Genomic DNA, 56,619 nt, shown 5'->3' on the forward strand with positions numbered 1-56,619 from the left:
CACCGGCACCGCCAACCGCACCCTGCTGCGCGGCGACATCGCACTCACGCGCTTCATCGCCGATGTCGACGACATCCGCGACATCGCTCCCCGTGTCGTGCTGCCCCCAGTCGTCGCCCTCGGCGTGACGATCGCCGCAGTGGGCACGCTGGCCGTCATCGCCTGGGAGGCCGCACTCATCATGCTCGTCGGCGGTCTGCTGTGCCTGGGTGCCGCACCGTGGGTGACGGTGCGGGCAGACCGCGCGGCCAGCAGTGCAGCGCTGACGGTTCGGCAGCAGGCACTCGGAGTGCTCGCGCGTCTGCTCTATGCCCGGGAGGATCTTATCGCCGCAGGTCGCACCGCACCGGCCGCGGCACAGTTCACACGCGCCGACGCCTCGGCAGGGGCCTACGAATCAGCAGCGATCCGCGCCACCGGTGTCGGAGAGGGCATCATCACCGCTGTGGGTGTGCTCACCGGCATCATCATGATCCCGGTGCTCGCCGGCCAGGTTACAGCCGGTGAGCTCAGCGGCGAACTGCTCGCCGTCGCCGTGCTGCTGCCGCTGGCGCTCATCGACGCCTTTGCCGACTCGCTGTCCGCTGTCCAGCAGTGGCCGGGACTGGCACGGACCCTCGCCCGCGTCGACGATCTCGACCCGGCAGACAACGCAGGCGCCCTTGCCACCGGGGTGAGCCCTGAACGGATCACCGAGCTGACGCTGTCCGACATCTCGGCGCGCTGGCCGGGTACCCGGACCGACGTCTTCACCGGCCTCAGCGCAGTGCTGCCCCGCGGTGGGGTGGCTGCTGTCACCGGTCCGTCAGGTTCGGGCAAGACGACGCTTGTGAGCGTGCTGCTGCGCTTCCTCGACCCGCGCACCGGCCGCTACCAGCTCAACGACACCGACGCACTGACCTGTCTGCCGATGGACCTGGCCGGGCGGATCGCGTGGTGCCCGCAGGAAGCGCACGTCTTCGACTCGACGCTGCGGGCGAATCTGCTCATCGCCCGTCCGCGCGAGGACAGACCCAGCGACGCAGAGCTGCAGTCTGCGCTCGAACGCGTCGGACTCGGTGCTCTTGCCGCCGACATCGGGCTCGACGAGCGGATCGGTGCCGGCGGCGGGCATCTGTCGGGTGGCCAGCGGCAGCGCCTGGCCGTTGCGCGCACCCTGCTGGCCGACGCCGAGGTGGTGGTCCTCGACGAGCCGACGGCTCACCTCGATGAGGAGATGGCAGCCGCGCTTATGGCCGACTTGCGCAGGGGACTGAATGAGGAACTCGTCATCCTCGTCACTCACGATCCGACCCTCATTGCCGACTCCGACATCCCCGTCCAGCTGACGGGCCGAATCCCGGCGCATCTGTGAGCCCGGCATGACAAGAAGAGACGGTTGACCAGGAGATCTCCTGCTCAACCGGCTCCGCTCAGAAGGTCAGTCGCGTTTGGTGCCGAACATGATCTCGTCCCAGCTGGGAACCGAGGACCGGCCGTTCTTCTTCTTCGGCTCCTCACCGGCCGGCTCCGTGCTCTCACCGGAATTCGTCACACCACCCGAGGCGGGATCGCCGCTTTGCGGCTCGGCTGCAGCCGAGCCGCCTGCCTGCGGAGGATCCGGCTGTGAGGTCATGATCGGCTGCGTCGAGTTGCGGCCATCGCTGACCCCGGGCTCATCGAGCAGCGACGGCTGATCATCGAAGATGTCGAAGGTCGACTGCGCGGCACCAGCGGGTGCTGCTGACTGGCCGCTGCGGGGCTGCTCGGCCGGCAGCGGAAGGCGTCCAGCGTCGTCGGCCTCCTCCGGGGCGCTGAGCGCCGTATGCGCACCGTCTGGCCGGGCAGGCGGCGCATCAGCGACAGCGTGCAGGCGTCCGCGGCTCTGCTGGTGCGGAACCGGCTGCACCGGTGCATCTGCAGCGGCTTCGGCCGGATCGAGACCAGGAGCGGGCTCATTGCTGCGCGGGCCCTGCGAGCCGGGTGCACCGGTCTCAGCGCTGCGGCTGCGCCGGCGGCGGAGGCTTTCGAGGATGCGGCCGGTCTCCGCCTGGTGATCGCGCAGCGGTGTGGCATCCGATCCTGAAGAATCCTGATGCTCAGCGTTGTAGGCGCGTTCGCTGCCGGAGCCGTAGTTCGGGATCGGACCCGAATCCGTCGGGCCGGAATCGGCCAGCCAGCGAGCCTCATCGTCGAGAGGAATCATCGAGCCCCGTGAGTACTCCCAGCCTGCGCGACGCCGGCGGTCGGCTGCGATGAAGGACAGCTCGACGTACCAGCTTCCGGAATTCTGCTTCCAGGCATCCCAGGACATCGTCTCGATATCGACATCACGCAGCTTCAGGCGCTCTTCGCACAGACGGACGAGCGGGGAGGGTGAATCATCGGGAGAACTGTCCGGGTAGACGAGGGTCTCCCGCGCCCGCCGGGAGATGTGCCCGCGCTCAGCGAGCACTGGATGCTCGTAGCGGCGGATGTGCTCCAGGGATTCCCCGGTGGTATCGGCGACTTCCTCAGCGGTCATGCCCGAGCGGATCATCGCCTGGATGTCCCGCGGGCGGACCTGCTGGCCCTGACGCTGCTGCCTCTGCGCAGCCGACTCGAGCCGGTGGGCGCGGATGGCGGCGTAGAGGCTCTCGTCGATCGGGAGGAGATAGTCAGTGCCGGCGGCGTCGCTCAGCTGCAGGTGCTCACCGTCGCTGTGCACACCGCGAAACGTCAGCTCCGTCATTGCCTCACCTTCCACATAATCCGGTTGGATCCGATCGTGTCACACCGGCGACGGCAAACCGCGCAGATATGCGGGCGAGTCGTGAGACAGACGCTCCCACCAGCTTGACCGCCGTGGCGAGGGCCAGCCGAGGTCCTAGAATGGAGCCCGTGACCACTTCGAATCTCAAACCCTTTGACGCAGTCGTGCTCATGTCCTTCGGCGGGCCGGAACGCCCCGAAGACGTGCTGCCGTTCCTCCAGAACGTCACACGCGGGCGCGGCATCCCAGACGAACGCCTCACCGAAGTCGGCGAGCACTACTATTCCTTCGGCGGACGCTCACCGATCAACGAACAGAACCGAGCGCTCAAGTCTGCGCTCGAAGAAGCCTTCGCCGCACGCAAAATCGACGTCCCAGTGCTGTGGGGCAACCGCAATTGGGATCCATTCCTGGCCGATGTGCTGCGCGAGCGCGCAGCAGAGGGAGCGCGCACGTTCCTCGCCATCGACACCTCGGCGTACTCCTCCTACTCCTCGTGCCGCCAGTACCGCGAAGACTTCGCCGGTGTGACGGCTCAGCTTGCTGACGAAGGTATCGATGTCGAGATCGACAAGATCCGCCAGTACTACAACCATCCGGGATTCGCCCAAGCCGAACTCGATGCGGTGCGCGCTGCCCTGACTGACTTCCGCGCACAGGTCGGGGAGATCGATCCCGCCAAACACCGGCTGCTCTACGTCACACACTCGATCCCGAATGTCATGCAGTCGGCATCCGAGGCCCGGACCGCTGGCTACCAGGGCCAGCACCAGCAGCTCATCGACTGGATCGCCGACCAGCTCGGCGGCGAGCTGGTCGGCGGTGCTGAACTCGTCTACTGCTCCCGCTCCGGCCCGCCGCATGTGCCGTGGCTCGAACCGGATGTCAACGACCGAATGGCAGAGCTGAAGGACGACGGTGTCGAAGGCGTCACCCTGGTGCCGATCGGATTCGTCTCCGATCATATGGAAGTCAAGTTCGACCTCGACACCGAGGCCAGGGAGACTGCTGCCGAACTCGGGATGGCCTTCACCCGGGCTGCCACCGTCGGCACGCATGAGGCCTTCGTCTCCGGGCTCGTCGATCTCGCCGAAGAGCGGGCCGCCCAGCGCCGCGGGGAGGACGTCGAAGCGCCGACGGTCACTCCGGAGGGTCCGCTGGTTCCCGGCAGCGGCGCGTGCTCGATCGAATGCTGCCGGGGTATGCGGGACAAGCCCGTTCTCCCGCAATGGGAATCCGCCGCAGACTGACATCTCTTCCCTGCTGCACACTCATGCCCTCACCTGCTGACAGGTGAGGGCATGAGCGTTCAGCGGTGCAAGCCCGGCGCCTGACTCGGCAGAGAACGGGTCTCAGCGCTGGAGCCGAACTCCGATGCTGGTCGGGGATGAACGGCGGCTCAGGGGAGGGGGACTCAGCTGTCGTTCGGATCCTCGACGATCGGGCTGTCGTTCGGATCCTCGACGATCGGGATCTGCCCGGTCTCGGTGGCCAGGACGCGCTTCATTGCACCGGTGTCGACATCATTGGCATCGGCCAGGTCGACGATTCCTTCGAGCTGCCCGACGAGAGACTCGACGAGATGCTCATTGTCTTCGCGGCGTGCCTGCGCGAGCTGCTCCTGCAGTTCGCTGACGCGCTTATCAAGCTCATTCTCGAATTCGCTCATGCAGTTTCCTTCTCGTTTCGACAACGGTGGACAAGGTCTCAGCTTACCCATCGTCATCGCATTTGTGCCGCGCGCCGGCATCGTCTGAGCATCGATGTGGTGAATCATAAGTGTCTTTGTCATCTTCCTGTTGCGAAATGACCCGATGGCGTGCACAATTCCATGAGATACAAAACGGTGTCACGACATAGGCATGAGTGGTACCCTATGGCGACCGTCCACTCCAATTCACATATCAGCGGAGAGTGATCAGGCCAGATGGCGACAGACTACGACGCACCTCGTAAGCAGGAAGACGAACTCAGCAGTGACTCCCTCGAAGAGCTGAAGGCTCAGCGGAATCAGCAGCAGGCCAGCCAAGTCGATGAAGACGAAGCGGTTGCAGCAGAAGGGTTCGAACTTCCAGGTGCCGATCTGTCCAACGAGGAGCTGTCGGTGCGTGTGCTGCCGAAGCAGAACGACGAGTTCACCTGCATGGAGTGCTTCCTCGTGCGGCACCACTCGCAGCTGGCCACCGACGACGGCGGCGTGCCGATCTGCACCGACTGCGCCGGCTGAGCCGCGAGCGAGCTGAGAGAAGACGATAGGAGCACCGGAATCCTGAGGGATTGCCGGTGCTCTTTCGCATCCAGCCGCAGGAGCGGTGCTGCATCAGCAGTGGGAGTTCAGCGCAGCAGCCAGGGCCTGCGGATCCTTCGATGACACCAGCCAGTACGGTGTCGGGTCGTCCGGGTCGTCGATGATGACCTTGACCAGCCGCGGCTCCCACGGCCGGAGCATGAGGAAGGCCAGCGCGTCGAGCAGCGGCCCGCGCTCGGCGAACGACTGCGCCTTGTCACAGGGCTGAGCCTCTGCGATGAAGCTGCGCTCGATATGTGCCGGCCCTGCGATGAACTCGGTGTCGCTGACGATGATGACCGCCGAAGCCGACCGCAGCCACGCGGCCACCAGTGCGAAGACGACAATGGGAACCACGATCGCGCCCCAGCTCCAGACGGGGAAGACGATCGCTGCCGTCATCGCGGACAGAAACGCAGCGACGAACCACCAGCCGAAGGTCGGCCAGAGCCGTTCGCGGTAGCGCACAGTGTTCGAGGAATCAGTCGTGGCGGGCATGCCTCAAGTATCCCACAGGCCGGTGACCGGCAGCAGTCAGGTCAGGTCGGGGGGCCGGGCACCCTGAGACGGTGGCACTGGCTCGGGCACCGGGCTAGAGTGCGTCAATGTGGCATATGAAGAACTGCGGATAGAGATCAGACAGCTCGACCCGGACATCGCCCTGCCCTCCTATGGACACCGCGGTGACGCCGGTGCCGATCTGTGTGCAACTGAAGACGTGGTGCTCGAGCCGGGCCAGCGCCGAACAGTCGGCACCGGCATCGCGATCGCCCTGCCGGAGGGCTACGCCGGGTTCGTGCACCCGCGCTCCGGGCTGTCGTCGAAGCACGGGATCACCGTCGTCAACAGCCCCGGCACCATTGACGCCGGGTACCGCGGCGAAATCAAAGTGCCGCTCATCAACGTCGACCCGCACGCCGCCTACACGATCCGCCGCGGCGACCGCATCGCCCAGCTCATCATCCAGCGGGTCATCCACGCCGACTTCTGCCTCGTCGACAGCCTGGAGGACTCCGAGCGCAGCGACCGCGGCTTCGGATCGACCGGAAGGTCCACCGCCAGCGAACACGATCCGCGCCACTGACCCTCCGCCAGGGGACTACACTGACGACCATCCGCTGAGGAAGGAACCATGGGACTGTTCGATATTTTCTCCAAGAAGAAGCGCAGCGACGACACCGACGAGGAACTCGACACAACCGCTGCAGCCGTCGCCGACGACGGCGTCGCTGACGACGAAGCCACCGCTGCCGACCGCTCCGGCGACAGCGACGAGCCGGAAGGCCCCTTCACCGCAGCCGAGGCAGCCGACGATGATGACGACAACGACGAGGAATTCGCCAAGGCCGCCCCGCTCGACCGCGACGAGAAGGGCCCCTTCGACTCGGAGGACGAGTTCCCAGACGTCCACCGCATCGACCTCGGTGCCCTCCAGGTGCCGGTGCGCGACGGCATGCAGGTACGCCTGGACGCCGAAGAGAAGACCAACAAGATCGTTGCTGTGACCATCCAGCACAGCGGCGGTGCACTGCAGCTGCAGGTCTTCGCCGCACCCACCTCCGAAGGCGTGTGGAACTCCGTGCGCGGCCAGATCGAGCAGAACATCAGCCAACGCGGCGGGCAGACCGATGAGCTCTACACCGAGCTCGGACGTGAGCTGCTCACCCGCATCCCGGCCACCGCACCCGACGGCCGGAAAGGACTGCGCATCGCCCGGTTCGCCGGTGTTGACGGACCGCGCTGGTTCATCCGCGGCGTGTTCTCCGGCAAGGCGATCGACGACGAAGAGGTGCGCGCACTGTTCGTCGAGCAGTTCCGCAACATCGTCGTCCACCGCGGTACCGAGCCGATGCCCCCGCGCGAGCTGCTGCCGCTGACCGCACCGCAGATGCAGAAAGCCGACGACTCCGCCGGGGAGTCCGAGCCGAAGGACGACATCAATCCCTTCGAGCGCGGACCCGAGATCACGGAAGTCCGCTGAGTCTCCAACCCATGCTGCTCACACGCTTCCTCGAACGATTCGGTTCGACGGACTCGACCGAAGCCGAGGACGTCCACCGCTGGCTGTCCCACCTGGAGGGCACGGCCCCGATCGCTGAGATCACTGCGCGCCGTGAGGTGACCGTCGGCGGCGTCGTCGTCGCCCTCACCCGCTCTGTGCCGCAGTCCAGCCCGCGCCTGGACATCAGCGTCTCCGACGGAATCGGGATCGTGCACGCCCGGTTCCTCGGGATGCGCGACATCCCCGGCATCACCGCCGGGCGCACCCTGCTGCTGACCGGCTGCTTCACCCACAGCGATTCGACGGTGCTCACAGCGCTCAACCCGCGCTACGAGCTCATCGACGCTCAGTCCGACTGACGTTCGGTCGTCTGGTCATCAGCGGTGCGCAGCAGGTTCTGCAGGCGGTCGTGCTGATCCGGTGAGGTGATGAAGAACAGCTCATCGCCGTCATCGACGACATCGTCGAAGGACGGGGCGAAGGCCTTCGCATTGCGTACGATCGCCACCAGTGCGGTGTCCGGCGGCCAGGAGATCGCGCCGATCCGCCTGCCGACGGCTGCAGATTTCTTGTGCACGGTGAACTCCATGAGGGTGGCCTGGCCGCGCTCGAAGCTCATGAGGTGGACGAGCCCGCCGACCTCGACGGCCTCCTCGACCAGCGCGGTCATGAGCCGCGGGGTCGACACCGCGACATCGACGCCCCAGTTCGAGTCGAACAGCCACTCGTTGCGCGGATTGTTCACCCGCCCGATCGTGCGCGGCACCCCGAACTCCATCTTCGCGATGAGACTGAGCACGAGATTCGTCTTGTCATCACCGGTGGCGGCGACGACGACATCGGTCTCCTCCAGCCCGGCCTCGGCCAGGCCGCTGAGCTCACAGGCATCGGTGAGCAGCCAGGACGCACCGGGGACTCTGTCGTGGCGCACGGCATCCTTGTTCTTGTCGACGAGCAGCACCTCATGGCCGTTGTCGAGCAGTTCCCGGGCAACCGAACGGCCGACGGAGCCGGCTCCGGCGATGAGGACCTTCACTCTTCTTCCTCCTCGGTGATCGGCTCGTCGAGAATCTGCGTGACACGGTCGAGGACTGAGTGCTCGCACATGATGTGCACGAGATCCCCATCCTGGATGAGGGTCTCCGGACGCGCCAGCATCCCCTCACTCAACCGCGTGATGTAGGCGACTCGACCGGGAATCGCCTCCTCCACCTCGGCGACGGGGCGGGCGATCCAGTCCGGGTGCAGGTGCACCTCGGCGAGCACCATCCGGCCCGAGGGGTCGCGGAACTCCGCGGCCGCGCCCTGCGGAATGAGCTTGCGCATCATCCGGTCGGCCGTCCAGCGCACCGTGGCCACCGTCGGGATCCCGAGGCGCTCGAACACCTGGGCGCGCAGCGGATCGTAGATGCGGGCGGCGACATTGCGCACCCCGAACGTCTCACGGGCCACCCGCGCGGCGAGGATATTGGAGTTGTCGCCGCTGGAGACCGCCGCGAAGGCGTAGGCCTCGCCTGTGCGAGCTCGCTCGAGTGTGTCGCGGTCGAAGCCGAGGCCGGTGATGGTCGAGCCGGAGAAGTCGCGGCCGAGCGCGCGGAAGGAATCGGGGTCCCGGTCGACGACGGCGACCGTGTGGCCGCTGGCGTCAAGGGCGCGCGCGAGTGAGGCGCCGACGCGCCCGCATCCCATGACGACGAAGTGCATCCCTGACCTCTTCCTGCGCCTGCGGCCGGGCTCTCCCAGCCCGACCGTGCTCTACGATTGAGCACGTGGCACGTAATTTTTCGTCCGCCGTCAAAAGACTACTCGTTGGACGGCCCTTCCGCAGTGACCGGCGCAGGCCGGTGCCACTGCCCAAACGCCTGGCGATGCCGGTCTTCGCCTCCGACATGCTGTCATCGGTGGCATACGCGCCCGACGAAATCCTGCTGGCACTTTCGCTCTCCGGGCTCGTCGCCCTGACCGTCTCACCGTGGGTCGGCCTGGCCGTCGGCGTCGTCATCCTCGTCATCGTCTGGTGCTACCGGCTCAATCTGCGCGCCTACCCTGGCGGAGGAGGAGATTACGAGGTCGCCGGCAAGAACCTCGGCGTGCGCGCCGGAAGGGCGGTCGCGGCCTCCCTGCTCATCGACTATGTGCTGACCCTGGCGGTGTCGATGACGATGTTCGCCTCCTACGTCGGCTCGATCGTCCCGGAGCTCAAACCCCACCGCGTCATCGTCTCGGTCGTCGGCATCGTCGTCGTCACCATGCTTGCTCTGCGCGGCACCCGCACCGCCCCGAAGCTGCTGGCCATCCCGACCTACCTGTTCCTCGCTGCGGTCTTCCTCACCCTCATCGTCGGCGCCTACCGGGTCCTGACCGGCGACACGCCGACCGCCGTCACCAGCGACTACTGGGTGCTGCCGCGGGCGGACTTCGACACGCCGCTGTTCGGACTGGCCGCCGTGTTCATCGTGCTGCGCGCCTTCACCTCCGGCTCGGTCGCCCTGGCCGGAGTGCAGACCGTCGCCACCTCCGTGCCCCGCTTCACCTCCCCGCGCGGGCACAACGCGGGACGCACCCTGCTGCTGACCGGTGCGCTGTCGGCCACGATGCTCATCGGCATCACCTGGCTCAGCTCGGTCATCGGCATCAAATACGTCGCCGAACCCCACATCTACCTGCTCAACCGCGCCGGCACCCCGATCAGCGCCGACTACGTCCAGGACCCTGTCCTCGGCCAGCTCGCCCACGCCGTGTTCGACAGCGCGCCCGTGCTGCCCTCACTCGTGGCCGCCGTCGCAGCCCTCGTGCTCATGGCCGCAGCCAACACCGCGGTCGAGGGATTTCCCGGGCTGGCCTCACGGCTGGCGCGCGACAGCTTCCTGCCCCGGCAGCTGGCCACCCGCGGTGACCGGCTGACCTTCTCCAACGGCATCCTGCTGCTCTCCGGGGCCGCCATCGTCCTCGTCGTCGCCTTCCGCGCCCGGGTTCCCGACCTCATCGAGCTCTACCTCGTCGGCGTGTTCTTCGCCTTCAGCCTCGGTCAGCTCGGCATGATCCGGCACTGGACCAACCGGATCCGCACGATGGTCACCTCCCCGACGCGCCGGCGGATGCAGGCCAACCGCGTCATCAACACCGTCGGATTCGTGCTCGTCACCGTCGTCCTCGTCGTCGTCATCATCACGAAGTTCGCCGGCGGCGCGTGGATCGCCGTCGCGGCGATCGCCGTGCTCTACGCGCTCATGGGTCTCATTCACCGCCACTACCGCCGGGTCGCCTCCGAACTCGCCCCCGAAGAGGACGCCTCGGACACGACCCTGCCGCCGAACACCCGGGCGGTCGTCATCGTCACCCAGATCCACAAGCCGGCCCTGCGCGCGCTCAGCTACGCGCGCGCCAGCCGCCCAACCTCGGTGCAGGCGATCACCGTCGCTGTCGATGAGGACGCCGCCGAGGCGCTGCAGCGCGAATGGGACGAGATGGGCCTGCCGGTGCCGCTGACGATCCTCGACTCGCCCTACCGCGAACTCGTCCGCCCGGTGATGAACCATATCGCCGACATCCGCCGGCACCGCCCCGACGACCTCATCGATGTCTACATCCCGCAGTACATCGTCGGCCGCCGCTGGGAGAACATCCTGCACAACCAGACGGTGCTCCGGCTCAAGTCCCGGCTGCTCATCGTGCCCAACGTCGTCGTTTCGATCGTGCCGTGGCGGCTGCGCTCCTTCACCCGGAATCAGGACGTGCTCATCCGCCGTGTCGGTGACATCGACCACGACGTCATCGGCAAGGAGCAGCGATGAGCCCCGCCGCCGAGGCGGTGGCCGGCGATGCCGTCGAGCTCACCGTCGACAAGCAGGTGGGCGAGGGCTACGGGTTGGCCCGCCATGAGGGCCGCGTCGTCTTCGTCTCCGGTGCCATCCCCGGCGAACGGGTCCGCGCCGAACTCACCCAGGTCAAGAAGCGCCTGGCCTACGCCCGCACCACAGACGTGCTCCAGCCCAGCCCGCACCGCGTCGCCGACCGGCGCCTGAGCTGGGGTGCCGCCGGGATCGGCGGCATCGAGTTCGCCCATGTCGAGCTGCCCCACTCGCGTGAGCTCAAAGCCGAAGCCGCTGCCGAGCAGCTCTCCCGCCTCGGCGGCATCGAGGGCACCGGGCTGCGCATCGCGGCAGCCCCGAGCGAACACGCTGCCGAAGCAGCCGATCCAGGTGCGGCAGCGACGACGGCCGGCACCGCCTGGCGGACCCGCGTGCAGCTGGCCGTCGATGCCGATGGCGCACCGGGCATGCGGGCGGCCGGCTCCCACGTCGTCATCCCTGTGGACACTGTGCCGCTTGCCGTGCCGGTCCTCGACGACCTCGGACTGCACACCCTGGGCCTGCCGGGACTCGAGCGCATCGAACTCACCGCCTCCCACGCCTCAGGTGCGGTCGTCCTGCACACCCGGCCCGGAGCCGAACTCGATCCGCACGCGGTCGAATCCGTCGCCGTCCGGCTCGGAGAGCAGGACGGGCAGTGGTCGCTGCTGCACCGCAGCAGCCAGCCGGTCCGCCGCGGCGGCCGGGGCACCGGGCCGGAGGTGAGGAATCGGGGCGGATCGGCGGTGAGGAATCGCGGCGGCAGCAGCCGTTTGGAGGTGCTCGTCGGCACCGGTGAGGTCACCGAGCGGCTGCACCTCGACACGCCCGGCGGGCCGCTGGATCGAGACTTCCGGCTGCGCGCGGACGGGTTCTGGCAGGTCCACGTCGATGCCGCAGCCGTGCTCGCAGGTGCGGTCGTCGAAGCTGCAACAGGAGCGAAACGGGTGCTCGACCTGTACTGCGGGGCCGGGCTGCTCGCCTGCGCAGTCGGTGCCGCGCACGAGGTGCCGGTCACCGGGCTCGAAGGCGCCGGGGAGGCGATCGCCGCCGCCCGCGCCAACGGTGCCGACCTCGATGCCGAATTCGCAATCGCCCGCATCGACCGGCTGAGCGAACTGCCCGCAGCCGACGTCATTATCCTCGACCCGCCTCGGGCCGGGGCCGGGCCTGCCGTGACCGACGCGCTGACCGCCTCGGACGCGGAGCGGATCATCTACGTCTCCTGTGACGCCGGCACTTTCGCCCGCGACGCTCGGGCACTGGCCGATGGCGGGTTCACACTGGCCAGCTGCCGCGGTCTCGACCTTTTCCCGCTGACGGCGCACGCCGAATTCGTGTCCGTCTTCACCCGGTGAGCAGGTGTCCGGAAAACGTCCGAGCTGGTGGAAACGCGTGTGCGGATGCGGTAAGATTTATCTTGATATCAAGATAAATTACGGCACAGTTCTGTGACGTAATCATGTGGCGGGCCAGTCCGTGCGGCTCGCCGCAGATCAGCAAGTAGTGTGCCACGGAAGAGGAGAGTCACGATGAGCAACGTTGACAGTTTCGGCTCGAAGGGCACCCTGGAGGTCGGCGGCAAGTCCTATGAGATCTACCGCCTGAACTCGGTTGAGGGCTCGGAGAAGCTGCCGTTCAGCCTCAAGGTGCTGCTGGAGAACCTGCTCCGCACCGAAGACGGCGCCAACATAACCAAGGACCACATCAACGCGTTGGCCAACTGGGATGCCTCGGCTGAGCCGAGCACAGAAATCCAGTTCACCCCGGCACGCGTCGTCATGCAGGACTTCACCGGTGTGCCCTGCATCGTCGACCTCGCCACCATGCGCGAGGCCGTCAAGGATCTCGGCGGCGACCCGTCGAAGATCAACCCGCTCGCCCCGGCCGAGCTTGTCATCGACCACTCCGTGCAGATCGACGCCTTCGGCTTCGAAGACGCCATCGAGCGCAACATGGACATCGAGTACGAGCGCAACGGCGAGCGCTACCAGTTCCTGCGCTGGGGCCAGACCGCTTTCGACGACTTCAAGGTCGTCCCGCCCGGTATGGGCATCGTCCACCAGGTCAACATCGAGTACCTGGCCCGCGTCGTCATGGCCCGCGACGTCGACGGCGTCACTCGCGCCTACCCCGACACCCTCGTCGGCACCGACTCGCACACGACGATGGTCAACGGCCTCGGCGTGCTCGGCTGGGGTGTGGGCGGTATCGAGGCAGAGGCCGCCATGCTCGGCCAGCCGGTCTCGATGCTCATTCCGCGCGTCCTCGGCTTCAAGCTCACCGGTGAGATCCCCTCCGGTGTGACCGCCACCGACGTCGTGCTCACGATCACCGACATGCTCCGCCAACACGGTGTGGTCGGCAAGTTCGTCGAGTTCTACGGTGAGGGCGTCGGCGCTGTGCCGCTGGCCAACCGTGCGACCATCGGCAACATGAGCCCCGAGTTCGGCTCGACGGCTGCGATTTTCCCGATCGACGAGGTCACCGTCGACTACCTGCGCCTCACCGGCCGCGATGAGGACCAGATCAACCTCGTCGAGACCTACGCCAAGGAGCAGGGCCTGTGGCACGACCCGTCGAACGAGGTGGAGTACTCCGAGTACCTCGAACTCGACCTCTCGACGGTGGTGCCCTCGATCTCCGGCCCGAAGCGTCCGCAGGACCGCATCGAGCTTTCGGATTCGAAGGAGCAGTTCCGCAAGGACATCCACAACTACGCCAAGCCCGGTGAAGAGGACAAGGCTGCCAGCGTCGCTATGGGCGACGGACGCAGCTTCGAGCTGGCCAACGGCGCCGTGGCCATCGCCTCGATCACGTCGTGCACCAACACCTCGAACCCCTCGGTCATGATGGCCGCCGGTCTGCTGGCTCGCAATGCCCGCAAGCGGGGTCTCAACACCAAGCCGTGGGTCAAGACCTCGGTCGCCCCGGGCTCGAAGGTCGTCACCGAGTACTACGAGAAGTCCGGTGTGATCGAAGACCTCGAGGCGCTGAACTTCTACACCGTCGGCTACGGCTGCACCACCTGCATCGGCAACTCCGGTCCGCTGGAGTCGGAGATCTCCGAGGCGATCCAGGACAACGACCTCTCAGTCACTGCGGTGCTTTCGGGCAACCGCAACTTCGAAGGCCGCATCAGCCCCGACGTCAAGATGAACTACCTGGCTTCGCCGCCGCTCGTCATCGCCTACGCGCTGGCCGGAACGATGGACTTCGACTTCGAGAACCAGCCGCTGGGCAAGGACGGAGACGGCGTGGATGTGTTCCTCAGGGACATCTGGCCGACCCCCGAGGAGATCGAGCGCACGATCGACGAGTCGATCGACACAGGCATGTTCACCAAGGAATACGGCGCCATCTTCGACGGTGACGAGCGCTGGCAGCAGCTCGAAACCCCCTCGGGCGACCTGTTCGAGTGGGACGACGAGTCCACCTACGTGCGCAAGCCGACCTACTTCGACGGCATGACGATGGACCCGGAGCCCATCGAGGACATCTCCGGTGCCCGCGTGCTCGCACTCCTGGGAGACTCGGTCACGACCGACCACATCTCCCCGGCAGGCTCCTTCAAGGCCGACACCCCGGCCGGCAAATACCTGCAGGAGCACGGCGTCGAGCGCAAGGACTTCAACTCCTACGGCTCGCGCCGCGGCAACCATGAGGTCATGATCCGCGGCACATTCGCCAACATCCGTCTGCAGAACCTGCTGCTCGACGGCGTGCAGGGCGGCTTCACTCGCGACTTCACCCAGGAGGGCGGACCGCAGACGACGATCTACGACGCCTCGGTCAACTACCAGGAGCAGGGCATCCCGCTCGTCGTCATCGGCGGCGCCGAGTACGGCACCGGCTCCTCGCGCGACTGGGCTGCCAAGGGCACCAAGCTGCTCGGCGTCTCGGCTGTCATCGCCCAGAGCTTCGAGCGCATCCACCGCTCGAACCTCATCGGCATGGGCGTGCTGCCGCTGCAGTTCCCGGCCGGTGAAACCGCCGAGTCCCTCGGACTCGACGGGACCGAAACCTACGACATCTCCGGTGTGTCGGCCATCAACGATGGCGACGTGCCGAAGACCGTCAAGGTCACCGCGAAGAAGGACAGCGGCGAGACCGTCGAGTTCGACGCCGTCGTGCGCATCGACACCCCGGGTGAAGCCGACTACTACCGCAACGGCGGCATCCTGCAGTACGTGTTGCGCTCGCTCGTGCGCAAGTGACGACATCGGCAGGATGACAGTGCAACAGGTTTGACCTGCAGGGCTTGACCCGGCACAGCAACGGTCGGAGCACCACCAGGTGCTCCGACCGTTGTGTCTGCACAGGCCCCGTGTCCGCCTGGATACGAGGACCCAAAAGAGTAGACTTGTCGTTCTGACCGTATGAAATCGGATATGACGCATGTGTGTCAGCTGCCGATGAGGAGCAGCGAGAAGGAGCCGACAACCGTATGACCTTCCTGGAGAACATCACTTCGCCAGCGGACGTCAGACAGCTCAGCACCGCCGAGTGCCAGGTGCTGACGAAGGAGATCCGTGACTGCCTCATCACCACCGTGGCACAGACCGGAGGCCATCTCGGCCCCAATCTCGGCGTCGTCGAGCTGACCACCGCGATCCACCGGGTCTTCGAGTCCCCCCGCGATACGATCCTCTTCGACGTCGGCCACCAGAGCTACGTTCACAAGCTGCTCACCGGCCGCTACCCGGAGTTCTCCACGCTGCGCCAGCGGGGCGGCATCTCCGGCTACCCCTCCCGGGCGGAATCCGAACATGACGTCATTGAGAACTCCCATGCCTCCAGCTCACTGTCCTGGGCCGACGGCATCGCCAAAGCCCGCCAGCTGACAGGCGAGAGGGACCGACACGTTGTCGCCGTCATCGGCGATGGAGCTCTCACCGGCGGAATGGCCTGGGAAGCGCTGAACACGATCGCAGCCGATAAGTCCCAGCCGCCGCGCAAGCTCATCATCGTCGTCAACGACAACGGTCGCTCCTACGCCCCGACCGTCGGCGGCTTCGCTGAGCATCTGGACTCACTGCGCACCTCGTCGCAGTACGAAAAGCTCCTCTCGTGGGGCAAGGAGCGTCTGCAGCAGTCCGGGCCTCCCGGCCGGGCGGCCTATTCGGCGATGCACGGCATGAAGAAGGGCCTCAAAGACATGATGGCCCCGGCTGCGACCGGCATGTTCGACGAACTCGGCATCAAGTACGTCGGCCCCGTCGACGGACACGACCTCGACAGCCTCGAACGCGCCCTGGCCAAGGCCAAGGACTATGACCAGGGGCCGGTCATCGTCCACGCACTGACACAGAAGGGCTACGGCTACGCCCCGGCGATGGCGGATATGGACGATCAGTTCCATGCCGTGGGCGTCATCGACGCCGAGACCGGCCGGTCGCAGCCGTCGAAGTCGACCTCCTGGACCTCGGTGTTCGGCGACGAGATCACCCGCATCGCCCGCGAACGCCGGGACATCGTCGCAATCACCGCCGCCATGCTCATTCCCGTCGGCCTCAAGAGCTTCGCCGAGGAGTTCCCGGAGCGCGTCTTCGACGTCGGCATCGCCGAACAGCATGCCGTCGCCTCGGCCGCCGGACTGTCCTACGGCGGACTCCACCCGGTCGTGTGCCTCTACGCCACTTTCCTCAACCGAGCCTTCGACCAGCTGCTCATGGACGTGGCACTGCACAGGCAGGGAGTGACCTTCGTCCTCGACCGCGCCGGCATCACCGGCCCTGACGGCGCCAGCCACCACGGCATCTGGGACATCGCCATGCTCCAGGTCGTGCCCGGACTGCAGCTGGCGGCCCCGCGCGATGCCACACGCTTGGTCGAGGAGTTCAACGAGGCGGTCGCTGTCGACGACGCTCCGACTGTTGTGCGGTTCTCCCGCGGCTCGGTCGGCAACGACATCGAGGCGCTGTCCCGGACGGCAGACGGCGTCGACATCCTTGCCGAACCCGCCGACGGTCTCGACCCCGATGTGCTCATCGTCTCCGTCGGCGCGCTGGCCGACCGCGCCCTCGCACTTGCCGAGGAGCTGCGTCAGCGTTCGATCGGCGCAACTGTCGTCGACCCGCGCTGGGTGCTGCCGGTACCGGACTCCGTGCTGACGATGGGCAAAGACCACGCGCTTGTCGCCGTCGTCGAGGACGGTGTGAAGATCGGCGGCATCGGCTCGCAGATCCGCCAGGATCTGCGCGATGAGGATTCGCGCACCGGCGTAGTCGAACTCGGGGTGCCCGATGAGTTCCTGCCGCACGGCACCCGTGAGGAGATCCTCGAATACGCAGGCCTGTCAGTGCCGGACATGCTCGACAAGACCCTGCACATGCTGCCTTCGCACCTGGCCGAGCGCGCCCATCGGGCCAGCCGCCGCGCCATGTGAGTCCACCTCGCCCAGCGCATCAGCAGCCGGGCACCATCAGCCGACGCGCAGCAACAGGACACGGTCGCCGCGGCGTCAGCTGTCAGGCGGTGGCGTGATCGGCTGCACTGGCAGCCTCGGCGAGCACTTCGGCGGTGCGCTCGATCTGCCAGGGCCGGGCTGAGCTGGCGGCCAGATAGGCTGCGACGTCGGTGACGTCGCCGACATGCCGTTCGGCGGCCAGCGACTTCACGATCCGCGGTGTCAGCAGCACGTCATGCGGCATCTCCAGGTCGTCGGCGACGGTCCCCACCGCTGCGCGCATCTTCTCCGTCCGCGCCTTGGCGACCTCCCGGTCAGCACGCGGACCGGTCTTGGGCTGTGGCTGACGACGCGGCGGCAGCTGTGAGTCCGGCAGCGCGTCGGCCCGCTGCAGAGAATGCAGGACGTCGGCGGCCGCACGCCCGGAGAGCTCTTTGCCGCCGGGCAGCCGGTAGATGTCATCGATCGTGCGGACCTTCGGATCCGACAGCGCCACAAGCAGCCGGTCGCGCAGCAGCCGGGTCGGTGCGATGTCACGGCTGGAAGCCGCCGCATCCCGGTCGAGCCACAGCTGCCGGGCACGGGCGAGAGCCCGGCGTGACTTCACCGTGCCCAGACCGCTGATCCGCCGCCACGGCTCGGCATGGACACGCCGCTGGAAGCCGAGCAGATGCTCGAACTCCTGCCTGGCGAACTCGTCCTTGCCGGTCTCGCGCAGTCGATGGGCCAGGGATTCGCGCAGCTCGATGAGCACCTCCACATCGAGCGCGGCATAGTTGAGCCAGTCGAGGGGCAGCGGACGCCTCGACCAGTCGACATAGGAGTGCTCCTTGGCCAAGCGCACACCGAGCTCATTGCCGACAAGCGCAGCAAGGCCGAAGCGTTCGATACCGAGCAGCCGGGCTGCCAATTCAGTGTCGAACAGGGCAGAGGGCGTCATCCCGCGATCAGCCAGACACGGCAGATCCTGAGTTGCAGCATGCAGGATCCACTCGACGCCGCTCAGCGCTGCATCGACCTGCCTGAGGTCCGGCAGCGCCTCGGGATCGATGAGCACGATGCCGCTGTCTCTGCGCTTGAGCTGGATGAGGAAGGCCCGGTCCCCGTAGCGGATGCCGGAGGCGCGTTCGGCATCGACAGCGACCGGGCCAGTGCCGGATGCCAGCAGATCGGCGACCTCGGCAAGGGAGGCTGTGGTGTCGATGACGTCGGGCACACCGCCGGCAGGGCGGGCGAGCAGGGGCAGATTCTCGTCGACGTGGCGTGAGCTCACCGGCGTCGCCCCGGCAACGGCGTGACACCTTCGGCGACAGGGGGAAGACCGGCGACCATGCCGATGAGGTCGATCCAGGCGTCCACGTGGTTGCCGATCTCCTCGGGATCCTCCACAACAGGGGTCCAGGAGGCGCGCAGCTCCAGATCGACAGTCCAGGGCCGGCCGGCGAGAGTGCCGAAGCTCTCCGACATCACCCGCGTCGTGGTGCCACCGGCCCTGGCGATCTCGCAGTCGTTGGTCTCCAGCGCCTCGGTCAGCCATGACCAGGCGACCGCTCCGAGCATCGCCTCGTTGCCCATCTCGGCCTCCAGCTCAGCGCGGATATAGCTGACCAGCCGGAACTGCCCATCCCACTCCTCAGGGCGTGCGGGATCGTAGAGCAGTACGATCCGACCGGTGGCCAGCTCCTCGATGTCCTCACCGGAGGCGGCTTGAAAGGCCTCATCGGCGCCGACCTCTGCGCCGAGGGCGATCGCGTAGGGAGCCAGCTTCGAAGGGGCGGGAATCTCGCTGATATCGATGCGCGCATCCTCGCGCGGCGAACGCAGCACATCTGCTGCGCGGGCGAAGGCCTGCGGGATCCGGTTGAGCGGTGACGGGGCTATCACACCTCACACTGTAGGTCGAGACACTGACAACAGCGAGCATCCACGCCGGGCAGATCGCGGCTGAATGGCACCGCCGACCGGCCCCGGGACTAAAGTGGCGCAGAGGAATGTTACGGCAGGCAGGACGAAAGGAGATCACTGCCGATGAGCGCAGACCCTGAGGATTTCAAGCACGCCTTCCGGCACCACCCCGCCGGAGTCGCCGTCATCACCGCACAGTCACCAGACGGGCCCATCGGCCTGACGGTCTCCAGCCTCGCCAGCGTCACCCTGCAGCCGCCGATGCTGCACTTCTCGGTCTCCACCGCTCGCTACTCGGCCTCCCGGCTGCTTGGCGCCGAGACCTTCGTCGTCAACACCCTCGGGGCCGAGCACGCAGATATCGCCCGTGCCTTCGCCCGTCACGAGGGTCCGCGATTCACCCCCGAGCAGGGCTTTGCGACTCTGCCCGACGGCGACCCGTACCTGCCCGGTGCCCACGCCGTGCTGCGCTGCCGCTTCGCCTCTCAGATCCCAGCCGGCGACTCGACCGTGTGCGTCGGAGAGATCACCGACATCATCACCGAAGAGCCCGGCCGGGCACTCGTCTACGTCGACCGGGAGTTCTACGCTCTTGATGCCGCCGACCGGATCTGAGCACCGCCTGAGCACCACACTGAGCTGACAACCCCAGCGACTGGAGCCTCAGAACCGCAGCACCGGCACCCCGTCACAGTCCGATGTGCTGCCGAGCGCTGGTGCGGCTGCGCGCAGCAGCGTGAAACCGGGCCCGAGGCGGGTCTGACCGAGGGTCAGGAGGAAGGTCCCGTCAAGCACGGGCGCAGGTGGGCTTCCGAGGGAGGCGTCCACCGCCTCGGCTGCGGTGATCATGAGGTTGACGGCATGACACGGCCTCGGCAGCGTGATGAGCTCTGTCACCGCCGCTCCGTCGAAGACGCATGCCTGACCGTCCGCTATCGCGAAGCGCCTGCCATCGGTGTCGAGGACGACATCACTTCCGATCGGCCGGAGGATCCGCCGCATCCCCGGCAGCACTGAGAACGCAGCGGGCCGCTCCAAGGACGCAATCGACAGCCGCCAGGCAGGCAGCCCAGGCGTCAGCGCCGCGGACTCGTCGAGGGAGACGAGTTCGACGGTCGAACCTGCGCCGTTGGCCCAGGGTGTCGCCGGCTGGTCTGCATGGGAGGCGATCGGTGTCAGTCCACGTGTCATACCGCCAGCCTAGACGCCTGTGTCGGCGCACATGAGACGGCCTGTTCTGGAGGGCGAACGGTTTTCTCCCCACCAGCCACAGATGAGACGATAGGAGGCATGACAACCACTCTTGTGCGTGCAGCGCGCTCCCGGCCGGTAGACCGTACCCCTGTCTGGTTCATGCGTCAGGCCGGCCGCTCCCTGCCCGAGTACCGCGAACTGCGCCAGGGCAACCAGATGCTCGAAGCCTGCCGCACCCCCGACCTCGTCACCGAGATCACCCTGCAGCCGGTGCGCCGCCACAACGTCGACGCCGCGATCTTCTTCTCCGACATCGTCGTCCCGCTCCAGGCCGCCGGCATCGACGTCGTCATCGAACCCGGCGTCGGCCCGGTCATCGCCCACCCGGTGCGCACCCAGGCCGACATCGACAGCCTGCCTGAGCTCACGGCGGAGATGATGCCCGACATCACCGAGTCGATCTCACGCATCGCAGCCGAACTCGCCACCCGCGAGGACACCGCCCTCATCGGCTTCGCCGGCGCCCCGTTCACACTGGCCAGCTACCTCATCGAAGGCGGTCCGAGCCGCAACCACGAAAAGACCAAGGCGATGATGGCAGGTGCCCCGGAGATGTTCTCCCAGCTGCTGGCCAAGCTTGCCGCCATGTCCACGACGTTCGTCGACGTGCAGCTGTCGGCCGGTGCGCAGGCCTTTCAGCTCTTCGACTCCTGGGCCGGCTACCTCAGCCCGCGCGACTACCGCACACATGTGCTGCCGCACTCCCAGCGCGTCTTCTCAGATCTTGCCGGCCACGACGTGCCCAGCATTCACTTCGGTGTGCAGACCGGCGAGCTGCTGCCGGCGATGTCCGAGGCCGGCTCCACTGTCGTCGGTGCGGACTTCCGCGTCGAGCTCACCGACGCCTCGACGCGCGTTCGACCCAACCAGGCGCTGCAGGGCAATCTCGACCCGGCCCTGCTCTTCGCACCGTGGGAGGCCCTCCAGCCGCGCATCGAGCAGATCGTGCGCGACGGCCTGTCTCACAGCGGCGGGCACATCTTCAACCTCGGCCATGGCGTGCTGCCGTCCACCGATCCCGAGGTGCCCGGCCGGATCGTCGACGAGGTCCATCGCATCTCCGCCGCGCTGCTGAGCGGAGACGACCCGAAGTGAGCACACCGCGCATCGTCATCGCCGGGGCCGGGATCTCCGGGCTCGCCACCGCCTACCGGCTGACCCGTGCGCTGCCGGATGCCGAGATCACGGTGTGCGAGGCCTCCGACCGGCTCGGCGGGTGCCTCAAGACCTCGACCCTCGGTGGGCAGGCGCCCGGCGGCGCCGACGTCGGAGCTGAGGCCAGCCTGTTCGTCCGCCCCGAGACCGCGGAACTGTGCGCCGAGCTCGGCCTCGACCTGGAGTTCCCCTCCCGGGAGCACTCCTCGCAGCTGTTCGTTCGCGATGTGATGCACCCGATGCCCACGGACACGCTCATGGGCGTGCCGAGCGAACCGGCCAGCCTGGCCGGGATCCTCACCGCGTCCGAGGTGGAGCGCGCCGGTGCAGAGACGCTCACCGAGCCTGCCGACGGTGACGTTCCGGTCGGTGAGTTCATCGCCTCCCGGCTCGGTGATGCCGTCGCCGATGTCATCGTCGATCCGCTGCTCGGCGGAGTCTATGCCGGGCGCTGCCGCGAGCTGTCGATGGCTGCGACCATCCCGGCGCTGCTGCCGGCCGCGCACACCGGCACCTCCGTGCTCGAGGCGGTGAGCAAGGTGCGCGCCCAGCGCAGTGCCGCCTCCGGGGCCAACATCCCCGGCACCAAGGCGCAGGACGCACCCCCGGTGTTCATGACCCTGTCGGGTGGCATCGGCACGCTCATCACCGCCTTGGCCGATGACCTGAGCGCCCGCGGCGTGCGCATCGAACGCAGCACCCCCGTCACCGCCCTGCAGCCGGGCCAGCCGGGCAGCGGCGAGCCTTCCTGGACGGTGCGCGCAGGGGAGGAGCACCTTCCGGCCGAGGCCGTCATCCTCGCGGTTCCCGCCTACGCAGCAGCCTCGGTCCTCACCGATGTCGATGCCGAGATCGCAGGCACCCTCGGCGACATCGACTACGCCGACTCGGCTGTCGTCACCGCCGTGCTGGAAACCGGGGCTGCACCGCTGTCCGGCTCCGGCTTCCTCATCCCGCCCACCGAAGGCCGGTTCATCAAAGCCTCGACCTTCGCCTCGAACAAGTGGCCGTGGCTGAAAGACGCGCTTCCTGCAGGCACGGCTGTGGTGCGGATGAGCGTCGGGCGCTACGGGGATGGCCCGCACGCCTGGGCTGCCCTCGACGACGAGGAACTGGCGGCCCGCGCGCTCGCCGACTGGCGCGACATCACCGGCAGCCAGGCTGAGTGCCGCCACCTGGAAGTCCAGCGCTGGACCCAGTCGCTGCCCCAGTACCGGCCTGGCCACCTGGATCGCAGCACCGCTATCGACACCGCACTGACCCGCCATTCGGGCCTCGGGCTCACCGGCGCGGCCTATGACGGTGTCGGCATCCCGGTCTGCCTCAAGCGCGCAGCAGCAGAGGCCCACCGGATCGCCGCCGGCCTCACCGCAGCCGCCCGCACCTGAACCGACCGCCCACTGACCCTGAGACCACCTACCCCGAACAGACATGGCCGCGAAGGCCGCAGAGAGGAACGAAGGAATGTCTGACTACGTTCAGCCCACCCCTGAACAGATCGAGAAGTTCAACAGCGAGATCCGCTACGCCGGCTACAGCGTCTTCGCCGTCGCCGGTGAGCTCGGCGAAGCCGACCGGGCTGAGCTGGCAGCCGAGCTCAATGAGGGCCTGGCCGCACTTGCCGATAAGGACCTCATCGTCCGCGGCACCTACGACATCTCCGCCATGCGCGCCGATGCCGACCTCATGTTCTGGTGGCACGCCCCTTCGGTCGAGGTGCTGCAGGAGGCATACTCCGTGGTGCGCCGCTCGCTGCTGGGCGGACTGCTCGAACCGGTCTGGTCGTGCATCGGCCAGCACCGCCCGGCTGAGTTCAACAAGTCCCACCTGCCGGCATTCCTCACCGACCCGAACCCGGGCGACTACCTGTGCGTCTACCCGTTCGTGCGCTCATACGACTGGTACCTGCTCGACCCACAGGAGCGGGCCACCATGCTGCGCGATCACGGCAAGGCAGCCGCCGGCTACAAGGACGTCAAAGCCAACACGATCGCAGCCTTCGCGCTGAATGACTACGAGTGGCTGCTCGGTTTCGAAGCAGACGACCTCGACCGCATCATCAGCCTCATGCGCGACCTGCGCGACACCGAGGCCCGCCTGCACGTGCGTGAGGAGATCCCGTTCTTCACCGGCCCGCGCAAGGACCTCGGCGACATCATCGCCCTGTGGCGGTGACGGACCGGGCGGTGCTGACCTCCCGAGCGACGTTGACCATCCCAGCGACGCTGGGAGTCTCGGCCAGCGCTGCCTGAGGCGACATGGACACATCGAGATCGACGCATCGACATCGACACCGTGCCGGCTCGCGCATGCGCGCGGGCCGGCACCGTCGTCGGTTCACAGCCCAGCTTCGCGGCGCAGCGGGGTGTGCTCGATGCCGTCCTCCATGAACCGCGGACCTGAAGGCGTGAATCCGTAGCGGCCGTAGAAGCCCTCCAGATGACTCTGCGCATTCATCACCAGTGGTTCATCGCCGAGCTGTGCGACCAGGGATGCCAGCAGGCGTCCGCCTGCACCGGTGCCCCGCAGCTCGGGATCGGTCACCACCCGGCCGATCGAATAGGCGTCATCGGCACCTGCCGGGCCATCCGGGAATCCCAACGGCAGCACCCGCGCATAGGCGGCCGGCATGACCGACACGCCAGCCGGGTTGCCGTGGGAGTCCTGAGCCGCGCGGGCCGGTTGCGGGAAGAACGTATGAATCGTCTCAGGAAGCGTGTCGATGCCGTCGAGGTCGAGGAACACGCAGCTCTGCTCGACGACGAAGACCGCCGAGCGCAGCTGCAGGATCCCGTAGAGCTCCGTCGTCGTCAGCTCGGCAAATGGTTTGCAGATCAGATCCCCGCTCATGCCTCGTCGAAGTCCAGGCAGATCGAGTTGATGCAGAAGCGGGCATCGGTCGGGGTGGAGAAGCCCTCCCCGTAGAAAACGTGCCCGAGGTGGGAGTCGCAGGCCGCGCAGCGGACCTCGGTGCGCACCATACCCAGCGTGCGGTCCTCGATGTAGCGCACACGATCCTTGGCCAAGGGCGCGTAGAAAGCCGGCCAGCCGCAGTGGGCGTCGAACTTCGTCTCCGAGCGGAACAGCTCTGCCCCGCACGCCCGGCACGAGTAGACGCCGGTGGCAGTGTGATCGGTGTACTCACCGGTGAACGGCCGTTCGGTGCCGCCCTTGCGCAGCACCGCGTATTCGGCAGGGGAGAGGACCTCCTGCCACTGTCGTTCGCTGCGCTCGGCAGCCTGGCTGGTGTGGGTCGGTTCGGTCATGAGCTCAACTCCTCCCAGATGCGGATGTGCTCACGCTACCAGGCACGCACAGGGCGTGAGCAAGGTGGGCAGCAGCCGAAATCCGCAGTGCGTCCTGAAATCGCAGCCCAGGTGCAGTGAGTAGGATGTGAGCCAGGAGGAACACTGATGACTCACGCGGACTTCAAGAACCGGGCGCTGCGGGCCACCGTCGCCGGGCTCGGAGCGGGTCTGGCCGCCGGGGCGCTCGTCTCGGCCGCCTCATCGGGGCTGGCCGCCTACTTCGCCCGCCGCATCGTCGTCCCCGAACACGCTCCCGAGGACCTGGAGATCCTGCACGTCGACGGCTTCGACGACGATATGCGCGTCCACCTGCCGGCCACCGACGACACCCTTGTCAACGGCCGCTACGGCCTGTACTTCGACTCCGCGGCCGGTCATGCCCAGCTCGGCGACATCGTCGAATACGACCCAGTCTCCCAGACCGTCTCCCGCTCAGTGCTGGGAGTGACCGCAGGCAATCTGCGCACTGCCCGGTGGGGCCGCTGGACCGGCCAGTTCTATTCGCATCCCGAACAGCTCAACCTGCCGTATGAGGACATCGCGCTCGTTTCCGACGTCGGCGAGCTGCCGGCCTGGTACCTGCCGACGACGGCCGAGAAGCCCAGCGATACGTGGGCGATCCTCATCCACGGCCGCGGAGCCACCCGCGCGGAGTGCTTGCGCGCAGGTCCCGTGCTCGACTCGCTGAGCATGCCGGCACTGGCAATGGCCTACCGCAACGACGCCGAGGTGCGGGTCGGCCGGTCAGCCCGCTACGGGCTGGGAGACACCGAATGGCTCGACGTCGATGTCGCCATCGACTATGCGCTGGCTCGCGGGGCGAGGAACGTGGTGCTCTTCGGCTGGTCGATGGGTGGGGCGATCGCTTTCCAAGCCGCCTCGCGCGGGCGCAACCGCGACCATGTCCGCGCCCTCGTGCTCGACGGGCCGGTCGTCGACTGGTACAACGTGCTCGACCACCAGGCCAGACTCAACTTCCTGCCCACCCCGATCGCACGGCTGACCCTCGACATGATCACCCGCCCGTGGGCGAGGCGGATCACCGGGCTGGAGACCCCGCTCGACCTCGACCGGATGGACTGGCTGACCCGGGCTGCCGAGCTGGACACGCCGCTGCTGCTCATCCATTCCGAAACCGACGAATTCGTGCCCACCGGTCCCTCGCATGCGCTGGCGAATGTGCGCCGTGACCTCGTGACGATGCCCAGCTACACCAAGGGCCGACACACCAAGGAGTGGAACACCGATCCGGAGCGCTGGTCGGATGATGTGGCGAATTTCCTCGAATCGAAGGTGCTGCGCAGCCCGCTGCCCAGTCGTCAGCAGCCGACAGAACCGGCCCGGCTGGCAAGCACGTCACCCACGCGGTCTGCGGATGCAGGCGCATCGGGTGACACTGCTGTCCAGGACAGGGCACGGCTGCTCGATATGAGCAACCGGCAGCTCGGGCGAGGCGACGGCTGCCTGGAACGGCCCGTCGACCGCTGATCGAACAGCCGGCAGGCTGCGATTCACAGCACGTTCCGGCTCACAGCACGCCGAGGTCCTGGGCGGTGTCCCGCTCGGCCTGCAGTTCAGCGACCGAGGCGTCGATGCGCTGTCGGGAGAACGCGTCGATCTCCAAGCCGGTGACGATCTCATAGCTGCCGCCGGTGCACACGACCGGGAACGAGGAGACGAGCCCGGCCGGCACGTCGTACTCACCCTGTGAGTGCACGGCCATAGACACCCAGCCTCCGCTGCTGCCGTGCTCCCAGTCGCGCAGGTGCTCCAGCGTCGCGTGGGCAGCCGAGGCGGCCGAGGAGGCGCCGCGAGCGGCGATGATCGCAGCTCCGCGCTTGGCGACCGTCGGCACGAACTCATCTGCCACCCACGCCTCATCGCCGATGACCTCGGCCAGCGACCGGCCGGCCAGTCGGGCGTGGGAGACGTCGGGGTACTGGGTGGCGGAGTGGTTGCCCCAGATGGCGACCTGCTCGATGTCCTGAACGTACACAGGCTCACCGGTGACCTCGGTGGCCTTCGCCGCCAGCTGCGACAGCGCCCGGTTGTGATCGAGGCGGGTGAGGGCGGTGAACTGCGTCTTCGGAATGTCCGGGGCGTGGTGGGAGGCGATGAGCGCATTCGTATTGGCCGGGTTGCCGGTGACGACGACCTTGACGTGATCGGCGGCATTGACCAGCGCCCGGCCCTGGGTGGAGAAGATCTCGCCGTTCTTCTGCAGCAGATCAGCGCGTTCCATGCCCTTCTTCCGCGGCATCGAGCCGATCAGCAGTGCCGCATCGACACCGTCGAAGGCGGTGGCAGGGTCATCGGTGATCTCGACGGCTTCGAGCCGGGTGAAGGCGCAGTCGTCGAGTTCCATCACGACGCCTTCGAGGGCCTGCAGCGCATGCGGGATCTCCAGCAGGCGCAGACGGATCGGCTCATCGCCGTAGACGAATCCTGCTGCCAGGCGAAAGAGCAGGCTGTAGCCGATCTGCCCGGCGGCTCCGGTGACGGCGATGGTGCGGGTCATGATGTGCTCCTATCGGTGGGGTGGATCAGGGGGACCCCAGCTGCAGCCGGTGGATGGCGGTCGAACCATCGGTCAGCTGGGACAGGGGGCGGGCGCGCAGCGGTGGGTCGAAGGTCGGCCCGGAGAGCAGGCCCGGGCCGGTGCCGGTGATGAGGGGGCTGACGGTCAGGCACAGTTCGTCGATGGCACCGGCCTGGATCCAGGCCCCGAGCACGGCGGGCCCGCCTTCGCACAGCACCCGGCGCATACCTCGGGCGCGGAGGTCAGCGAGCACCGCTGCCGGGGACACATCGTCTGCATGCGCGACGACATTGCCGTCCCCGCAGTAGCCGCGCAGCCGGTCCAGCGCCACCTCATCGGCACACGAGGTGTGGACGATGACATCGGAGGTGCCGGCGGCATCGAGCCGGTCGGTGTCGATGCGCCCGGAGGCGGTGATGAGGACGAGCGCGGGCACGTCAGCTTGGCCGCGGCGTCGGCGCTGGGCGAGGTGAGCGCGTTTGGCGGTCAGCCGGGTGTAGCCTTCGGCCCGGGCGGTGCCGGCTCCGACGACGACGGCATCGGCAAGGGAGCGCAGCACCGAGAACACCCGCATATCGGCAGGGGAGGAGATCTCCCGGGAGCTGCCGTGAGCGCCGGTGACGGCCCCGTCGATGGTGGTGACCATGTTCGCTTGCACGCGTATGCCGTGCGGGTCGGTCAGCGGGCCGGAATCGTAGAGGGCTGTCAGCGTCGGTTCGCCGAGCTCGTAGGGCAGCAGCCGCCCTGTCGGTATGAGCTCGCGCAGTGTCGTGCGAGTGGGGAAGCCGGGGTATGCCGTCATGCGCTGCCTGGCTCACCGGCCGAGGAGGTCGGCAGGACCCATGACGATGTGCGGATCGAGCTCGGGGTCGATGGTCTTCAGCAGATACCGCATCTCATCAGTCGGCACGGTCACGCAGCCGCGGGTGGGGGAGTCGTGGTCGACGTGGAGCCAGATCTTGCCGCCGGCATCCCAGCCCATCGGGCGGGTGTCGTCCGTCGGGGCGGTGCCGGCCTTGCGGTTGTAGTTGATGGCGATGACATAGTCGAACACGTCGCGCCAGTCCTCACCGTAGACCTGGGCGGCACCATCGCGCAGGCCGCTGTCCTGGGTGTAGGGCAGCTTCGAGTTCGGGTCTGCTTTGGCTCCGCCGGCGTCGGTGAGGGCGAAGACGCCGACTGGGGTTGTGCCGTCGCCCTCGCGGCGCTCTTCGGCCCACCCGCTGCGGCCGTTGTGGGCGGAGAAGACCTTGACAGTCTCCCAGTCAGCCTCGACATCAGCACGCTGGTAGAGCACCAGCTGGTTCTGGGTGTCCTTCGCGTCCTCGCCGATGGCCACCAGCACCTGGCGGGCCGAATCGGGCACCTCGCCGCGGGTCTCCGGCCCGACTCCGGGCAGGGTGGGGAACGTCTGGCCGGCAGCGATGTCATCGGCAGGTACGACAGCGTCACCGTCGGTGCTGCTGGCAGCCTCGCCGTCTGGCGTCGAGTCGGCTGCGTTCGGCTCGATGGGCTCCTGAACGGCAGGAGCCGGGAAGTCACCTGGTATCTGCAGCTGCGGGGCGCTGAGGCTGGAGCCGACACTCTCTGCAGCGACCGGGGCGCCTTCAGCGGCTGCCTGCGGGTTCGCGCTGCCGACTGCGCCGCATCCGGAGACGAGCAGCGCGGCCGCTGTCAGCACAGCAGCCGGCAGGACTGTCTTCGGCGCGATGGGCATGCGGCCATTATTCCATGCTTTGAGCAGACCGTGCAGATTCCGGCACCCCTGGCCGCCTCCTGAATACCGTTACCCCTGGCCGCCTCCTGAATACCGTTACCCCTGGCCGCCTCCTGAATACGCAAATACCGGCAACAGACTAAACTGGGAGCACTATGACCCTGCCACCACCGCCGTCGCACCGGCCGCAGCCGCGCCGCCGCGCCGACTCCGAACCCGAGGAGTCGCTGACGACCCAGCTCTTCGTCGGCCAGCCCAAGCCGGGTGCCGACAGCTCTGCAGACCCTGCCGGTTCCGGAAGCCGCGGGCCGTCCGGCAGCCAGGCTCAGGCCGACGCCACCGCCGCGATGCCGCCGGTGACCGGAACACCTGCCGCCCCTTCCCAGCCGCAGGAAGCACCTGCCGGCCAGCCGGCGACGGAACCAGCTGATGGGGCCGGAGACGGTGCGGAGTCGACGAAGATGCTCAGCCTCGAAGAGCTGCGCGAACTCGCTGCAGAGACCCATGACGACAGGCTCGACGGCACCCGGGAACAGGACATCCCGCGTGATCACCTGCCGAAGGCCACCAAAGCCGATGAGGCATTCGCCGAACAGCAGGCAGCGCCCTCGGTGTGGCCGGCACGCCAGCCGTCCGATGCGCCACCACCGCCGGCACAGCCGCCGGTCGTCAGCCCGGCCGCCTCGCAGGCGTACGGTGACATCGCACCCGGCTACGCGGCTTCCCCGCCCGGTTACGCTGCCCAGGGCCACAGCCAGAGCTACGGAGCGGCACCAGGATATGCACCCGGACACGGCGCGCCGAGTCCCGGGCAGCATGCCGGATTCGGCCAGCCGCCCGGATCGTTTCCGCAGCCACCGGCACCGCCACCGCGCAAGAAGGGCGGTCTGCCGGTCCCGGCCATCATTGCGATCATCCTCGCCGCACTCGTCGTCGTCGGCAGCATCGGCTACATCGTCTGGGACGTCAGCACACGCAGCGACGACGTCCAGGGTGAGACGCCCCCGCCGCCACCGGCTGACACCACCGAACCGACGAGCGAGGCAAGCCAGGAGCCGACCGAGACCTCTGGCGAACAGGTCGCGGAAGCCTTCACCACACCCTCGGGCAACATCTCGTGCACGATCAGCAACGAACGCGCCCGCTGCTCGATCGCCAACTTCGACTACGATCCGCCGGCGGACAAGCCGGAGAACTGCAAGGTCGACCCCTGGGGTTCAGTCGTCGTCGCCAATGCTGATGGTGCCGGGTTCTCCTGTGCCGAAGCACCGCCGAGCAGCGGTGAGGCTCAGGAGCTCGCCTACGGCCAGAGCCTCGAAGCCCACGGGATGCGCTGCACCTCGAACGAGGATGGCGTCGAATGCACGCACATGGAGTCGGGCAAGGGCTTCAAGATCGCCCGCGCCGCAGCGAACTTCACGAGCTGAGCCAGCACACGCACTGGCATCTCACACCTCGGACGCGGGTACGGATGCCGGCAGCGGCGCTCTAGAGTGGACGCATGGCAAGGCACATCCTTCTCCTTCCGTGCCGCGGCGAGGCCTGACTCAGGCCGCATCCTCGCCGCGGAGTCCGTGCTGCCGGTCGCTGACACCCCGCCGGGTCATTCGCCCACCTGCGATACTCCCGGGCTCTGAGCACACCACAGAGGATGAAACACCATGGCGAAACTGCAACAGCCGACCCCCATGCCATTTGCGAAGTACAAGTCCTTCTTCGACCGCATCTCCCTCGACATGCGCGATCGCACCTGGCCTGATCAGCGGATCACGGAGGCCCCGCGCTGGCTCTCGACCGATCTGCGCGACGGCAACCAGGCACTCATCGACCCGATGACACCCGACCGCAAGCGCGCGATGTTCGACCTGCTTGTGCGCCTCGGGTTCAAGGAGATCGAGGTCGGGTTCCCGGCTGCCAGTCAGCCGGACTTCGACTTCGTGCGCCAGATCATCGAAGAGGACGCCATCCCCGATGATGTGCGCATCTCGGTGCTCACCCAGGCGCGCGAGGATCTCATCGAGCGCACCGTCGAAAGCCTCGTCGGGGCCAAGAAACCGACCGTGCATCTGTACAACGCCACCGCCCCAGTCTTCCGCAAGGTCGTCTTCGGCTTCGACGGCGAAGGCTACGACCAGACACGCGACATCGCGGTGCGCGGCACCCAGGCTGTGATGAAGCACGCCGAGTCGATGCTCGGCGACGCCGACTTCGGATACCAGTACTCACCTGAGATCTTCGTCGACACCGAACCGGAGTTCGCTCTCGACATCGTCGGCAGCGTCCTGGACATGTGGCAGCCGGCCGACGGTCGCGAAACCGTCGTCAACCTGCCGGCCACCGTCGAACGCGGCACCCCGAACACCTATGCCGACCAGATCGAGTGGTTCTGCCGCCACGTGCCCTACCGGGAGGACATCGCCGTCTCCCTGCACCCGCACAACGACCGCGGCACCGGAGTCGCCGCGGCCGAACTCGGCATCATGGCCGGCGCCGACCGGATCGAAGGCTGCCTGTTCGGCAACGGCGAGCGCACCGGCAACCTCGACCTCGTCACCACCGCACTCAACCTGTACTCCCAGGGAGTCGATCCCGAACTCGACTTCTCCGACATCGACGAGGTCATCCGCACCGTCGAGTACTGCAACCAGATCGGCGTGCACGAACGCCACCCCTACGGCGGCGACCTTGTCTTCACCTCGTTCTCCGGTTCGCACCAGGACGCAATCAACAAGGCCTTCGCCGACCGGGAGAAGAAGGCCAAAGAGGCCGGTGTGCCGACCGACGAGATGGAATGGGATATGCCCTACCTGCCGGTCGATCCGAAGGACCTCGGCCGCACGTATGAGGCGATCATCCGCGTGAACTCCCAGTCCGGCAAGGGCGGGGTCACCTACCTGCTCAAGAGCGAGTACGGCCTCGATATGCCCCGGCGCATGCAGGTGGAGTTCTCCAAGGTGGTCCAGCAGCACAGCGAATCCGCCGGTGAGATCTCGGCGTCGGAGATCTGGCAGATCTTCTCCGACGAGTACCTGCCGGCAGAAGAGGCCAGCAAGAGCTGGGGTCGCTTCCGGGTCACCGCACTGCGCACCGAATCGGCCCATGTCGATGACGATGCCGCTGGCAAGAACGCCGAGCGCCTCGAAGTCACCCTGGAGACCGATGGCCAGGAGCGCTCCTACGAAGGCCACGGCACCGGCCCGCTGAACGCGCTCGTCAACGTCATGAACGAGAACTTCGGCGTCGATGTGCGAGTCCAGGACTACACCGAGCACGCGATCGGCGCGGGAGCGGACACCACCGCTGCGGCCTACGTCGAGATCGCCATCGGCGACCGCGTGCTGTGGGGTGCCGGCATCCACCCGAACATCACGAAGGCCTCACTCAAGGCCGTCATCTCGGCGATCAACCGCTACATGCGAGACGAGACGAGCTTCGACGGACAGCAGTGACACGCTGAGAGCCGACAGGGTGGATCAGACTCCGCGGGCAGGATTCGCGGCAATAGGCTGATGAGTCTGAGCGGCGTGAACAGAGATCATCATCGGAGTGCTCCAGGTGTTCGCACAGCTGATCGGGCCTTCATCGCAGAACTGGCTTCTGCGGCGATCCTGAAACGCAGGTGCGAGACACTGGAGAGACATGTGCTGGCGGCGCGCCCAGCCGGCACCTCGCACGGGCACCTTACTGAGAGTGAGATAATCGGCTGATGAGGTTCTATCGTGATGTCGGCATCGTCCTCGGCGGGCACAAGCTCGGCGAGGCTGATCGCATCGTCATCATCCTCACCCGCAACCACGGCCTGATCCGCGCTGTCGCCAAGGGCATTCGGCGCACCAAGTCCCGGTTCGGCTCCCGGCTGGAGCCGTTCATGTTCGTCGACGTGCAGTGTCACATCGGCCGCAGCCTCGACATCATCACCCAGGTCGAGCTGCTTGAGCCCTTCGCCCGTGGGATCATGTCCGACTACGACACGTATGCGGCAGCCACCGGTATGGCGGAGACGGCGATCCGGCTGACCGAGGACGAACCGCAGGCCCGCGCCCAGTTTCTGCTGCTGCTCGCTGCCATCCGCTCGCTGTGCAATGGCGAGCATTCCCCGGGCCTGAGCCGGGATGCCTACCTGCTGCGGGCGATGTCGCTGGCCGGCTGGGCGCCGAGCCTCGATGACTGCGCCCAATGCGGAGCACCCGGCCCACACCGCGCGTTCTCACCAGCCCTCGGCGGGGCTGTCTGCCACTCCTGCCGCCCACACGGCACCGCGCTGCCGAGCTCGGAGACGATGGACCACCTCACCGCCCTCATGTCACGCGACTGGCAGCGTGTCGAGGCCAGCAGCGCATACCAGCAGACAGAGGCTTCCCGCCTCATCGTCACGTACGTCCAATGGCACCTTGAGCGCAAGGTCAAGTCCCTGGCCGTGCTCGCCAGCCAGCCGGCCCCCGTCCAGCCAGCCCCTGTCCAGCCGACATCTGTCCAGCCGGCCCCCCTCGAACCTGCACCGCACCCGTCCGCACCGTCAGCCTCCGTGGAGATCACATGACCTATCCTGCTCCGCCGGTCCACCCCTCGGGCGCGGTTCCGCCTGCCATCTCAGCGAAGTTCGTCCCCGACCACGTCGCCATCGTCATGGACGGCAACGGGCGGTGGGCCAATGAGCGCGGGCTGCCGCGCACAGCCGGCCACACCGCAGGCGAGGCCTCCCTGCTCGACGTCATTCACGGGGCGATCGAGATCGGCGTGAAATACCTGTCGGCCTACGCCTTCTCAACCGAGAACTGGAAACGCTCACCGGAGGAGGTGCGCTTCCTCATGGGCTTCAACCGCGATGTCATCCGCCGCCGCCGTGATGAGCTCAACGCACTCGGTGTGCGGATCGTGTGGTCGGGCCGGCGCGGGCGGCTGTGGAAGTCGGTGATCGAGGAGCTCGAACACGCCGAGGAGCTGACGAAGCACAACACCGGGCTGACGCTGCAGTTCTGCGTGAATTACGGTGGCCGCTCCGAACTCGTCGACGCCGTCAACGCCATCACTCGCGAGGTCGCAGCCGGGAAGATGAAGCCGGGAAGGATCACGGAGAAGGTCCTGACCAACCGCTTGTATCACCCCGAGGTTCCTGATGTGGACCTGTTTCTGCGCTCGTCTGGCGAGCAGCGGACGTCGAACTTCCTGCTGTGGCAGTCGGCGTATGCGGAGATGGTCTTCCAGGACGTGCTGTGGCCCGATGTCGACCGGCGCACCCTGTGGGCTGCGATCGAGGAGTACGCCCGGCGGGATCGTCGCTTCGGCGGTGCCGTCGACGCCCCGAAGTGACTCACACGTCGAGGTCCACCGGCCCGAGCGGCACTGCCGAGCACACGAGCACCTCATCTGCCCTTCTGGCCGCCGCCGGCTCGACCGGGTAGGCGATCTGGCCTGCGCGTAGGGTCAGCGCACACGTCCCGCACGCCCCAGCCCGGCACAGACTGCCGACGTCGACGCCACGGCGTTCGAGTGCGTCGAGCAGCATCCCCTGCTCGGGATTCCAGTCGAACACCGTGCCCGAGGCGGTGGTCACCGTGGCTGGCGCGCCGGCCTCCGGTGCGTACCGGTCCAGGTCGATGCGCGTCGGGTCGGCAGGTGAAGTGAAGATCTCGGTGTGGATCTGCTCAGCTGCGATCCCAGCATTCGCGGACGCCTCGGTCGCAGCCTGCGTGAAGGCCGGTGGCCCGCAGATGACGAGGCTCGAGCCGGGCCCGAGATGGGAGGCCAGTTCGGCTGTGCTCAGCCGGGCCCCGCCGTGGCCCGGGTCGGTGCAGCGGCGGATGAGACCGGGGGCCGGGTCCATGCCTGCGGCGAGCTCTGTGAGCTCGTCCCACAGGCGGCTGGGTGCCGGGCTGCGTTCGGAGTGGATGATGCGCACCTGTCGCCCAGCCAGACCGGGCAGCAGAGAGAGCGCTGGAGTGATGCCGATGCCGGCGGTGAGGAACACGACCTCGTCACCGAGCCTATCGGCGGTTACCTGTCCGAACGGTCCGGAGACCAGCAGCCTGTCACCGGCTCTCATGCCCGCCAGCCGGCGGGAGACGCCGGAGCGGATGCGCACCCGCAGGTGCAGTGTGTCCCCGGTGACACGAGTGACCGTGTAGCAGCGCCAGGTCGGGGCGCCGGCAGGGGAGTCGGGCAGGTGCACCCGCACATGCATGCCGGGGGAGTAGAAGTCACCGATGAACCCGAGATCATCATGCAGCCGGATCTCAGCAACCCCCTCCGCGCTGTCCGCGCCTGTGACGGTCATCAGCCGTGGCGCGGTCTGGCGTTTGAGCGCCTCGACCGGTGCCGCACCGAGAACCTCGATCGGATCACCTGATCGGACCTGACCGGATGCTGTGACGGCGAGGTAGACACCGCAGTGCAGGTGCCCGCAGCCGGCGGCCAGCAGACGGGGGATCGGCAGATCGGCCGCACCGGTGGCGGGATCGACTTCGGTGGCCGGGCAGCGTTCGATCGGGCAGCGCACAACCGCTTCCGCCCCGCCGATGCGCAGCCGCTTGCCGACCAGCGCGAACTCTGCGAAAGCGGGCAGGCCGTCGACGAGGATGTTGCCGCGGAAGCGCAGCGGATCGATCGGCTGGCCGGCCAGCGTCTGAAGTGCGCGCACGGTCGTCGGGTTGATGATCGACAGCCCTGAGGTTTGTGAGTCGAACATCCCCTGGTCGGTGGATACGAGCTCGCGTCGGTGCGGCCCGCGGGGTGTGAGCCGGGCAGCGAGGAACTCCTCTGCAGCGTGCAGGCTCTCAGGAGCGTCTGGTGAGAAGGTGACCTGCTCGCCATCGGGGGTTTGCAGGCCGATGGCGAGGGTCGCCTCGGGGTCGGATGTGCGCCCCTGCGCGCCGGGCAGGTTCGAGCGCACCTGCCACTGCTGCAGGGAGGTGTCGTTCTTCAGCACCGTGAACGTGCGCGGACCCGCCCACTGCCCGGGCACAGCGGGTGCGGCACCGGTGGTGAAGGCGAAGGCGCGGTCGCCGTCGAATCCTGAGTCGGCGCGCGCAAAACCGGTCTCGATCGGCTCGGCGGGAAAGCCCTTGAGTGGGAAGCGGAAGAGGGCGGAGACGCGCATGGAGACCATGCTACTCCGCCCTCTTCACTGCCGCGCAGACTGTGTCAGTCCGCGGTGAGACTCACTTCCGGGGTGCGCCGGCCTTCTGGTAGCCGCCCTTGCGGCGACCACCGCCGGAACCTGAGCGCGGGACGGAAGGATCGCGGCCGTGTCTCTTGCCGAAGCCGGGCTTCGAACCGTGATCGGCGCCGGCCCCGCGGTCAAAGCGCTTCTTGAACGGCCGGCCCGGGCGTCCTGTGTCCGGGCGCAGGTCGATGTGCTTGCCCTGGATGCGGGTCCGTGAGAGCCGTTCGAAGACGTCGTCGGGCAGGTCGGCCGGCAGGTCGACGAGCGAGTGGTTCGAGCGGATGTCGATGTGTCCGATCTGGGCCGAGGTGAGCCCGCCTTCATTGGCGATCGCACCGACGATGCCGCCGGGCTGGACGCGCTCGTTGCGGCCGACGGCGATTCGGTAGGTGCGCATTCCGTCCTTGCGGTGCTTGCCGCCCTTGCCGGCCTCGCGCTCCGAGCGCGGCTTGCGGGCGGTCGGTTCGGGCAGCGGGTCGGCAGCGAGGGTCTCACCCTCGAGCAGCAGCGTCGCCAGTGCCGCGGCGACCTCGGTGGCCGGGACGTTGCGGGCCTGCTCGTACTGCTCGATGACCGGGCGCATCTCCGTCAGGTCGAGGGTTTCGAGTGCTTCGGTGATGCGGGCTTTGAACTTATCGGTGCGAGTGTTCGTGAGCTCTTCAGGTGTGGGCAGCACGAGCTTCTCGACCGCACGGCGGGTGGCCTTCTCGATAGCCTTGAGCAGATGATGCTCACGCGGGGTGACGAACAGGATCGCCTCACCGGAGCGTCCAGCGCGTCCGGTACGACCGATCCGGTGGACGTAGGCCTCCGGGTCGTGCGGGATGTCGTAGTTGACGACGAGTTCGATGCGTTCGACGTCGAGGCCGCGGGCGGCGACGTCGGTGGCGACGAGGATGTCGATACGGCCGGCCTTGAGCTGTTCGACGGTGCGCTCGCGGGCCTGCTGCGGGATGTCGCCGTTGATGGCAGCGGCCTTGAAGCCGCGGGCGCGCAGCTTGTCAGCCAGTTCCTCGGTGGCCTGCTTGGTGCGCACGAACATGATGATGCCGTCGTACTGCTCGACTTCGAGGATGCGGGTGAGCGCATCGAGCTTATGGGAGTGCATGACGGTGAGGAACCGCTGGCGGATGTTCGTCCCAGTCGTCGACGACGGAGTCACGCGGATCTCACGCGGATTGCTGAGGTAGCGTTCGGCGATCCGGTGGATCGACTTCGGCATGGTGGCCGAGAAGAGCGCGACCTGGCGCTCATCGCCGGCGGCTTCGAAGATCGCTTCGATGTCCTCTTGGAAGCCCATCTTCAGCATCTCATCGGCCTCATCGAGGATAAGGTGGCGCAGGTTGTGCAGCTTGAGCGATCCGCGCTTGAGGTGGTCGATGACGCGGCCGGGCGTGCCGACGACGACCTGGGCACCGCGCCTGAGGCCAGCCAGCTGCGGGCCGTAGGACTGGCCTCCGTAGATCGGCAGGATCGAGAACCCGGCTAGGTGGGCGGCATAGGAGGTGAAGGCCTCGGAGACCTGCAGGGCGAGCTCGCGGGTCGGAGCGAGCACGAGGGCCAGCGGGCCGTCATCGGCTCGGCCGGCATCGGCGAGGCTGTCGAGGACGGGTACGGCGAAGGCAGCGGTCTTACCGGTGCCGGTCTGGGCCAGGCCCATGACGTCCTCGCCGTCGAGCAGCGGCGGGATCGCCTGCTCCTGCACGGCAGACGGGGTCTCGTAGCCCAGGTCGGTGAGTGCGGAGAGGATCCGCGGGTCGATGTCGAAATCGCAGAACTGCACGGCCGGCGGTTGGATCTCAGCGGCCTCATCAGTGGTGGGGGTGGCGGACGCCTGCGGGTCGGCAGACGGGTGGACGGATGTCATGAATCTCCAAACAGGGCACACGGATCACGGAATGGACAGACTTCGGCATCGGAACATGCCTCGAAGTGGGAGTGTGATCGAACTCTAGCGGCCGAAGGAGCGTCATCAGTCAGACACGAAGCGGCCGGAACCACAGTCAATCCTACCTGCCGCAGCTGCCATTCCCCGCATCAAGCTCATGTGTCACCGGACACGTCATCCTGAGCGTGGGCGGTGAGGATGAGCTCGCACAGCTCATGCGGGGCGATCTGCTCCGGTCAGTCCGGCGGCCCCCGACGTGCGCATCGACCCGGTCGATCGCCTGCCGGTACCCGCTGCCCATGAGCACGCTGAGGTGCCCGGTCTCATCGACACCGCAGCAGTACACGAACAGCACAGCGGCAGCCTGCTGCCCAGCCAGCATCGCGGCAGCATAGTCGGCGATCTCGGCATCGACGCGACATAGCCGTGCGTCTCACCATCGCGGGCGATGATGCGGTGCTGGCCGGCCCACTGCTGCTTCAGCCGCCGCGCAGCTGCTCGGCGATGCGAACATGGACAGGAGGGGACGGCATGCTGTTAGCCATATCACTCCCAGGTGGCCGGTGTGATCCGCAGACGCGGCAGGTCGGCGGATTCGCTACCCTGGGAGCGGTACGAACAGCAGCCAGCCGTTCGCAGTCGACTCAAGGAGATATTTCACGTGGCTTCGACATTGGATTCCGTCATCACCCTGGCCAAGCGGCGCGGGTTCGTCTTCCAGGCAGGAGACATCTACGGCGGATCCCGTTCCGCCTGGGACTACGGTCCGCTCGGCGTTGAGCTCAAGGAGAACATCAAGGCCCTGTGGTGGCAGGAGTTCGTCCGCGGGCGTGATGACATGGTCGGCCTCGACTCCTCGATCATCCTGCCCAAGCGCGTCTGGGAGGCCTCCGGTCACGTCGAGACCTTCGTCGACCCGCTCGTCGAGTCGCTGCACACCCACAAGCGCTACCGCGCCGATCACCTCATCGAGGCATACATCGCCAAGCACGGCCGCGAGCCGGAGAACGGGCTGGCCGATATCCGCGACCCGGAGACCGGCCAGGAGGGCAACTGGACCGAGCCCAAGCAGTTCTCCGGCCTCATGAAGACCTACCTCGGTGCCGTCGACGACGAAGAGGGACTGCACTACCTGCGCCCGGAGACCGCACAGGGCATCTTCGTCAACTTCAACAACGTCGTCACCGCCAACCGCAAGAAGCCGCCGTTCGGCATCGGACAGATCGGCAAGGCGTTCCGCAACGAGATCACCCCGGGCAACTTCATCTTCCGCACCCGCGAGTTCGAGCAGATGGAGATCGAGTACTTCGTCCACCCCGACGACGCACCGCGGTTCTTCGACGAATGGGTCGAAGCCTGCTGGAACTGGTTCGTCGACCTCGGCGTCAGGGCAGAGAACATGCGCCGCTTCGACGTGCCCGACGGCGAACGCGCCCACTACTCGGCTGCCACCATCGACATCGAGTACAAGTTCGGCTTCCAGGGTGCGGCCTGGGGCGAGCTCATGGGCATCGCCAACCGCACCGACTTCGACCTGTCGAACCACACCACACACTCCGGTCACAAGATGCAGTACTTCGACCAGGCCGCCGGCACCCGCTACACCCCGTACGTCATCGAGCCGTCCTTCGGGCTGACCCGGTCGATGATGGCCTTCCTCGTCGACGCCTACACCGAGGACGAAGCCCCCAACACCAAGGGCGGCGTCGACAAGCGCATCGTGCTCAAGCTCGACCCGCGCCTGGCCCCGGTCAAGGTCGCGGTGCTGCCGCTGAGCCGCAATGAGAAGCTCTCGCCGAAGGCCCGCGAGCTGGCAGCGAACCTGCGCAAGCGGTGGAACGTCGACTTCGACGACGCCGGGGCGATCGGGCGCCGCTACCGCCGCCAGGACGAGATCGGCACCCCGCTGTGCATCACCGTCGACTTCGACACCCTCGATGACAACGCGGTGACCGTCCGCCGCCGTGACGACATGAGCCAGGAGCGCATCGCCATCGACGAGGTCGTCTCCTACGTCGCCGGCGAACTGGGCGTCTGAGCGTCATTCCCAGGCCCGCGGCGTCAGGACGCTGATTCCGCACCGCTATGCACTACATCGCAGAAACACTGCCGCGCGCCTCACGACAGGCGTGGTCGGTCATGCTCGGGATGCTCATCCCGCTGGCTGTCCTGTCTGTCGTGGGGCTCGTGTGGCTCTGGCCGTCGTCTGCGGCCACCGATCGGTGGGATCCGGCGGCTCTGGCCGAGGGTGCCGAATTCACCTCCGGCACGGTCGAATCGATCGACCTGCGCGCCTGCCCGGACTACGAATCCACCGGCTGTGGGGCCATTACCCTCGACACCGGGGAGCGCAGCGGCACGATGTACGCCCCGCCCGAGGCGATCAAGACCGGCATCGCAGCAGGCGACCGGATCAAGGTCATCGTCATGGACACTGCACAGACCGACCCGGTGGCCGACGCGATCACCGGCGGCGGTCAGGGATCCGGTGAGCAGGCCCCCGGCAGCGACCCGACGAACGAGCCGACCGCTGCCGACTTCGTCTTCGTCGACTTCGACCGCACCATCTCCCTCGGGACCCTCGCCTTCGTCTACGCCGCCCTCGTCATACTCGTCGCTGGGCTCAAAGGGCTGCGCGCGCTCATCGGCCTGGCACTGGCCTACGCCGTCATGGTGTGGTTCATGCTGCCGGCGGTGATGGACGGCAAACCGGCCGTGCTCGTCGGCATCACCGCGGCTGCGGTCATCATGTTCATCGTCCTGTACTTGGCGCACGGGTTCTCAGCCCGCACCACGACAGCCCTGCTCGGGACTCTGTTCGGCATCCTCATCACCGGGGTGCTCGGCGCGCTGTGGACGGACTGGTCGAAGCTTGCCGGCATCTACACCGAGGAGACCTACATCCTCGCCTGGACCGACGGGCTGTCAATGGCCGACCTCGTCGTGTGCGCGATCCTCATCGCCGGCCTCGGCGTGCTCAACGACGTCACCATCACCCAGGCGGCCGCCGTGTGGGAGCTGGCCGCCTCCCGTCCCGAGGCATCCCGCCGGGAGATCTTCACCTCGGCGATGCGGATCGGCCGCGACCACATCGCCTCAACCGTCTACACCATCGCCTTCGCCCACGCCGGAGGCGCGCTGACCGTGCTGCTGCTCGTCGCCGCCTCCTCCCGGCCGTTCCTCGAATCGCTCACGCTCGGCGAACAGGCGATCTCCGTCGTCTCCACCCTGGTGACCTCGATCGGCCTCGTCATCGCGATCCCAGCGACCACTCTCATCGCCGTGCTGGTGGTGCGCTCAGGCACCAGCGCGTACTCCGCTGCAGAGCCCTGAATCTGAGATAGGCTGTCATCCGACAGGCGCATCCGCCTCCTGAGGCGTATCCCCGGCTCGGACCTGGATGCACTGCTCGAACCCGGCGCCAGACAGCGCTGTCGGCGCCGCACCGGACCCGAGACGGAAGTGAGCACTGATGACTCCCGCATCGCACATGATGACCCAGGCGCCGGCCGAACCGGTTGTCACCACCACCTCCGATGCGGCCGTCGACCCGACGGCTGCGGTCAGGCAGCTCGGTGACGTGTCGCTGCCGCTGGCCCGCCGCACCCGCGGCTGGACCGGATCGGTCATCGATGCCTCCGTCTCCCTGCTGGCCTCGCGCACCAACGACATCGTCCGCTTCGGCATGGGCGCGCCGGCCGAACAGGTCGTCCCGGCTGCTGACTTCGCCGAGATCCTCGGGACGATGACCGACCCGAGCTCCTACACCTACGGCCCGACCGAAGGCGAGACCGAGCTCATCAACGCGATCTGCGCATCAGAGGACCTCACCGGCCCACGCACAGTCGATCCCAACCGCATCATCGTCACCAGTGGCGGCATGCAGGGCCTCGACCTGGCCTACAAGATGTTCGTCAACGACGGCGACCTCGTCGCCGTCGAATCCCCGACCTACACCAACGGGACCTCCACCGCACTGAGTTACGCCGCCGAGGTGCTGCAGATCCCCGTCGACGACGACGGCATGGACGTCGAGCGCCTCGCCCGCGACGTCGCGACCCTCGGCCGCACACCGACGGCCATCTACGTCATCCCGAACTTCCAGAACCCCTCGGGTGTCACGATGAGCCTGGCACGCCGCCAGCGGCTGCTCGAACTGGCCCACGAGTGGAACAGCGTCATCATCGACGACGACCCGTACGGTTCGCTGCGGTTCTCCGGTGAGTACATCCCCAGCTTCGCCGAACTCAGCCCAGACGACCCGCTGGTGTTCTCCGCCCGCTCGTTCTCCAAGATCATTGCACCGGGCCTGCGCGTCGGCTGGGTCGAGGTCGACCCGGCACTCCGGCAGCTGCTCATCAACGTCCGACAGGCGATGGACGCCTCGGCCTCGGTGCCCAGCCAGCAGCTCGTGGCCCACTACCTCACCCGCGGCGGCTTCACCGAGCACCTCGACATGCTGCGCACCGCCTACCACCGGCGCAAGGACGCGATGCTCGAAGCTGCCGCCGAGCACCTCGCCGGCCGGGTCGAACTGACCAACCCCGACGGCGGATTCTTCCTGTGGGCGACTCTCGTCGGCGACGCCGCCGGCATCGACGCCCGCGAACTGTTCGAGACCGCCCTGGACGAGGGTGTGGCCTTCATCCCCGGCGAGGCGTTCTCACCGGCCGGTGAGTTCTCGAACGCCATGCGCCTGTGCTTCGCATCCTCGACCGTCGAGCGGATCCACGAGGGCATTGCCCGACTCGGCCGCGCGATCGAGGTGCAGCTCTCCCGCAGCTGAGCTCACAGCAGCTGCAGCACCACACCGATGAGCGCTGCGGTGCCGGAGGCAGTCAGCAGCGACCAGATGAGCACGCTGCGCTCCAACTGGGCCAGCTGCACACCAGCTGGAGGAGCTGGACTGCCGTCAGCGGCGGTGGTGGCCGCCAGACTGAGCGCCAGAGCCACACGCGGCGGTGTGGCCAGAGCGGCAAAGGATCCGGCGACATTGCTCATCGCCACCGCCGGCAGCAGCCCGGTGCCGGTCGTGGCGGCCATCGCCCCGACCGTCGAGGCGAACATCGCGTTCGCCCCGGTATTCGACCCGGTCAGCACCGAACCGAGCGCAGTGAGCGCCGGTGCGAAGCCGATGCCGATCCGCGCCAGCCCGGCGCCGATCACCTCGGTCATCCCGGTGTCGGTCATGAGCCAGCCCAGCAGCATGAAACCGGCCGTGGCCACCCCGACCGGAATCCACGCACGCGCCGCGGCGCCCACCACCTCGGTGACGGGTGCCCTGGCGGCGAGCATGCGGCCAGCGACCGCACACGCGATCGCCAGCCACACCGGCGGTGTGGACAGCAGCGCCGTCACCGGAGACGGCCAGAGGGCCGCCGCACCGCTGGCGAACAGCAGCCCGACGGTGAGCACCGTGTAGGGGAGCAGGGCCGGGGCCAGCCGGCCCGGCGACGGTTCAGGCCGGCTGCGGCGGCTGATGAGACAGCCGGCGAGCAGGACGGCGACGACGAGCAGCGAGCCGAGCACACCGGCCAGGGGAGTGCCGATGAGCATGTTCGCTGTCAGGATGCCACCCCACAGGCAGACGGCGGCCGTGACGAGGCCGAGGAGACCCGGCGGGCTCCGCCACGCGCGGGTGAAGGCGGCCGTGAGCGCGCAGACGATGGCGACCGGCACTGCATTCGCCCATGCTGAGCCGACACCGAGCTCCTGGAGACCGAGCCCGGTCAGCTGTGCGGCGACCGCGGTGCCCGGTCCGAGCGCGCCCCAGGGCACGGCGACGAGGCCGAGCAGACCGAGGAATGCAGAGGTGCGGATCGAGAATCCCAGCCTGCGCAGCAGCGGGATCCCGGCGGTCAGTCCGATGCCGTAGCCGGTGACCGATTCGACGAAGGGCACCACACCGAAGACGATGAGCCCGGCCCCGACGACCGGGTCGGGCAGCAGGCTGCGGATGCGCGCAGAGACCGTCTGCAGCGCACCGATCGCCTCCAGCAGCTGAGCGAGCACCATCCCGAACAGCAGGATCGCCAGCACCTCGACGGCCAGCACGGCAAGGTCGAGGGACTCGGCGGCTGTCAGCTGCCCGAAATGCAGAGAGATGCCGGGAACCGCGGCGGCGACGACTGCGCACAGCAGCGCCGCACCGGCTCCGCCGAGGGCAGCGACGAGCGTGCCGCGACCGGCGATGAGCACAGCCACGGCAACGGCGATCGGTACGATGCTCAGCAGTGTCGTCATACGTCAGGGAACGCTACCAGGAGGTCCGATGAGTGCCGCAGAAGCAGAGCCCGCCGCACAGCTGGCTGCGATGGGCTGTTCGTGCACCAGGCACGGTTCCAGCCTCGTCTTCGAACGTGCTGGTACACAGACACCCGCGGCGCGACGGGCCCGAGGGCTTCGGCGTCTATCCGATCTGACTGCCTGTCTGACTGCCCGGTACCATCGGTGCCCTGGCCGGATGCGGACTGAAATGCGGACCCGATTTCGCACAGTCGGGGCCCACTTGGTACATATAACGGATGACTTCCGCCCGGACCTCCGCCGGTCAGCGTGCCGATGACCGCCCAGATTCCGCAGCCGCAGGCCAGCCGGCTGCCGATGCTCCGCTGCGCCCGGCCGCCCGCCGCGCCATCGTCGCCTCTGTCATCGGCACCCTCATCGAATGGTATGACTACGCCCTCTACGGTGCCGCCGCCGGCCTGATCATCGGCCCGCTGTTCTTCCCCGACTCGGTCTCCGGGGCAGGCCAACTCTCCGCTCTGGCGACCTTCGCCGTCGGCTTCCTCGCCCGGCCCGTCGGCGGGATCGTCATCGGTCACATCGGCGACCGGCACGGCCGCCGGCCGGCGATGATCCTCACGATCGTGCTCATGGCGGTCGCCACCGTGGCCATCGGCCTGCTGCCCACCGCAGCCGCCGTCGGCGTGTTCGCCCCGATCCTGCTCGTGATCTTCCGGTTCCTGCAGGGCTTCGGCGCTGGTGCCGAGCTGTCAGGGGCGACGACGATGGTCGCCGAATACGTGCCCGTCCACCGGCGCGGTTTCTTTACCTCGCTGGTGCTGTGCGCCCCACCGGCTGGCATCGTGCTTGCCACCGCGGCCTTCTACCTCGCCTCCTCCGGCATGGCCGAGGAGACATTCATGTCGATCGGGTGGCGACTGCCGTTCCTCGCCTCGGTCCTGCTGTTCTTCGTCGCGATCTACATCCGCGCCAAGCTCGAAGAGACCCCCGAATACACCTCGGCGATGGAGCGGCAGGCCACCCGCGCTCCCAAAGTGCCGCTGCTGGCGCTGCTCGCGGCCGACTGGCGCGGCGTGCTCGCCGGGTTCCTCAGCCTCACCGGCCACAACGCACTCAACTACGGCATGGCCGTGTTCTCCATCGGCTACCTGGTGGGCACCGGGATGCCGCAGACCCACGCGCTCGGCGCGGTCACCCTCGGCACTCTCGCGGCGATCATCCTCACCCCGCTCGGTGGCAGCCTCGCCGACCGGTTCGGCGCCGGCACCGTCATGGGCTGGGCCTCGGTCATCGGCGCACTGTACGCCTTCCCGTTCCTGTGGCTGCTCTCGCAGGGCACCTTCACAACCGCGCTCATCGCTATCGCGATCGGCTACGGGCTCGTGATCTCCGGCACCTCGGGCTCACAGGGGGCGTTCCTGGCCAACCTGTTCCCCACTCGCCACCGGTTCTCCGCGATGGCCCTGGCGCGCGAGGCCAACGGCGCGCTCATCGCCGGCTTCTCACCGGTCATCCTCGCCGGGCTCGTCGCCTGGGCGAACGGTGCGATCACCGCCGCCGCCGGCTACCTGGTGGCCTGCTGCCTGCTGAGTGCGGCAGCGATCTTCCTCGCCTCGCTCGGCCGCCGCCGAGGCGTGGCCCGGGATCGGGAGGCGATCGCCGGCTGACGAGACGGCCGGGTGCCCGGGCACCCATCCACCGCAGCCGATGCAGCCGATGCCAGGCGTCCACACCCGCGGTGATTCCGGTTTGACTGTCTGGGGATAATAGGGTGGTGACGACCATGACCACGACCTCTCTGCAGACCACTGGCGCGCCGGCGCTGCGCATCGGCGACATCCAGCTCGACTCGCCCGTAGTGCTCGCCCCGATGGCAGGCATCACGAACACCGCCTTCCGTCGCCTGTGCCGCGAATACGGCGCCGGGCTCTATGTCACCGAGATGGTGACGAGCCGTGCGCTCGTCGAACGCTCTCCCAAGAGCATGCGGATCATCCAGCACGAACCCTATGAGGTTCCGCGCTCGGTGCAGCTCTACGGTGTCGATCCCGTCACCATCGGTCAGGCTGTGCGGATGCTCGTCGACGAGGACCGCGCCGACCACATCGACCTCAACTTCGGCTGCCCCGTCCCCAAGGTCACCCGCAAAGGCGGCGGTTCAGCGCTGCCCTGGAAGCTCGACCTGTTCACCGATATCGTCACCACTGCTGTGCGCGAAGCCAGCCGTGGGGACATCCCGCTGACGATCAAGATGCGCAAGGGCATCGACGCCGACCACCTCACCTACCTCGACGCCGGCCGGATCGCTGCCGAGGCAGGCGTGGCAGCGATGACCCTGCACGGCCGAACATCTGCCGACCTGTACTCCGGCACCGCCGACTGGGAGGCCATCGCCCGCCTCAAGGACCTCATCGGCGACGCCGTCCCGGTGCTGGGCAACGGCGATATCTTCGCCGCCGAGGACGCGGTCGACATGATGGCCCAGACCGGCTGCGACGGCGTCGTCATCGGCCGCGGCTGCCAGGGCCGGCCGTGGCTCTTCGGTGACCTCGCCGCAGCACTCAACGGCAGCGATGAGCGCATCCGCCCGAACCTCGGCCAGGTCGCCGATGTCGTCTACATCCACGGCGTCTACCTCACCGAGTACTACGACGACGAGTTCTACGGCGTGCGCGACCTGCGCAAGCACATCGCCTGGTACTTCAAGGGCTACCCGGTCGGCGGGCAGGCCCGCCGCAAGCTCGCGATGGTCTCCTCCCTGGCTGAGCTGCGCGGACTGCTCGACGAACTCGACCGTGACGCACCCTACCCCGGTGCCGATGCCGAAGGCTCGCGCGGACGCACCACCCGCCCGAAGCGGCCCCACCTGCCTGAGGGCTGGCTCGACTCGCGGGAGCTGAACCCGGAGCGTTCCGCGGAGCTCGCCGAGGCCGAACTCGACGTCTCAGGAGGATGAAGGTGGTCCAGACGCAACTCCAGGTGGCCGAGTACTCCGAACACGACCGCCAGCGCTGGGTCGCCGAGCCGGCGAAGAACCCCCGCCGCACCGACTTCCAGCGCGACCGAGCACGTGTGCTGCACTCCTCGGGCCTGCGCCGGATGGGCGCCAAGACCCAGGTCGTCTCACCGGGCACCGACGATTTCGTGCGCACCCGCCTGACCCACTCCCTGGAAGTCGCGCAGGTCGGCCGCGAACTCGCCCGCTACCTCGGCTGCGACCCCGAGATCGTCGACACCGCCTGCCTCGCCCACGACCTCGGGCACCCGCCGTTCGGGCACAACGGCGAAGCGGTGCTCGACGAGGTCTGCGCCGACATCGGCGGCTTCGAAGGCAACGCCCAGACCCTGCGGGTGCTCACCCGGCTCGAACCCAAGGTCCATGCCGCAGACGGCACCCCGGCAGGGCTCAACCTGACCCGCGCCACCCTGGATGCGTGCACGAAGTACCCGTGGCCGCGTGCGGAATCGCCGGTGGCGAAGAAGACCGGCTCACCGGTGACGAAGTTCGGCGTCTACGACGACGACTGGGCTGTCTTCGATTTCTTCCGCGCCGGCCACCCGCTGGGTCAGCGCTGCATCGAAGCCCAGCTCATGGATCTGGCCGACGACATCTCCTATTCCGTCCACGACGTCGAGGACGCCGTGTTCTCCGGCCACCTCGACCTGTTTGCCTACCACAATGACCACGCACTGGCAGGGCTCATCGACATCACCCGCGCCTGGTACGTGCCCGATGCCCGCGACGAGGACATCGTGAAGGCGCTCTCCCGCCTGCAGGCGGCCAGCTACTGGCCGGCCGAACCCTATGACGGATCACGGCGCGCCCAGGCCGGCCTCAAGCACATGACCAGCCAGCTCATCGGCCGCTTCGCCGGAGCCGCCGAAGCCGCCACCCGCGAGGAGTTCGGCTGGGAGCCGCTGGGCCGCTACGACGGCAACCTCGTCGTCCCCGAATCCACCCGCTACGAGATCGCTGTGCTCAAGGGCCTGGCCACGGTCACCGTCATGGTCGCCGAAGACCGTCTGCGCCTGCAGCGCATCCAGGCGCGTGTGCTCACGCAGCTGTGCGAGTACTTCAGCGAACGGCCTGAGGACATGGAGCGGATGTTCTACCTCGACTATCAGGAAGCCGAGGACGACGGGCAGCGGCTGCGGGTTGTCGCCGATCACGTCGCCAGCCTCACCGACCACTCCGCCTGGGCGGCCTACCACCGGATGCAGGCCAGCGAAGCGAGCCTGCTGTAATGGCCGGGCTGATCGTCCGCGAGGACATCGACGAGGTCCGCTCCCGGGCACGCCTCGACGACATCATCGGCGAGTATGTCACGCTGCGCAGCGCAGGAGTCGGCAGCATGAAGGGACTGTGTCCCTTCCACGACGAGCGCACTCCCTCCTTCCACGTCCGCCCGCAGGTCGGCATGTACCACTGCTTCGGCTGCGGTGAGAGCGGCGACGTCTTCACCTTCCTGCAGAAGATCGACGGACTGACCTTCACCGAGGCCGTCCAGCGGCTGTCCGAACGCGTCGGCGTGCAGCTGCGCTACGAAGAGGGCGGGACCGGGCCGGACAAGGAGGCCATCGGCCAACGCCAGCGTCTCGTCGACATGCACCAGGTCGCCCAGGCGTTCTTCACCGAATACCTCGGCAGCCCTGAGGCGCAGATCGGCCGGCAGTACCTCACCGACCGCGGCTTCGACAAGCAGGTCTGTGAGACCTATGGCATCGGCTTCGCCCCCAGATCCTGGGACGCGCTGCTCAAGCATCTGCGCGGGCGCGGCTACAACACCGAGGACATCATCGCCTCGGGCCTGGTCAGCCAGGGCAACCGCGGCATCTACGACCGGTTCCGCGGCCGGCTCATGTGGCCGATCAACGACGTCACCGGCCGCACCGTCGGATTCGGCGCCCGCAAGGTCTTCGACGACGACCAGGGGCCGAAGTACCTCAACACGCCCGAGACCGCGCTGTATCGGAAGAACCAGGTGCTCTACGGCCTCGACATCGCCAAACGGCCGATCGCCCGCAGCAAGCGGGTCGTCATCGTCGAAGGCTACACCGACGTCATGGCCGCCCACCTCGCCGGTGTCGAACAGGCCGTCGCCACCTGCGGCACCGCCTTCGGAACCGATCACATCAAGCTCATCCGGCGGCTGCTCGGCGACGACTCAGCGCACTCCGGTGAGGTGATCTTCACCTTCGACGGCGATGAGGCAGGCCGGAAGGCCGCGCTCAAGGCCTTCGAAGACGACCAGAAGTTCGTCGCCCAAACCTTCGTCGCCATCGCCGAAGACGGCATGGACCCCTGCGATCTGCGCATCCGGAAGGGCGACGCGGCAGTCAGAGCGCTCATCGAATCGCGCCGGCCGCTGTTCGAGTTCGCCATCACCTCGACGATCGAGCGCTTCGACCTCGACACCGCAGAAGGCCGGGTCGGTGCCGTGCGGGCGGCAGCCCCGATGGTCGCCGGCATCCGCGACAGCATGCTCAGGCCGGAATACGAGCGCTTCGTCGCCGGTGCCGTCGGCGTCGACACCGCCGATGTGCACGCGGCTGTGCGCGCGGCCGGACGCAGGGCGGCAGCAGGCGCTCCCGGGGGTGGGCAGCAGGCCCGTGGCCAGCGCAGCCAGTACCCGCAGCAGCGGCAGCAGTCTCGGCAGCCCCCACCGGGACGGGGCGGTCCGTACGGGGATCCTGCCGGGCCGCCGCCGGGCAGCCCCGCCGATCAGACGGGTGCTGAGATCGCCGCCTACGAGCAGGAGTTCTCCGGTGCGCCGGCGAACACACCGAAGCTGCGGATCGAACGCGGTGCTCTCCAGGTGGCGATGCAGCAGCCGCAGTACGTCAACGCCACCCTTTTCGACGGGCTCAACGGCAAGGTCTTCTCCCACCCGGCCCACCGGGCAGTGCACCAGGCGATGAAGGACGCCGGCGGCATCCGCGCCGCAATCACCGACCCGGCCGGCTGGCCTGAGAAGGTCCTCGAAGCAGGTCCCGACCAGCTGCGCGGGTTCATCGGCGAACTCGCCGTCACCCCGCTGCCGGCCACAGACGGGCAGGGCGTCGAACGCTACTCCCGCGGCATCATCGCCAGCCTGTTCGACGAGGACATGACCCGCATCGCCGCCGAACTGCACTCCCGGCTCTCCCGCACCGACCCCAACGACCCGGCAGCGACGAAGCTGCTCGAACAGCTCCAGGTGCTTGAGCGTCAGCGGGCGCGCCTGCGGGCACTCATGTGAACCCGCCGGCATCTCGGGAACGGAGGCCAGCCGAGCCGGGGGAGTTGATCAGCCGATGACGTGCGCCGGTGTGCGGCCGGCGGCGTGCTCGAGGAGGTTCTCGACCGCCCGGGAGAAGACACGGCTGACTGTATCGCAGGTCTGCGCCCCGGCATGCGGGGTGGCGACGACATTCGGAGCGTCGAGCAGCGGATGACCGGCGATGTTCGGCTCCCCGGTGAACACATCGAGACCGGCGCCGGCCGTGTGGCCCGAGTGCAGCGAGGCCGCCAGCGCCTCCTCATCGACGATGCCGGCCCGCGAGAGATTCAGCACGATCGAACCGGCCGGCATCGCCGCGAGCTGTTCGGCACCGATGAGACCGTCGGTCTCCTCCGTCAGGGGCACGTGGATCGAGAGCACGTCAGCCTGCGGCAGCAGATCCTCAAGCGCCATGAACTCGATTCCCAGCTGCGCTTCGACTTCCGGCCGCTGGCGGAAGACATCGAAGTACACCAGGCGCATATCGAATGCCGCCAGACGGACAGCCAGCAGCCGGCCGATGTGGCCGAGCCCGATGATCGCAGCGGTCTTGCCTGAGAGCTCGATCGAGGAGTGCAGCCACCAGTTCGGGGTCCATTGGCCGGCATGCGCGGCGGAGTTGAGCTCAGGCAGATGGCGGGCACAGGCCAGCAGCGAGGCGACGGCGAGTTCGGCGACGGCCACCGAGTTCGCGCCCGGCAGATTGGCGACGGCCACACCGGCCCGGCGTGCGGCGTCGAAGTCGATGCCGTCGGTGCCGGCGCCGACGCGCTGTACCATCCTGAGCTTCGGGGCACGGGAGAAGACGGCGTCATCGAGGACACCGGTGCCGTTGAGGATGTATTGGGTGCGGCCCAGTTCCTCATCCGAGGGCACTGGGCCGTCGGGGATGATGAGCTCGGCTTCGGGGACAGGGGTGAATGCGGCGCGCAGCAGTGACAGCACCTCGGGGTCCTGCTCGCCGATCCAGATTGCGGTGATCATGCTCTCATCACATCACCCGATGGTGAACAGAAGCGAAATAATGCACACTGTGCAAATTTGCGCTTGACGTAAAGTTGCACTGGGTGCAAACTCTCTATGTGAGCACCCCCGAGACCGAAAGCCTCCGCGACCGCAAGGCCCGGCTGACCCGCCGGGCCATCCACGTCGCTGCCGTCAACCGCGTCCTGGAGGACGGCCTGGAGCAGGCCACCGTCGCGCAGATCGCCGACGACGCCGGCATCTCCGCGCGCACCTTCTTCAACTACTTCGCCTCGAAGGAGGACGCGATCGTCGGCATGACCGACGTCGTCATCGACACCGACCAGATCGAGGAGTTCCTCGAAGCCGACCCGGTCGGCGCAGATCTTGCTGAAGACGTCGCCCGGCTCATCTACGGCACATATCAGCTGACCTTCAACTCCGATGACGTCGTCCTCAAGCGCCGCCGGATCCTCGCCCGGTACCCGGCCCTCATGCGCCGCCAGTTCGAGAAGAACGAAGCCTTCGAGCACGCCGCCGCCGAGGTGGTTGCCGCCCGGCTGCGCCGCGGGGAGATCGACTTCGGCGGTGCTGACGGCACGCCAGAGGAGCTGGCGCTCATGCTCGTGCAGCTGTGTGCGGTGCCGCTGCGCTTCGCGGTGCGCACCGTAATGCAGTCCGAGCCGGAGCAGATCGCCGACCCGGACTTCTCCAAGAAGACATTCGAACGATCCATCCGGCTGTTCCGCTCGGTGCTGGCCGGAACGCAGACACCTCAGAAGGGAAATGGTACGTGAGGCGCATGGCAAAGGACGTGACCCCGCCCCATACGGCAGACGCTGAGTTCGCAGGCCATCGCGCGCCTGCACCGGCTGAACGCCGTGCGGTGACGTCTGCTGCCGACGACCCGGACGACAACGGCTCGGGCATGACGACCAGTGCGATCCTGTGGGTGTTCGCCGCCCTCATGGTCGCGATGTTCATGTTCTCGCTCAACCAGACGGTGCTGGCCACCGCCCTGCCGACGATCGTCGGCGAACTTCGCGGTGTCGATCAGATGCTGTGGGTCTCGACGGCCTTCATGCTCGCCTCGACGATCATGATGCCGATCTACGGCAAGATCGGCGACCTGTTCGGGCGCAAGCCGCTGTTCATCTTCGCGATCTCGATGTTCATGCTCGGCTCGGTGTTCGGCCTTATCGCCCCAAACATGTCGCTCCTCATCATCGGCCGTGTATTCCAGGGCATCGGCGGCGGTGGCATGATGATCCTCTCCCAGGCGATCATCGCCGCGATCGTACCCGCCCGTGAGCGCGGCAAATATATGGGTGCGATGGGTTCGGTCTTCGCCGTCTCGTCTGTTGCCGGCCCGCTCATCGGCGGCTGGCTGACCGAGGGGCCGGGCTGGCGCTGGAACTTCGCCATGAACTTCCCGCTCGGCATCTTCGCGATCATCGCCGCGATGATCCTGTTGCGCGTGCCCGCCACCCGCCCGGAGATGCGTCCGCGCATCGACGTCGCCGGCACGGCGCTCATCGCCGTGTTCGCCTCCGCAGTCGTGCTCATCGCCGCATGGGGCGGCCACCAGTACGAGTGGACCTCACCGGTCATCCTCGGACTCGGTGCCGCCGCGCTCGTCGCCGGCACGATCTTCGTCTTCGTCGAACGCAGGGCAGCCGAACCGATCATGCCGATGTCGCTGTTCGGCGACCGCAACTTCGTGCTGTCCACCATCGCCGGACTGACGATTGGTGTCGCGATGTTCGGTGTGCTCAGCTACATGCCGACCTACCTGCAGATGGTCCACGGCGTCGACGCCGCCAGCGCCGGTCTCATGATGGTGCCGATGATGGGCTGCATGCTCATCGTCTCCACCGGCATCGGCTTCGTCGTCGCACGCACCGGCCGCTACAAGTTCTACCCGATCATCGGCATGATCCTCATCATCGCCTCGCTGGTGCTCATGTCACAGCTGCAGGCCGACAGCCCAGCCTGGACGACGATGATCTACCTTGCCATCATGGGGTCCGGGCTGGGCCTGAGCATGCAGCTGCTCGTCCTCGTCGTGCAGAACTCCTTCCCCGTCGAGATGGTCGGCACCGCCACCGCCTCGAACAACTTCTTCCGCCAGATCGGGGCCAGCTTCGGCATGGCGATCATCGGCTCGCTGTTCACCAGCCGCCTGATGTCGAACCTGACCGAGAAGCTCAGCTCCGTCCCCGGAGCCGACGCCAGCGGACTGCACGCCAACGAACTGACTCCTGCGGTGTTGTCCCAGCTGCCGGCCGCAATCCACGACCTCATCATCGGGGCCTACAACGATGCACTCGTGCCGCTGTTCCTGTGGGCAGCCCCGCTGCCGGTGCTCGGACTCCTCGTGCTCTTCTTCATCCGCGAGAAGCCGCTCGCCACCCGCATCGAACGCGCCCAGGCCCGCCCCAGCCAGCCGACCCGGTCTACGATTGACACCGAGGCCGACTCTGCTGCCCAGAAGCCGGCCACCTGAACCAGCCGACCCTTTGGAGGACCGCCCATGACCGTCCTGACGATCCTCACCGCCCCTGACAAAAAGCGCCCAGCGCACTTCGACCGCTTAGCCGACGAGGCCAGCGAGGTGCGCTGGGTCGAAGCCGATGAGCTGGCCGCCGCTCTGCCCGGCACCGAGGTGCTGCTCATGTGGGACTTCTTCTCGCCAGCGCTTGAGGACGCATTCGGTGCTGCCGACCGGCTGCGCTGGATCCACGCCGCCTCAGCCGGGGTCGACTCGCTCATGTTCGATCAGCTGCGTGACTCCGCGGTCACCGTCACCAACGCCCGCGGCACCTTCGACCGCCCGATCGCCGAGTTCGTCCTCGCCTTCATGCTCCACTTCGCCAAGGACTTCCCGGCCTCGCTGGCCCACCAGCGGCAGCGGATCTGGCAGCACCGCGAATCCCGCGACCTGGCCGGCTCCCACGCGATGATCGTCGGCACCGGGTCGATCGGCCGGGCGATCGCAGTCGCGCTGCGCGCACTCGGCGTGCACGTCTCCGGGGCCGGCTCCCGCGCCCGAGGCGGAGACCCCGACTTCGGAGAGATCATCGCCAGCGCCGATCTCGCCGCACACGTCTCAGACGTCGACTGGCTCATCAACATCGCACCGCTGACCGCACAGACGACCGGTCTCATCGACGCTGCGGTGCTGCAGGCGCTGCCAGCGAGCGCCCATCTCATCAATGTCGGCCGGGGCGCCAGCGTCGTCACCGGCGATCTCGTCGCTGCACTGCAATCCGGGCAGATCGCCGGTGCCGGCCTCGACGTCGTCGACCCGGAGCCGCTGCCGGAGGGCAGCCCGCTGTGGCAGATGGGCAATGTCGTCATCACCCCGCACATGAGCGGCGACTCCGCCGGATGGTCGGACCGGCTGGCTGAGCAGTTCATGGCGAACTGGGACCGCTACCGGGCCGGCGAGCAGCTGTTCAACATCGTCGACAAGGCCAAGGGCTACGCCGCAGGCTGACCCGGCCGGTGTGGGACAGGGGCGCCGATCAGTCCTCGACCCAGCCGAGGGACCGCTCGACCGCTTGGCTCCACCGGCTCAGCAGCCGCTGCCGGTCCTGAGCTGTGATCGCCGGCTGCCAGGAGGCATCCGCCTGCCAGTATCCGGCCAATTCGTCGAGTGATCCGTACACCCCGGCGCCCAGCCCGGCCGCATAGGCGGCACCTGCAGCGGTGGCCTCGATGATCTGCGGACGGACGACCTCGCAGCCGGCGATATCGGCCTGGAACTGCATGAGGATGTCCGAGGCGCACATGCCGCCGTCAGCGGCGATCCGGTTGATCGTGTACCCGGAGTCGCGACGCATGACGTCGAGCACCTCGGCAGTCTGGAAGGCCGTGGCCTCCAGCGCCGCGCGGGCGATGTGCCCGCGGCCGGTGAAGCGGGTCATGCCGATGAGCACCCCGCGCGCGTCTGCACGCCAGTGCGGGGCGTACAGCCCGGAGAACGCCGGGACGAAGTAGACATCACCGCTGTCCGCGACCTCCGAGGCCAAAACGTTGACCTCATCTGCGGTGCCGATGAGTCCGAGGTTATCGCGCAGCCACTGCACGAGCGCACCAGCCACGGCGATCGAACCCTCGAGCGCGTACTTGAGCGGCTGGTCCTCGATCTGGTAGGCGACGGTGGAGACCAGACCGTTGGCCGAGCGGCGGATCTCCTCACCGGTGTTCGTCAGCAGGAAGCAGCCGGTGCCGTAGGTGTTCTTCGTATCGCCGGGAGAGAAGCCGCACTGGCCGAAGGCGGCTGCCTGCTGGTCGCCGAGCACCCCGGCGATCGGCACGCCGGCCAGCAGCTGCCCGGCTGCCACCGTGCCGAACGTCCCGACGGATGGCCGGATCTCAGGCAGGCAGGCGATCGGGATGTCGAGCAGCTCGCACATCCGCTGCGACCACTGGCCGGTGCGCAGATCCATGAGCAGGGTGCGTGAGGCGTTGGTGACGTCTGTGGCGTGCACGCCGGAGTCCACTCCGCCGGTGAGGTTCCACAGCAGCCAGGTGTCGATCGTGCCGACGAGCACCTCACCAGCCGCTGCCCGCTCGCGCAGCCCGTCGACGTGGTCGAACAGCCAGCGCAGCTTGATGCCGGAGAAGTACGTGTTGACCGGCAGCCCGGTGATCTCTGCGATCTCCTCAGCGTGCTCACGCAGCTCGGCGACGTACTCGCCGCCGCGGGTGTCCTGCCACACGATCGCGTTGTGTACCGGACGGCCGGTCGCCGTCTCCCACACGACGGTGGTCTCACGCTGGTTTGTGATGCCCACAGCCGCGATGTCGGGACCCGTCACCGAGGCTGTGCCGAGCGCCTGGCCGATGACCTCCCGACTGGTCCGCCAGATGACGACGGCGTCGTGTTCGACACGACCGGCTGCAGGGAAGATCTGCTCGAACTCCTGACCGGCAG

At 67.6% G+C, this 56,619-nt stretch carries 48 protein-coding genes (1 of these 48 cut by a window edge); 30 read left to right on the forward strand and 18 right to left on the reverse strand.

Annotation, left to right across the window (positions count from 1 at the left end; genetic code table 11):
• Positions 1-1,354, forward strand: partial view of a thiol reductant ABC exporter subunit CydD gene (cydD, locus tag M3B11_RS01575; RefSeq protein WP_259874866.1) — the end only. The gene continues 2,051 nt to the left of window position 1, outside the view; only the last 1,354 of its 3,405 coding nucleotides appear in the window; its start codon lies off the left edge, out of view; its stop codon occupies positions 1,352-1,354.
• Between the two features lie 66 nt (positions 1,355-1,420).
• On the opposite strand, the gene sepH is transcribed toward cydD, so the two are convergent.
• Positions 1,421-2,710, reverse strand: coding sequence for a septation protein SepH (sepH, locus tag M3B11_RS01580; protein WP_259874868.1), 1,290 nt, complete (start codon positions 2,708-2,710; stop codon positions 1,421-1,423).
• A 140-nt stretch (positions 2,711-2,850) separates the two neighbouring features.
• On the opposite strand from sepH, the gene M3B11_RS01585 reads away from it, so the two are divergent.
• Positions 2,851-3,981, forward strand: a complete 1,131-nt coding sequence (locus M3B11_RS01585; RefSeq protein ID WP_396121512.1) for a ferrochelatase — start codon at positions 2,851-2,853, stop codon at positions 3,979-3,981.
• Between the two features lie 164 nt (positions 3,982-4,145).
• Here M3B11_RS01585 and M3B11_RS01590 read toward each other — a convergent pair whose 3' ends face one another.
• Positions 4,146-4,400: a hypothetical protein gene (locus M3B11_RS01590; protein WP_259874870.1), complete on the reverse strand. Its 255-nt coding sequence runs from the start codon at positions 4,398-4,400 to the stop codon at positions 4,146-4,148.
• Positions 4,401-4,658: 258 nt separating this feature from the next.
• Between M3B11_RS01590 and M3B11_RS01595 the strand changes: the two genes are divergently transcribed.
• The gene (locus tag M3B11_RS01595) at positions 4,659-4,958 is read left to right on the forward strand and encodes a DUF4193 domain-containing protein (protein WP_191725672.1); all 300 of its coding nucleotides are present in this window, start codon (positions 4,659-4,661) and stop codon (positions 4,956-4,958) included.
• A gap of 93 nt (positions 4,959-5,051) precedes the next feature.
• On the opposite strand, the gene M3B11_RS01600 is transcribed toward M3B11_RS01595, so the two are convergent.
• Complete coding sequence (locus M3B11_RS01600; protein ID WP_259874872.1) at positions 5,052-5,516, reverse strand: DUF3093 domain-containing protein; 465 nt, start codon at positions 5,514-5,516, stop codon at positions 5,052-5,054.
• A 109-nt stretch (positions 5,517-5,625) separates the two neighbouring features.
• On the opposite strand from M3B11_RS01600, the gene dut reads away from it, so the two are divergent.
• Genes dut through M3B11_RS01615 form a run of 3 tightly spaced genes read left to right on the forward strand, consistent with a single transcriptional unit; the run spans position 5,626 to position 7,379 of the window.
• Positions 5,626-6,102 (forward strand): dUTP diphosphatase, encoded by a 477-nt coding sequence (gene dut / locus M3B11_RS01605; RefSeq protein WP_259874874.1) that lies wholly within the window; start codon positions 5,626-5,628, stop codon positions 6,100-6,102.
• Between the two features lie 48 nt (positions 6,103-6,150).
• Positions 6,151-6,999 (forward strand): DUF3710 domain-containing protein, encoded by an 849-nt coding sequence (locus M3B11_RS01610; RefSeq protein ID WP_259874876.1) that lies wholly within the window; start codon positions 6,151-6,153, stop codon positions 6,997-6,999.
• 11 nt (positions 7,000-7,010) lie between these two features.
• Positions 7,011-7,379, forward strand: coding sequence for a DNA-binding protein (locus M3B11_RS01615; protein WP_259874878.1), 369 nt, complete (start codon positions 7,011-7,013; stop codon positions 7,377-7,379).
• Here the strand turns inward: M3B11_RS01615 and M3B11_RS01620 are convergent.
• Positions 7,367-8,056 (reverse strand): TrkA family potassium uptake protein, encoded by a 690-nt coding sequence (locus M3B11_RS01620; protein ID WP_259874880.1) that lies wholly within the window; start codon positions 8,054-8,056, stop codon positions 7,367-7,369. The two genes, M3B11_RS01615 and M3B11_RS01620, sit on opposite strands and share 13 nt — an antisense overlap.
• Entirely contained in the window at positions 8,053-8,724 is a 672-nt protein-coding gene (locus tag M3B11_RS01625) for a TrkA family potassium uptake protein (protein WP_259874881.1), read from the reverse strand. The genes M3B11_RS01620 and M3B11_RS01625 overlap by 4 nt, the downstream gene beginning before the upstream one ends.
• Before the next feature lie 140 nt (positions 8,725-8,864).
• Here M3B11_RS01625 and M3B11_RS01630 point away from each other — a divergent pair, with 140 nt between their 5' ends.
• The 4 genes from M3B11_RS01630 to dxs all read left to right on the forward strand — a co-directional run bounded on the left by M3B11_RS01630 (position 8,865) and on the right by dxs (position 17,259).
• On the forward strand, positions 8,865-10,814 hold the full coding sequence (locus M3B11_RS01630) for an APC family permease (RefSeq protein ID WP_311197708.1): 1,950 nt from the start codon (positions 8,865-8,867) through the stop codon (positions 10,812-10,814).
• Positions 10,811-12,229, forward strand: coding sequence for a class I SAM-dependent RNA methyltransferase (locus M3B11_RS01635; protein ID WP_259874883.1), 1,419 nt, complete (start codon positions 10,811-10,813; stop codon positions 12,227-12,229). The genes M3B11_RS01630 and M3B11_RS01635 overlap by 4 nt, the downstream gene beginning before the upstream one ends.
• A 174-nt stretch (positions 12,230-12,403) precedes the next feature.
• On the forward strand, positions 12,404-15,088 hold the full coding sequence (gene acnA / locus M3B11_RS01640) for an aconitate hydratase AcnA (RefSeq protein WP_259874885.1): 2,685 nt from the start codon (positions 12,404-12,406) through the stop codon (positions 15,086-15,088).
• A 230-nt stretch (positions 15,089-15,318) separates the two neighbouring features.
• Positions 15,319-17,259: a 1-deoxy-D-xylulose-5-phosphate synthase gene (dxs, locus tag M3B11_RS01645; RefSeq protein WP_259874886.1), complete on the forward strand. Its 1,941-nt coding sequence runs from the start codon at positions 15,319-15,321 to the stop codon at positions 17,257-17,259.
• A gap of 82 nt (positions 17,260-17,341) precedes the next feature.
• Here dxs and M3B11_RS01650 read toward each other — a convergent pair whose 3' ends face one another.
• A complete protein-coding gene (locus M3B11_RS01650; protein WP_259874887.1) occupies positions 17,342-18,553 on the reverse strand; it encodes a ribonuclease D in 1,212 nt (403 codons plus the stop codon).
• Positions 18,550-19,164: a DUF3000 domain-containing protein gene (locus tag M3B11_RS01655; protein WP_259874888.1), complete on the reverse strand. Its 615-nt coding sequence runs from the start codon at positions 19,162-19,164 to the stop codon at positions 18,550-18,552. Before M3B11_RS01655 ends, M3B11_RS01650 begins: the two co-directional genes overlap by 4 nt.
• A 144-nt stretch (positions 19,165-19,308) precedes the next feature.
• Between M3B11_RS01655 and M3B11_RS01660 the strand changes: the two genes are divergently transcribed.
• Positions 19,309-19,800, forward strand: coding sequence for a flavin reductase family protein (locus M3B11_RS01660; RefSeq protein ID WP_259874890.1), 492 nt, complete (start codon positions 19,309-19,311; stop codon positions 19,798-19,800).
• A gap of 48 nt (positions 19,801-19,848) precedes the next feature.
• On the opposite strand, the gene M3B11_RS01665 is transcribed toward M3B11_RS01660, so the two are convergent.
• Positions 19,849-20,376 carry a HutD family protein gene (locus tag M3B11_RS01665; protein ID WP_259874892.1) on the reverse strand — a complete coding sequence of 176 codons (528 nt, stop codon included), beginning with the start codon at positions 20,374-20,376 and terminating at the stop codon, positions 19,849-19,851.
• A gap of 99 nt (positions 20,377-20,475) precedes the next feature.
• Between M3B11_RS01665 and hemE the strand changes: the two genes are divergently transcribed.
• From hemE to hemQ, 3 genes are all read left to right on the forward strand, one after another.
• Positions 20,476-21,534 carry a uroporphyrinogen decarboxylase gene (hemE, locus tag M3B11_RS01670; RefSeq protein ID WP_259874894.1) on the forward strand — a complete coding sequence of 353 codons (1,059 nt, stop codon included), beginning with the start codon at positions 20,476-20,478 and terminating at the stop codon, positions 21,532-21,534.
• Positions 21,531-22,982, forward strand: coding sequence for a protoporphyrinogen oxidase (hemG, locus tag M3B11_RS01675; RefSeq protein WP_259874895.1), 1,452 nt, complete (start codon positions 21,531-21,533; stop codon positions 22,980-22,982). Before hemE ends, hemG begins: the two co-directional genes overlap by 4 nt.
• 76 nt (positions 22,983-23,058) lie before the next feature.
• Positions 23,059-23,769, forward strand: a complete 711-nt coding sequence (gene hemQ, locus M3B11_RS01680) for a hydrogen peroxide-dependent heme synthase (RefSeq protein ID WP_175294910.1) — start codon at positions 23,059-23,061, stop codon at positions 23,767-23,769.
• Between the two features lie 162 nt (positions 23,770-23,931).
• Here the strand turns inward: hemQ and M3B11_RS01685 are convergent, their stop codons facing one another.
• Positions 23,932-24,444: a GNAT family N-acetyltransferase gene (locus M3B11_RS01685; RefSeq protein WP_259874897.1), complete on the reverse strand. Its 513-nt coding sequence runs from the start codon at positions 24,442-24,444 to the stop codon at positions 23,932-23,934.
• Positions 24,441-24,860: a peptide-methionine (R)-S-oxide reductase MsrB gene (gene msrB / locus M3B11_RS01690; RefSeq protein ID WP_259874899.1), complete on the reverse strand. Its 420-nt coding sequence runs from the start codon at positions 24,858-24,860 to the stop codon at positions 24,441-24,443. The genes M3B11_RS01685 and msrB overlap by 4 nt, the downstream gene beginning before the upstream one ends.
• A gap of 147 nt (positions 24,861-25,007) precedes the next feature.
• Between msrB and M3B11_RS01695 the strand changes: the two genes are divergently transcribed.
• Complete coding sequence (locus M3B11_RS01695; protein WP_259874901.1) at positions 25,008-26,390, forward strand: S9 family peptidase; 1,383 nt, start codon at positions 25,008-25,010, stop codon at positions 26,388-26,390.
• Between the two features lie 40 nt (positions 26,391-26,430).
• On the opposite strand, the gene M3B11_RS01700 is transcribed toward M3B11_RS01695, so the two are convergent.
• Genes M3B11_RS01700 through M3B11_RS01710 form a run of 3 tightly spaced genes read right to left on the reverse strand, consistent with a single transcriptional unit; the run spans position 26,431 to position 29,158 of the window.
• Positions 26,431-27,420: a malate dehydrogenase gene (locus M3B11_RS01700; protein WP_259874904.1), complete on the reverse strand. Its 990-nt coding sequence runs from the start codon at positions 27,418-27,420 to the stop codon at positions 26,431-26,433.
• A 25-nt stretch (positions 27,421-27,445) separates the two neighbouring features.
• A complete protein-coding gene (locus tag M3B11_RS01705) occupies positions 27,446-28,243 on the reverse strand; it encodes a dihydrofolate reductase family protein (RefSeq protein WP_259874906.1) in 798 nt (265 codons plus the stop codon).
• A 12-nt stretch (positions 28,244-28,255) separates the two neighbouring features.
• On the reverse strand, positions 28,256-29,158 hold the full coding sequence (locus M3B11_RS01710; protein WP_259874908.1) for a L,D-transpeptidase family protein: 903 nt from the start codon (positions 29,156-29,158) through the stop codon (positions 28,256-28,258).
• 155 nt (positions 29,159-29,313) lie between these two features.
• Here M3B11_RS01710 and M3B11_RS01715 point away from each other — a divergent pair, with 155 nt between their 5' ends.
• The 4 genes from M3B11_RS01715 (at position 29,314) to M3B11_RS01730 (ending at position 34,468) form a co-directional block, all read left to right on the forward strand.
• On the forward strand, positions 29,314-30,585 hold the full coding sequence (locus tag M3B11_RS01715) for a DUF6636 domain-containing protein (protein ID WP_259874910.1): 1,272 nt from the start codon (positions 29,314-29,316) through the stop codon (positions 30,583-30,585).
• A 234-nt stretch (positions 30,586-30,819) separates the two neighbouring features.
• Positions 30,820-32,607 carry a 2-isopropylmalate synthase gene (gene leuA / locus M3B11_RS01720; RefSeq protein WP_259874912.1) on the forward strand — a complete coding sequence of 596 codons (1,788 nt, stop codon included), beginning with the start codon at positions 30,820-30,822 and terminating at the stop codon, positions 32,605-32,607.
• 257 nt (positions 32,608-32,864) lie between these two features.
• Complete coding sequence (gene recO / locus M3B11_RS01725; protein WP_259874914.1) at positions 32,865-33,698, forward strand: DNA repair protein RecO; 834 nt, start codon at positions 32,865-32,867, stop codon at positions 33,696-33,698.
• Positions 33,695-34,468, forward strand: coding sequence for an isoprenyl transferase (locus tag M3B11_RS01730; RefSeq protein WP_259874916.1), 774 nt, complete (start codon positions 33,695-33,697; stop codon positions 34,466-34,468). Before recO ends, M3B11_RS01730 begins: the two co-directional genes overlap by 4 nt.
• A gap of 1 nt (position 34,469) precedes the next feature.
• Here M3B11_RS01730 and M3B11_RS01735 read toward each other — a convergent pair whose 3' ends face one another.
• The gene (locus M3B11_RS01735) at positions 34,470-36,254 is read right to left on the reverse strand and encodes an MOSC domain-containing protein (RefSeq protein WP_259874918.1); all 1,785 of its coding nucleotides are present in this window, start codon (positions 36,252-36,254) and stop codon (positions 34,470-34,472) included.
• 61 nt (positions 36,255-36,315) lie between these two features.
• A complete protein-coding gene (locus tag M3B11_RS01740) occupies positions 36,316-38,187 on the reverse strand; it encodes a DEAD/DEAH box helicase (RefSeq protein WP_259874919.1) in 1,872 nt (623 codons plus the stop codon).
• Between the two features lie 277 nt (positions 38,188-38,464).
• Between M3B11_RS01740 and M3B11_RS01745 the strand changes: the two genes are divergently transcribed.
• The 4 genes from M3B11_RS01745 to M3B11_RS01760 all read left to right on the forward strand — a co-directional run bounded on the left by M3B11_RS01745 (position 38,465) and on the right by M3B11_RS01760 (position 42,994).
• On the forward strand, positions 38,465-38,632 hold the full coding sequence (locus tag M3B11_RS01745; RefSeq protein ID WP_259874921.1) for a hypothetical protein: 168 nt from the start codon (positions 38,465-38,467) through the stop codon (positions 38,630-38,632).
• Between the two features lie 237 nt (positions 38,633-38,869).
• Positions 38,870-40,246, forward strand: a complete 1,377-nt coding sequence (locus tag M3B11_RS01750) for a glycine--tRNA ligase (RefSeq protein WP_259874923.1) — start codon at positions 38,870-38,872, stop codon at positions 40,244-40,246.
• Between the two features lie 47 nt (positions 40,247-40,293).
• On the forward strand, positions 40,294-41,541 hold the full coding sequence (locus tag M3B11_RS01755; RefSeq protein ID WP_259874926.1) for a YibE/F family protein: 1,248 nt from the start codon (positions 40,294-40,296) through the stop codon (positions 41,539-41,541).
• A 139-nt stretch (positions 41,542-41,680) separates the two neighbouring features.
• Positions 41,681-42,994, forward strand: a complete 1,314-nt coding sequence (locus M3B11_RS01760; protein ID WP_259874928.1) for a PLP-dependent aminotransferase family protein — start codon at positions 41,681-41,683, stop codon at positions 42,992-42,994.
• Between the two features lie 2 nt (positions 42,995-42,996).
• Here M3B11_RS01760 and M3B11_RS01765 read toward each other — a convergent pair whose 3' ends face one another.
• Positions 42,997-44,451, reverse strand: coding sequence for an L-lactate permease (locus M3B11_RS01765; RefSeq protein ID WP_259874930.1), 1,455 nt, complete (start codon positions 44,449-44,451; stop codon positions 42,997-42,999).
• Positions 44,452-44,732: 281 nt separating this feature from the next.
• Between M3B11_RS01765 and M3B11_RS01770 the strand changes: the two genes are divergently transcribed.
• From M3B11_RS01770 to dnaG, 4 genes are all read left to right on the forward strand, one after another.
• The gene (locus tag M3B11_RS01770) at positions 44,733-46,121 is read left to right on the forward strand and encodes an MFS transporter (RefSeq protein WP_259874932.1); all 1,389 of its coding nucleotides are present in this window, start codon (positions 44,733-44,735) and stop codon (positions 46,119-46,121) included.
• Between the two features lie 116 nt (positions 46,122-46,237).
• Positions 46,238-47,410 (forward strand): tRNA dihydrouridine synthase DusB, encoded by a 1,173-nt coding sequence (dusB, locus tag M3B11_RS01775; protein ID WP_259874933.1) that lies wholly within the window; start codon positions 46,238-46,240, stop codon positions 47,408-47,410.
• Positions 47,407-48,699, forward strand: a complete 1,293-nt coding sequence (locus M3B11_RS01780) for a deoxyguanosinetriphosphate triphosphohydrolase (RefSeq protein ID WP_396121513.1) — start codon at positions 47,407-47,409, stop codon at positions 48,697-48,699. The genes dusB and M3B11_RS01780 overlap by 4 nt, the downstream gene beginning before the upstream one ends.
• The gene (gene dnaG, locus M3B11_RS01785) at positions 48,699-50,693 is read left to right on the forward strand and encodes a DNA primase (RefSeq protein WP_259874937.1); all 1,995 of its coding nucleotides are present in this window, start codon (positions 48,699-48,701) and stop codon (positions 50,691-50,693) included. The genes M3B11_RS01780 and dnaG overlap by 1 nt, the downstream gene beginning before the upstream one ends.
• A gap of 48 nt (positions 50,694-50,741) precedes the next feature.
• Here dnaG and M3B11_RS01790 read toward each other — a convergent pair whose 3' ends face one another.
• Positions 50,742-51,698, reverse strand: coding sequence for a D-isomer specific 2-hydroxyacid dehydrogenase family protein (locus M3B11_RS01790; protein WP_259874938.1), 957 nt, complete (start codon positions 51,696-51,698; stop codon positions 50,742-50,744).
• A gap of 98 nt (positions 51,699-51,796) precedes the next feature.
• Here M3B11_RS01790 and M3B11_RS01795 point away from each other — a divergent pair, with 98 nt between their 5' ends.
• The 3 genes from M3B11_RS01795 to M3B11_RS01805 are packed head-to-tail and all read left to right on the forward strand — an operon-like array spanning position 51,797 to position 55,176.
• The gene (locus M3B11_RS01795) at positions 51,797-52,474 is read left to right on the forward strand and encodes a TetR/AcrR family transcriptional regulator (protein ID WP_259874939.1); all 678 of its coding nucleotides are present in this window, start codon (positions 51,797-51,799) and stop codon (positions 52,472-52,474) included.
• Between the two features lie 5 nt (positions 52,475-52,479).
• The gene (locus tag M3B11_RS01800) at positions 52,480-54,183 is read left to right on the forward strand and encodes an MDR family MFS transporter (RefSeq protein ID WP_259874941.1); all 1,704 of its coding nucleotides are present in this window, start codon (positions 52,480-52,482) and stop codon (positions 54,181-54,183) included.
• Between the two features lie 27 nt (positions 54,184-54,210).
• Positions 54,211-55,176 carry a D-2-hydroxyacid dehydrogenase gene (locus M3B11_RS01805; RefSeq protein WP_259874943.1) on the forward strand — a complete coding sequence of 322 codons (966 nt, stop codon included), beginning with the start codon at positions 54,211-54,213 and terminating at the stop codon, positions 55,174-55,176.
• Positions 55,177-55,204: 28 nt separating this feature from the next.
• Here M3B11_RS01805 and glpK read toward each other — a convergent pair.
• On the reverse strand, positions 55,205-56,619 hold a 1,415-nt coding region (glpK, locus tag M3B11_RS01810), incomplete at its 5' end, for a glycerol kinase GlpK (RefSeq protein WP_259874945.1).

The organism is Brevibacterium sp. p3-SID960 (genome assembly GCF_025144725.1).
Lineage (GTDB): Bacteria > Actinomycetota > Actinomycetes > Actinomycetales > Brevibacteriaceae > Brevibacterium.

Excerpts from the sequence above, each read along its gene's own strand:
- sepH (WP_259874868.1), bottom strand. The coding sequence starts at position 2,710 with ATGACGGAGCTGACGTTTCGCGGTGTGCACAGCGACGGTGAGCACCTG.
- M3B11_RS01585 (WP_396121512.1), top strand. The coding sequence starts at position 2,851 with ATGGAGCCCGTGACCACTTCGAATCTCAAACCCTTTGACGCAGTCGTG.
- M3B11_RS01590 (WP_259874870.1), bottom strand. The coding sequence starts at position 4,400 with ATGAGCGAATTCGAGAATGAGCTTGATAAGCGCGTCAGCGAACTGCAG.
- M3B11_RS01595 (WP_191725672.1), top strand. The coding sequence starts at position 4,659 with ATGGCGACAGACTACGACGCACCTCGTAAGCAGGAAGACGAACTCAGC.
- M3B11_RS01600 (WP_259874872.1), bottom strand. The coding sequence starts at position 5,516 with ATGCCCGCCACGACTGATTCCTCGAACACTGTGCGCTACCGCGAACGG.
- M3B11_RS01610 (WP_259874876.1), top strand. The coding sequence starts at position 6,151 with ATGGGACTGTTCGATATTTTCTCCAAGAAGAAGCGCAGCGACGACACC.
- M3B11_RS01615 (WP_259874878.1), top strand. The coding sequence starts at position 7,011 with ATGCTGCTCACACGCTTCCTCGAACGATTCGGTTCGACGGACTCGACC.
- M3B11_RS01625 (WP_259874881.1), bottom strand. The coding sequence starts at position 8,724 with ATGCACTTCGTCGTCATGGGATGCGGGCGCGTCGGCGCCTCACTCGCG.
- M3B11_RS01635 (WP_259874883.1), top strand. The coding sequence starts at position 10,811 with ATGAGCCCCGCCGCCGAGGCGGTGGCCGGCGATGCCGTCGAGCTCACC.
- acnA (WP_259874885.1), top strand. The coding sequence starts at position 12,404 with ATGAGCAACGTTGACAGTTTCGGCTCGAAGGGCACCCTGGAGGTCGGC.
- dxs (WP_259874886.1), top strand. The coding sequence starts at position 15,319 with ATGACCTTCCTGGAGAACATCACTTCGCCAGCGGACGTCAGACAGCTC.
- M3B11_RS01660 (WP_259874890.1), top strand. The coding sequence starts at position 19,309 with ATGAGCGCAGACCCTGAGGATTTCAAGCACGCCTTCCGGCACCACCCC.
- M3B11_RS01665 (WP_259874892.1), bottom strand. The coding sequence starts at position 20,376 with ATGACACGTGGACTGACACCGATCGCCTCCCATGCAGACCAGCCGGCG.
- hemE (WP_259874894.1), top strand. The coding sequence starts at position 20,476 with ATGACAACCACTCTTGTGCGTGCAGCGCGCTCCCGGCCGGTAGACCGT.
- hemQ (WP_175294910.1), top strand. The coding sequence starts at position 23,059 with ATGTCTGACTACGTTCAGCCCACCCCTGAACAGATCGAGAAGTTCAAC.
- M3B11_RS01685 (WP_259874897.1), bottom strand. The coding sequence starts at position 24,444 with ATGAGCGGGGATCTGATCTGCAAACCATTTGCCGAGCTGACGACGACG.
- msrB (WP_259874899.1), bottom strand. The coding sequence starts at position 24,860 with ATGACCGAACCGACCCACACCAGCCAGGCTGCCGAGCGCAGCGAACGA.
- M3B11_RS01695 (WP_259874901.1), top strand. The coding sequence starts at position 25,008 with ATGACTCACGCGGACTTCAAGAACCGGGCGCTGCGGGCCACCGTCGCC.
- M3B11_RS01700 (WP_259874904.1), bottom strand. The coding sequence starts at position 27,420 with ATGACCCGCACCATCGCCGTCACCGGAGCCGCCGGGCAGATCGGCTAC.
- M3B11_RS01705 (WP_259874906.1), bottom strand. The coding sequence starts at position 28,243 with ATGACGGCATACCCCGGCTTCCCCACTCGCACGACACTGCGCGAGCTC.
- M3B11_RS01710 (WP_259874908.1), bottom strand. The coding sequence starts at position 29,158 with ATGCCCATCGCGCCGAAGACAGTCCTGCCGGCTGCTGTGCTGACAGCG.
- M3B11_RS01715 (WP_259874910.1), top strand. The coding sequence starts at position 29,314 with ATGACCCTGCCACCACCGCCGTCGCACCGGCCGCAGCCGCGCCGCCGC.
- leuA (WP_259874912.1), top strand. The coding sequence starts at position 30,820 with ATGGCGAAACTGCAACAGCCGACCCCCATGCCATTTGCGAAGTACAAG.
- recO (WP_259874914.1), top strand. The coding sequence starts at position 32,865 with ATGAGGTTCTATCGTGATGTCGGCATCGTCCTCGGCGGGCACAAGCTC.
- M3B11_RS01730 (WP_259874916.1), top strand. The coding sequence starts at position 33,695 with ATGACCTATCCTGCTCCGCCGGTCCACCCCTCGGGCGCGGTTCCGCCT.
- M3B11_RS01735 (WP_259874918.1), bottom strand. The coding sequence starts at position 36,254 with ATGCGCGTCTCCGCCCTCTTCCGCTTCCCACTCAAGGGCTTTCCCGCC.
- M3B11_RS01740 (WP_259874919.1), bottom strand. The coding sequence starts at position 38,187 with ATGACATCCGTCCACCCGTCTGCCGACCCGCAGGCGTCCGCCACCCCC.
- M3B11_RS01755 (WP_259874926.1), top strand. The coding sequence starts at position 40,294 with ATGCACTACATCGCAGAAACACTGCCGCGCGCCTCACGACAGGCGTGG.
- M3B11_RS01760 (WP_259874928.1), top strand. The coding sequence starts at position 41,681 with ATGACTCCCGCATCGCACATGATGACCCAGGCGCCGGCCGAACCGGTT.
- M3B11_RS01765 (WP_259874930.1), bottom strand. The coding sequence starts at position 44,451 with ATGACGACACTGCTGAGCATCGTACCGATCGCCGTTGCCGTGGCTGTG.
- M3B11_RS01770 (WP_259874932.1), top strand. The coding sequence starts at position 44,733 with ATGACTTCCGCCCGGACCTCCGCCGGTCAGCGTGCCGATGACCGCCCA.
- dusB (WP_259874933.1), top strand. The coding sequence starts at position 46,238 with ATGACCACGACCTCTCTGCAGACCACTGGCGCGCCGGCGCTGCGCATC.
- M3B11_RS01780 (WP_396121513.1), top strand. The coding sequence starts at position 47,407 with ATGAAGGTGGTCCAGACGCAACTCCAGGTGGCCGAGTACTCCGAACAC.
- dnaG (WP_259874937.1), top strand. The coding sequence starts at position 48,699 with ATGGCCGGGCTGATCGTCCGCGAGGACATCGACGAGGTCCGCTCCCGG.
- M3B11_RS01790 (WP_259874938.1), bottom strand. The coding sequence starts at position 51,698 with ATGATCACCGCAATCTGGATCGGCGAGCAGGACCCCGAGGTGCTGTCA.
- M3B11_RS01800 (WP_259874941.1), top strand. The coding sequence starts at position 52,480 with ATGGCAAAGGACGTGACCCCGCCCCATACGGCAGACGCTGAGTTCGCA.
- M3B11_RS01805 (WP_259874943.1), top strand. The coding sequence starts at position 54,211 with ATGACCGTCCTGACGATCCTCACCGCCCCTGACAAAAAGCGCCCAGCG.